The sequence below is a fragment of the Streptomyces sp. NBC_00433 genome, from assembly GCA_036015235.1.
GTDB lineage: Bacteria > Actinomycetota > Actinomycetes > Streptomycetales > Streptomycetaceae > Actinacidiphila.
On sequence record CP107926.1, the window covers coordinates 8,485,172 to 8,541,296 of the forward strand.

Genomic DNA, 56,125 nt, shown 5'->3' on the forward strand with positions numbered 1-56,125 from the left:
GCAGACCGGCGCGTCGGCCACCGTCGACCAGCTGGCCCCCGCCGCGGCGCCCCACTGCGACCCCACCCCCGACCATCTCGTCAACGGGAGAGCACGATGACGCAGTACCGCCCCTTCGGACGCACCGGTGTCCAGGTCAGCCCGCTGTGCCTGGGCACCATGATGTTCGGCCCCCGGGGCAACCCGGACCACGCCGACGCGGTCCGGATCATCCACCACGCCCTCGACTCCGGCATCAACTTCGTGGACACCGCCGACGCGTACTCCGCCGGCGAGTCCGAGACCATCGTCGGCAAAGCCCTCGCCGGCGGCCGCAGGGACAACGTCGTGCTGGCCACGAAATTCCACGCCAGCCTCGGCTCCGACCCCAACGAGCAGGGCAACTCGCGCCGCTGGATCGTCCGCGAGGTCGAGAACAGCCTGCGCAGGCTCGGCACCGACTGGATCGACCTCTACCAGGTGCACAGGCCCGAGCCCGACACCGACTTCGACGAGACGCTCGGCGCGCTGACCGACCTCGTCCGCCAGGGCAAGATCCGCTACATCGGCACCTCGACGTTCGAGCCGTCGGCCATCGTGGAGGGCCAGTGGCTCGCCGAACGCCGCGGGCGCGAGCGGGTGGTGGCCGAGCAGCCCCCCTACTCGCTGCTGGCCCGCGGCATCGAACGCGAGATGCTGCCGGTCGCCCAGCGCTACGGCCTCGCGGTGCTCTCCTGGAGCCCGCTCGCCGGCGGCTGGCTCTCCGGCCACTACCGCAAGGGCGTCGCGCAGCCGGCCTCCAGCCGGGCCGACCGCCAGCCCGGCCGCTTCGACATCACGGCGAGCGAGAACGCCGCGAAGCTCGCTGCCGCGGACGCGCTGGGGGAGCTGGCCGAGGAGGCCGGGCTCACCCTCGTGCAGCTGGCGCTGGCCTTCGTGCTGCAGCACCCCGCCATCACCTCGGCCATCATCGGGCCGCGGACCTTCGCGCAACTGGAGAGCCAGCTGGGGGCGGACAAGGTCACTCTCGACCGGGAGGTGCTCGATCGCATCGATGCCATCGTGCCGCCAGGTACGAACCTGTCGCCCCGCGACGCCGGTTACACCCCGCCGTCCCTGACGGACCCGTCCACCCGCCGCCGCACCTGACCCCCGGGGCGGCAGCCCCGTCCCGCTGCGTTCACCGTGCCACTGCGTCGTGGCTTGTCGCACAGTTCTCCCCCAGCGCTACGCCTGGGGGAGAACTGCGCGGGGTGGTCGCCCGGGGACGCCGTGGAGGGGCCTACGGGGTCATCGTGAGGACGATTTTGCCGCGGGTGTGGCCGTCCTCCACCGCGCGGAGCGCACTGGGCGCCTCGGCGAGAGGGTAGGTACGGGTCACGTACGGGTCGAGGGCGCCCTCGACGACGAGCGCGGCCACCGCGGAAAGCACCGCACCGGTGCGGGCGCGAACGATCGCGCCGCCCCCGAGCTCCGCGGCCAGCGCCTTGTCCGCACCGCTGACGAGGCGCGAGCGGTCCGCGAGCAGATCGGCCAGCTCGCGCAGCGACGCACCGCCGACCAGGTCGAGGATGCCGTCGACCCCGCCGGGGGCGGCCGCGCGGACGCGGTCCGCGACGCCCTCGCCCGAGGCGACGTGGACCGCCCCCAGGGATTCCGCGAAGGACCGCTTCGCGGCGCCGGCCGTGCCGATGACGGTCAGCCCGGAGCGCCGGGCGATCTGGGCCGCGGCGACACCGACACCCCCGCCGACGCCGTTGACGAGCAGTGTCGCGCCGGCGGGCAGGGCGAGTTGGACGAGGGCGTCGTAGGCGGTGGCGGCCGCGACCGGCAGGGTGGCCGCGTCGGTCCAGGACAGGGCGGCCGGCTTGTGCGCGGCGCCGGCCGCGGGCAGCAGGGTCAGCTCGGCATAGCCGCCGGTGTCCGTGCCGCCGAAGACCTCGTCGCCGACGGCGAAGCCCTCGACGCCGGGGCCGATCTCCTCGACCACGCCGGCGGCCTCGCTGCCGAAGACCGACGGCAGCGCGTTCGGCGTGGAGCCGGCCCGCTGGTAGCCGCCGCGCCGCTTCCAGTCGACGGGGTTGACGCCCGCGGCCCGTACCGCGATCAGCAGCTGGCCGGGCCCCGGCACCGGCCACGGCAGGTCGGCGAAGGTCTCGGTCTCGGGGCCGCCGAAGGCGGTGTGGAGGTAGGCGGTGGGCATGTCGTGCTCCTCGGATGTGCGGGGGTCAGCGGTCGCCGGGGACCTGGAGGAAGTGGAAGTGGACGCTGCGCCGCAGCGTGAAGCCGAGCGTCTCGTAGAGCCGGATCGCACCGGTGTTGACCGCGGCCGCGTGCAGGAACGGCGTGTCGCCGCGGGCGCCGATCCCGGCCGCGGTGTGCAGCACCAGCCGGGTGGCGAGCCCCTGGCCGCGGTGCTCCTCGTCGGTGCACACCGCGCTGATCTCGGTCCAGCCGGGGGGCCGCAGCCGCTCCCCGGCCATCGCGACCAGCCGGCCGCCGCGGCGGATGCCGTAATACGCGCCCATCGCGATCGTGGCGGGCAGGAAGGGGCCGGGCTTGGCACGCTCGACCAGCTCCAGCATCTCCGGGACGTCGGACGGTCCCAGCGCCACGGCCTCGGGGTCGGTGCGGGCGTGGACCGCGGCCGCCACCAGTTGCACGCCCGGCGCGGACTGGCCGGTCGACCAGTCGGCGGGCAGCGAGGGCACTCCGGTGAGCGCGACGGAACTGCCGGGTCCCGCGAGGTCGGCCAGGTCAGCCCAGGCCTGCGGCTCCGCGGGGTCCGCGATGGCCACGAAGGGCGACACGTCGGTCCGGTAGCGGGCGGCGGATCCGGTGGCCTCGGCGAGGTGCCGGTGCGGGCCGTTCAGCGCGGACCATACGGCGTTGTCCAGCACGTGCGGTTCCGCGGTGCCGGGGTGCGGCGGCGGCTGGGAGGACTCAAGGCTGGTCGACATGGGCGCGGTGCTGCTCCGTTTCTGCGCCGCTGCGTCGGCGCTCATGGTGGCCAACCCGTTCGGGCCGCGGGAAAATCCCGCGCCGGGCCCGTAACCGCGTCGCTCCGCGGGCAGGTCAGAACCGCATGCCCTCGGCGAGCAGCGCGAACTGCCGGTCGTAGAGCGCGACCAGGTCCACCTTGCCGTCCCGCTGCACCCAGTGGCGTACGACCGCGGTCGACACCGCGATGAGCGCGGCCGCGGCGCAGTGCACGTCCAGGTCGTCGGGGTCGCGGCCGGTGCGCTCGCTGATCACCGCGGCCACCACGTCCTGGCTGCGCTGCATCTCGTCCCAGGAGCGCGCCCTGATCGCCGGGTCGGTGAAGCCGAGCCTGGTCCGCAGCAGCAGGTCGTCGTGGTCGGCCTCGATCAGCCGCCCGAGCGAGTCGGTCAGCGCGTGCCGGATCGAGTCGATGATCGGCTCGCCGGGCGGCCGGGCCCGCAGCGCCTGGACGAGCGCGGGGTCGTACTCGTCGTCGAGGACCACGTCCTCCTTGGTCGGGAAGTAGCGGAAGAAGGTGCTGGGGGAGACCTCGGCCGCGTCGGCGATCTGGTCGACGGTGGTGGCCTCGTAGCCCTGGGCGGCGAAGAGGCGGTAGGCCTCGCGCCTGATGGTCTGCAGGGTGCGCAGCTTCTTGCGCTCCCGCAGGCCCATCTCCGGCGCGGTCGGGGTCTCCTTGGCGTTCATGCCAGCGATTGTCCGTGCTCGGCGGTGGATGTCGCGACCTCCCGCGCGGCGGGGGCCGCCTCGCCGTCCGCGGCCCTTCCGGTGCGGGCGGGCAGGAAGAGGGCGGCGAGCACGGCACCGACCAGGGCGATCGCCGCGCACACCAGCAGTGCCAGGCTCATGCCGTGCACGAAGGCGTGGTGCGCGGAGGCCAGCAGCCCGGGGTCCCGCAGCCGCGCCGCCACCGCGCCGGCACCGCTCACCGAGTCCTGTGCGGCGGCCGCGGCCTGATCGGACAGTCCTCCGGTGTCCAGCCGGGCCAGATAGCCGGCGCTCAGCAGACTGCCGAGACCCGCGACGCCGAGCACCCCGCCGACCTGCTGCACGGTCTCCAGCAGGCTGGTGCCCCGCCCGGAGGCCTCCGCGGGCAGCGACGCCATCACCAGGCTGGTCGCGGGCACCACGGCGAGGCCGAAGCCGAAGCCCGTCATGGTCAGCCAGAGGGCGGCGTACGCGTATCCGTCGCCGGTGCCGGTGGCCGCGCCGACCAGGGTGCCCGCGGCGAAGACCAGCAGCCCCGCGGACACCACGACCCGTGCGCCCAGCCGCGGCACCAGCGTCTCGCCCAGCGTGGCGGCGGCCATCAGCCCGCCGATCAGCGGCAGGATCCGCAGGCCCGTGCCGAGTGCGTCGTGCCCGAGCACCTCCTGCAGATACTGCGGGACGACGAACATGATGCCCATCAGCGCGAAGTTCACGAAGACGGCGGTCAGCGTGCCCCAGCGGAAGCGCGGGTCGGCGAACAGCCGCATGTCCACCAGCGGGTGCGGATGGCGCCGCTGCCACCAGGCGAAGACCGCGAGCACCAGCGCGCCGCCGACGACGCCGCCCAGCACCCGGGGGCTGCCCCAGCCGTCGTCGGGGACCAGGATCGTGCCGTAGACGAGCGCGGTGATGCCCACGGCGCTGAGCACGGTGCCGACGGTGTCGAAAGGCACCGCGGCGCCGCGCTCCCGGGTCCGGTCGGCGGGCAGCAGCCAGACGCAGGCGATCAGCGCGAGCACCACCACCGGCATGTTGAAGAGGAAGACCGAGCCCCACCAGAAGTGGTTGAGCAGCCAGCCGCCGACCAGCGGGCCCACCGGCATGCCGATCGCGGTGGCCGCGGTCCAGGCGCCGATCGCCTTGGGCAGTTCGGCCGGGCCGAAGACCCGGGGGAGCACCGCCATCGACACCGGCATGATCATCGCCGCGGCCAACCCCAGCACGGTCCGCACGGCGATCAGCTGCCCCGGCGAGCCCGCCTGGGTGCCGGCCAGCGAGGCCAGGCCGAACAGCGCGATGCCGCCGATCAGGACGCGCTTGTGGCCGTGGCGGTCGCCGAGCAGCCCGACGGGCAGCATCGCCACCGAGAGCGCCAGCAGGTAGCCGCCGTTGATCCACTGCAACTGCGCGCTGTCGGCGCCCAGTTCTCCCGACAGGGTGGGCAGCGCCACGGTGATCACGGTGCCGTCGAGGGCGATGATCAGCACGCTCAGCGTCAGGGCGGCCAGCGCCCACCAGCGGCGCGGGGAGTTCGCGAGCGGGGGAGGGGCGGGCGCGGGCACGGACATGACGGTCTCCTGGGGGTCGACTCTGTAAAGAGAGTAACTCCCATGAAACTGTAATCTGTCAAATGAAAGTGAACTGTCAGTTTGCTCTGCGGTGACTTGTCGTCTTCTTCGCGGTCTTCTTGGCCGGGGCCTTCCGCGCGGTGGTCTTCTTGGCCGCCGCCTTCTTCGGCGCCGCCTTCTTGGCCGGGCGCTTCCCGGTGCCGCCCTCGCCCTTCGAGCTCAGCTCGGTGACGGTCGCATGCCGCCCGTCCTCGCCGCCGCGGCTGTCCTTGGCCTGGTCCACCGAGGCCTGCAGTGCCGCCATCAGGTCCACCACCTTGCCGCCGCCGCCCTCGCCGGCCGGCGCGGGCGGCTCGGCGCCCTCCAGCTTCGCCGTCACCATCGCCTCGACAGCCGCCGCGTATTCGTCCTGGTACGCCGCCAGGTCCGCCTCGCCGAGCGCCTCGATCAGGGTGTCGGCGAGCTGCAGCTCGTTGTCGCTGATGTTGACCTTGCCGCGCGGGACGGCGTCGGCCGCCGAGTTCAGCTCGTCGGGCCAGCGCAGCGTCTGCAGCAGCAGGATGTCGTCGCGCGCGGTGATCAGCGCCAGGTGCTCGGAATTGCGCATCGCGAACTTGCCCACCGCCGCCTTGCCCGAGCGGGCCAGCGCCTCGCGCATCAGGACGTACGGCTTGTTCGCCGTCGGCGAGGACGGCGCCAGGAAATACGGCGTGTCCAGCTGCATCGCGTCCACCGAGGCCGCCTCGACGAAGCCGCTCACCTCGATGGTCTTGGCGGTCGGCAGCGGCAGCCCCTGGAGGTCCGCGTCGGTGACCTCGACCAGCTGGTCGTCCGGGGTCTCGAAGGCCCGGCCGATGTCGGCGGAGGTCAGTACCTCCTCGTCCAGCTCGCAGGTCTTCTGGTAGCGCACCCGGCCCTGGTCGGCCAGATGGATCTGCCGGAAGCTGATCTTGTGGCTCGACACCGCGGACCCGAGCTTCACCGGGATGGAGACCAGCCCGAAGGCCAGGTTCCCGCTCCAGACGCTGCGCATGGCATGTCCTTTTTGTCAGACTATGGGAATCTTTATGGTATGCCGATCACCGAGGTCGAGGGCCGCCAGATCAAGCTCAGCAACCTCGACCGGGTGCTCTGGCCGGAGACCGGCACCACCAAGGGCGAGCTGCTGCACTACTACGCGAGCGTCGCCGACGCCCTCATCCCGCACTGCGCCGGGCGCCCGGCCAGCTTCGTGCGGACCCCCGACGGTGTGCAGGGCCAGCGCTTCTTCCAGAAACGCCCGCCCGCCGGTACCCCCGACTGGGTGACGACCGCCGAGACGCTCAGGAGCAGCGGCGAACTCATGCCGCAGGTCCAGCTGAACGACCTCGCCACCCTGATGTGGGCGGCGAACCTCGCGTGCGTGGAGATCCACACCCCGCAGTGGCGCTCCGCGGTGCCCGGCACCGCCGACCGCCTGGTCATCGACCTCGACCCGGGCCCGGACCGCACGGTCGTCGACTGCTGCGAGGTGGCACTCCTGCTGCGGGAGCGGCTCGCCGCCGACGGCATCGAGACCTGGGCCAAGACCAGCGGCTCCAAGGGCCTGCACCTCTACGCGGCGCTACGGGGCGCCGACTCGCGGCAGGCCTCCGCCTATGCGCGGCGGGTCGCCCAGGAGCTGGAAGCCGAACACCCTGACCGGGTGGTGTCACGGATGGCCAAGGCGGACCGGACCGGGCGGGTCTTCATCGACTGGTCGCAGAATTCCGCGAAGAAGACGACGGCGACGCCTTATACGGTGCGGGCCCGCCCGCATCCGACGGTTTCCACGCCCCTCGCGTGGGACGAGGTGGCCGCCGCGGCCACTCCCGCGGACCTGACCTTCACCCTCGCCGACCTCCCCCCACGCCTCGCCACCCACGGCGACCTCCTGTCCCCCCTTCTCGCCCCCGCCTCGCCTTCCCCCCTGCCCTGACCTCCGCCAGTCCGGTGACCGCCCCTCGCGGTACGCAGAGGGCACCCCACCAGGGGTGCGGGGAACTGCGCGCCCAGCCCACCACCGGCCGGTGGTCCGGAGCGGACCGAACAGCCCCTTTCGGCCGGTGGCGACGTGCAGCCCGTCGACGGCTGGTCGCGCAGTTCCCCGCGCCCCTGAAGGGCACCGCCCGCCGCGGAGGGCAAGCCCCCAGGGGCGCGGGGAACTGCGCGCGCGATCACGACGGTGCTGAGGCGTGACCCCACCGCCTCCCGGCGGGGAGGGGCCCGGAGACCGCGGGCCGGCGGTCAGGAACCCGAGGGGGAGCCGGAAAGGTGCTCCGACAGCTCCTTTTCGTCCTCGTCGTTGAGCGAGGTCTTCAGCACGGTCCCCCCGTAGGGCCCCATCGCGGCAGCGAACTTGTCCTCGGTGATCTTCGCCGCCATGATCACCACCGCCGCCGACCCCGGCGTCAGCATCGCCTGCACCTGATCGCGGAACTGCTCGTCGATGCCCGACTTGCCGAGCTTGCCGACGAGTCCGCCCATCGCGGCGCCGGCCAGCAGGCCGAGTCCGGGGACGAGGAAGAGCAGGCCGAAGACGGCGCCCCACAGGGCGCCGGACGCCGCGGACACGCCGACGATCTTGCTCGGGGTGTCGACGTGGGTCTTGCCGTCGGCGTCGACGTTGACGATGGCGAGCCCGTTGAGGTTCACCACGTAGTCCTTCTGCAGGTTCTGGACGGCGTTGTAGGCGTCGTCCGCGACGGCGGGGTCGTCGTAACCGATCACGATGAGCTCGGACATCAGGGCCTCCTGGGAGAAGTACGCACCCATATGTACCCTATGCCGGAAATAGCGCGAAAGCCCGGCGGGCTACTCCCGCGGCTCCCCGTACCAGCGCCAGCCGGCAACGCGCTCGCGGCCCGGCAGGGCGGTGCGCCCGGTCGACCAGAGCAGCGTGGGCCACGGCTCGGCGTCCGCGGGCGCGTCGGGGAAGAGCCGGTGCAGGGACCTGGCGCACAGGTCGGCGGGCGGGTCGAAGGGCAGGCCGAGCCCCGCGGTGATGTCGTGGGTGTGGACGAGCGTCTCGACCACACCCATCGCACCGAAGCCCGCCGGGTCGGACGCCCCGAAGACGTGGTGCGACCGCAGGTCGGGCGACGTGGTGCGGACCATCGAGGTGAGCAGCGCGCCGCAGGCTTCGAGGACCTGCAGCAGGCCCGCGACGCCCTCCCCGCGGTCCACGAAGATCGTGCTGGCCGGCCCCTCCGGCGCCTCCCGGTGCCAGGCGGCCGGCACATGGGTGGCCAGCGAGGGGACCCGCGGGCCGAGTTGGAGGGCGTACGCGAACAGGTCGTCGGCCAGGTGCTCGGCGGTCTGCCAGCAGGTCCAGGTCAAGGTGCCGGCCGGCGCGTCCCAGCCGCTGTCGGGGGCGTCCCGCAGGGCCGCGACCGACAGCCGTACGGCCAGGTCGACGTCGTCGGCGGTCACGGGTCCCTGGGTGCGCTGCGCTGCGGAGGTCATGCCGGGACCGTACAACTCCCCCCGCCCGGCGGTGATCAGGGGGCGAAGACCTGCTGCGCGGCCACCGCCGCGCCGCCCCGCGCCCAGGCCTCGAAGGGCAGCGGGCGCACCACGAGGTCGCAGTCGGCCGCGGCCCCGAAGGCCTGGGCGCGGAAGGCGGCGCGGACCGCGTCGGCGAAGAGGTCGTAGGAGGCCACGCCCTCGCCGGAGATGACGATGCGCTGCGGGCCGACCAGGTTGGCGATGGAGGCCATGGCGAGGCCGAGCGCGCGCCCGGCGCGGGCGAAGACCTCGCGTACGGCCGGGTCGCCGGCGTGTGCGCGCCGGACCGCGCCGGCCATGGTCAGGCCGGGGTCGCCGGTGGCCTGCCTGGCCTGCTCGGTGATGGCGTGGGTGGCGGCGACGGCCTCCACGCAGCCGGTGTTGCCGCAGGTGCAGACCCGGTCGCCGCCCACCGGCAGGTGCCCGGCCTCGCCGGCGACGCCGTAGGCGCCCGACACCACCCGCCCGTCGACCGCGATACCGCAGCCGATGCCTGCGCCGACGGTGACCAGGGCGAACGACGACAGGCCCGCGCCCGCCCCGAACCACTGCTCGGCCACGGTCAGTGCCCGTACGTCGTTGTCGACCGCCGCGGGGGTGCCGGTGGCCGCCTCGACCAGCCGGGCCAGCGGCACCTGGCGCCAGTCCAGGAACGGCGAATACTGCACGGTCCCGGCCCGCGCGTCGATGTCCCCCGCGAGGGTGACCCCGATGCCGTGCACCCCGCCCGGTGACTCGGCGCCGCCCTCCGCCGCCGGGCCGCCTGCCGTCCGCAGCCGGGCCACCAGCCGGGCGATCGCCCGCACCGCGCTGCCGACGTCCCGTGAGGCCAGCGGGGCGCGGCGGGTGGCGAGCGGGGTGGCGGTCAGGTCGGTGAGGACGCCGATCAGCTCGTCCGCGGTGACCTTGACCCCGACGAAACGCGCGCGCTCCGCCCGTACGGCCATCGGCGTCGCGGGCCGGCCGCTGGCCCGCCCGCCGGCGGGGCGGCCCAGCTCGGTGATCCAGCCGTCGGCCAGCAGGGGTGCGGCGACCTTGGTGACGGCACCCGGCGACAGGCCGGTGCGCCGCCCCAACTCGGCCCGGGTGAGCGGTCCTTGCACCAGCAGCGTCCTGAAGACCAGGGCGGCGGCCGGCGGTCGTCCGGCGAGCGTCATGCCGCCGACCCTACCTTTCCTCCGGAAATCATCAAGCCCGAGACGGGTGTGCACCCACCCCAGACCCCCGCCGACTGCGGCCCAGGAATATGTTGACCGAGGAAGGAAAGTCGGCCTAGATTCGGCCGGACCCGAGGAGAGGAACCCGCCATGCAGGATGCCACCGCACGGACCGTCTCGCTGCGCGCGGCGGGCACCGCCCTGGTCGTGGAGCTGACCGAGCCGGTGCCGCGGGTCCTGCACTGGGGCGCCGACCTCGGCGAGCTGTCGGACGCCGACACTGCCGCGCTGAGCCTCACCGCGGACGGCGCCGTCCTCAACAACGCCATCGACCGGCCGCGCCGCTTCACCGTCTGGCCCACCGAGGCCGACGGCTGGTCGGGCACCCCCGCGCAGGAGGGCCACCTCGCGGGCGGCGCCGCGGCGCCCGGGCCTGTGCTCACCGGCAGCACCCACCGGGACTTCACCGGCGGCGGCGGTGAGATCGGCATCGCCATGACGGACCGCACCACCGGCCTCGACATCGCCGTCACCTACCGCCTGGAGCCCTCCGGCGTGCTCGGCGTCAGCGCGGAGCTGACCCGCAGGGCGGACGCCGAGCCCGTACCGTACGACCTCGCGCGGGTCTCCACCCTGCTGCCGCTGCCCGCCAGGGCCGCCGAGGTGCTGGACTTCACGGGCAAGTGGAGCAGGGAGCGCCAGCCGCAGCGCCGCCCGCTGGGCCACGGCGGCCACGTGCGCGAGGTGCGGCGCGGCAAGCCCGGCCTGGACTCGCCCTACCTGCTGGCCGCCGGGGTGCCCGGCTTCGGCTTCAGGGACGGCGAGGTGTGGGGCGTGCACATCGCCTGGAGCGGCGACCAGCGCTATCTGGTCGAGCAGCTCCCCGAGGGCGCCGGCGTCCACGCCGCGGTCCTCGGCGGCGGCGAACTGCTGAGGGCCGGCGAGATACGCCTCGCGCCCGGCGCCACCTACCGCACCCCGGTCTGCCACTTCGCCTGGTCGTCCGACGGCCTCGACGGTCTCGCCGACCGCTTCCACGCCCTGCTGCGCGCCCGCCCCGGGCACCCGCGCACCCCCCGTCCGGTGGTGCTCAACAGCTGGGAGGCCGTCTATTTCGACCACGACCTGGACCGGCTGCGCCGGCTCGCCGACCGCGCCGCCGAGGTCGGGGTGGAGCGCTTCGTGCTGGACGACGGCTGGTTCACCGGCCGCCGCGCCGACGACGCGGGCCTCGGCGACTGGTACGTCGACCCGGAGGTGTGGCCCGCCGGCCTCGCGCCGCTGGCCGACCACGTACGGTCGCTCGGCATGGACTTCGGGCTCTGGTTCGAGCCCGAGATGGTCAACCCCGACTCCGACCTGGCCCGCGAGCACCCGGACTGGATCCTGGGCCCGGCCCGCGGACGCGGCCCCACCTCCCGCAACCAGTACGTGCTCGACGTCTCGCACCCCGACGCGTGGGCCTATCTGCTGGACCGCCTCGACACCCTGGTCGGCGAATACGGCATCGCCTACCTCAAGTGGGACCACAACCGCGAGCTGCACGAGGCGGTGCACGGCCCCGGCGACCGGCCCGCGGGCCACGCCCAGGTCGAGGCCTTCTACCGGCTGCTCGACACGCTGCGCTCCCGGCACCCCGCGCTGGAGATCGAGAGCTGCGCCTCCGGCGGCGGCCGGATCGACCTCGGGGTCCTGGCCAGGACCGACCGGGTGTGGACCTCGGACTGCAACGACCCGGTGGAGCGCCAGACCATCCAGCGCTGGACCGCTCAGCTGCTGCCGCCCGAGCTGATCGGCGCCCACGTCGGGGCGGCGGAGAGCCACACCACGGGACGGGTCACCGCCGACACCTTCCGGCTGGCCACCAGCCTCTTCTGCCACCCCGGCATCGAGCAGGACCTCACCCGGTGCGAGCCCGCCGAACTGGCCGCGATCACCGCGTGGACCGCGCTCTACCGCGAGCTGCGCCCGCTGCTGCACAGCGGCCGGCAGGTCCGCGCCGACCTGCCCGGTGACGCGACCCTGCTGCACGGCGTCGTCGCAGGCGACTCCTCGGCCGCGCTCTACTGCTGGGCGCGGCTGGCCACCTCGGCGGAGGGGCAGTCGGGCCGGGTACGGCTGCCCGGCCTGGCTCCGGACGCCCGCTACCGGGTGCGGGTCCGCACCGACCTCGGGCTGCCGTCGCTGCACCAGTCGGCGGGCCCGGCCTGGTTCACCGCGGCGCTGGACGGCTGGGTGCCGATGCCGGGGGCGGTGCTCGTGCGGGCGGGGCTGCCGATGCCGACGCTCAATCCGGGCCACGCGGCCCTGATCGAGGTGCGCGCGGGCTGAGCGGGGGGTGCCCGGCAGGAGGGGGTGCGCCCGCTGTATCGTCCGTTCGGTCCACCCCGGCTGCGGCGGCGCCGCCCCCTCGCCAGGGTGCCGCACGAGGGGATCCACGCCGGGGCCCCGGCCGGACGACGGGACCAGGGAGCGCACCCGATGGACCTCACCAGCACCGTGGACGGCCTGATGGGCGGTCTGACGGCGGACCTCGCACGGCTCGCCGCGATCCCGTCCATCGCCTTCCCCGGCTACCCGCGCTCCGAGGTCGTCAGGGCCCACGACCTGCTGGTGGAAATGCTGCGGGGCGCGGGCGTCGAGCACATCGAAAGCCTCGACCTGCCCGACACCGCGCCGGTCGTCTACGCCGAGATCCCGCCCCCCGACCCGGACGCGCCGACCGTACTTCTCTACGGCCACTACGACGTCCAGCCCCCCGGCGACGAGTCGCTGTGGCTCTCGCCGCCCTTCGAGCCGACCCCGGTCGAGGGCGGGCTGCGGGCCCGCGGCATCGCCGACGACAAATCCAACGTCATCGCCCACCTGGGAGTCCTGCGCGCCTACGGCGGCCGGCCGCCCACCGGGCTGAAGATCGTCATCGAGGGCCAGGAGGAGTACGGCAGCGCCTTCGACGACTACCCGCCCACCGACCCCGGGCGCTTCGCCTGCGACGCCATGGTGATCGCCGACATGGGCAACCTGCGGCCCGGCACCCCGACCTTCACCACCGGGCTGCGCGGCGTCGCCGAGATCGTGGTGGAGGTGCGCACGCTGGCCGAGGCCCGGCACAGCGGCGGATACGGCGGCGCCGCCCCCGACGCGCTGCTCGTCCTGGTCCGCGCGCTGGCCGGGCTGCACGACGAACACGGCGACGTGGCCGTCGCGGGGCTGCGCCGCGAGCAGTGGGACGGGGCGTCGTACACCGAGCGGGAATTCCGCGAACTGGCCGCCGTGGCCGACGGGATGCCGCTGACCGGCACCGGCAGCCTGGGGGAGCGGCTGTGGAGCGGGCCGGCGATCACGGTGATCGGCCTGGACGCCCCGGCTGTGGACGGCGCCGCCTCCGCGGTGGTCCCCTATGCGCGCGCCAAGCTCAACCTGCGGGTCCACCCGCGCCAGGACCCGCGGCAGGCAACCGATGCGCTGGTCCGGCACCTGCGTGAACACCGGCCTTACGGCGTCGAGTTGACGGTCACCCCGGGCGACGCGGGCCCCGGCTTCGAGGCGGCGACCGGCGGCCCGGCCTACCGGGCCGCCCGCACCGCGCTGCGCGAAGCCTGGGGCGCGGAGCCGCAGTTCGCGGCCAGCGGCGGCTCCATCCCGCTGGTCAACGGGCTCGCCAGGGCCGTGCCGCACGCGGAGGTGCTGCTCTTCGGCGCCCAGGACAGCATGTGCAATCTGCACGCGCCCAACGAGCGGGTGCTCTTCTCCGAACTGCGCGGCGCGGTGATCGCGGAAGCGGCCTTCCTGCGTGAATACGCCGCTGCCTTCCGGGCGGCGGACCGCCCGCGATGAGCGGCATTTGTGGATTTGTCTCGCTCGGTGGGATTTCCGCCTGATGTCACCTGGTTCCACCTGATGTCACCCGGTGCTGTCCGGCGCCGTCCGGTGCCGCACACAACGAATGCAATTGCATCGGGAATTGCAGATGCGCTTGCCGGGTAGAGGTGTGTGGGAGTGCCGCGAACCGCGGTGCTCTTGCGACGGATGAGCCCGGTGGACTCAGGAGAGAGGCGATGTCCTGTGGAACAGCAGATCGTCAACGGCGTGCAGGCCAGCAGCATTTCCGGGGCGCGATGGACCAAGAGTGCCCGTAGCAACCCGAGTGGCAACTGTGTCGAGGTTGCCCAACTGCCGGGCGGCGGCGTGGCCGTTCGCAATTCGCGCTTCCCGGACGGACCGGCTCTGGTATACACGCAAGCAGAGATGGCCGCATTCGTCGGGGGTGCCAAGGACGGCGACTTCGACGCTTTTACGGTGTGAAGCCGGCCGTTTGACGTCCAAGAGGGCGAACTGCGGGCTTCGCGGTGCAATACTGACCCGTCCAGTATGACTCGGGAGCCCGCATGTCCGCTCAAGCGCAGCCCGTATCGCCGTTACCGCTGTTCGAACGCCGTCCGGACATGGGCGCGCGGGCCATGTCCCGGGTGCTGGGCAATTACCTCCGCGCCCTGCGCGAGAGCCGCGGCTGCAGCCCGGCCACCGCGGGGAGCCACATCCGCGCCCACGCGTCGAAGATCAGCCGCATGGAGACCGCCCATGTCTCCCTCAAGGCGCGCGACGTCGAGGATCTGCTCCAGCTCTACGGCGTCGCCGACGACGAACGCGCCCAGATCGCCGACCTGGTGCGGCGCGCCGCCGGCCCCGACTGGTGGCAGCCCTACGGCGAGATCGTCCCCGAGTGGCTCCAGGCGCTCATCGGCCTGGAGCGCGACGCCCACCTGGTGCGCACCTACGAGACCCAGTTCGTGCCCGGTCTGCTGCAGACCGTCTCCTACGCCAGGGCGGTGGTGCGGAGCGGCCACCGGCTCGCCCCCGCCGAGGAGAACGCCCGGCGCGTGGAGCTGCGGATGGAACGGCAGCGCAGGATGGCGGAACCCGGGGCACCCGTGCTGTGGGCGCTCATCGACGAGGGGGCGCTGCACCGCCCGGTCGGCGGCGCGGCCGTGATGCGCGAGCAACTGCAGTACCTGCTCGACGTCCTGCGCCGGCCCGGCGTACGGCTGCAGGTCGCCTCGTACGCCGCGAGCGCCTCCGCCACCCCCGGGACCGCGGTGACCTATCTGCGCTTCGCCCAGGGCTTCCTGCCCGACGTCGTCTACCTGGAGCACATGACCAGCGCGGTCTACCTGGACCGCCTCGACGACGTCGACCGCTATCGCGCCGCGCTGGACGAACTCAGCGCGCTCGCGGCAACTCCCGCCGCCAGCAGGGTGATCCTGGAGGAGGCCCTGCTCCGCTACCAGTGAGCCGGTGCGTGCGGAGCCTCCCGCCGCCGGCCGGTCAGCCGGGGATGCGGCCGACGCCGCCGAACCCGATCCACTCCATGCTGGGCTGCTTGAGCACCAGATCGGAGTCCGGGCGCCAGGTGGACACCTCCACCAGGCCGGGCTCCAGGATCTCCGTGCCCTCGAGGAACCGCAGCACATCCTGCTCGCGCCGCACCTCGCCCCAATTCCCGCCGGTGCTGCGGGCCATGAAGTCGGTGACGCCGCGCCGGGTCTCCTCGTCCTCGCTGACCAGCTGGCACACCACCAGGTAGCTTCCCGGCGGCACTTTGGCCGCCGCCCGCCGCACCACGTCCGCCGGGTCGTCACGGTCCGGAATGCAGTGCAGCACCGACACGAAGAGCACGGCGACCGGCTCGTCGGTGTTGATCAGCCGCTTGACCTCCGGGTGCGCCCAGATCGTCTCGGTGTCGCGCATGTCCGCCTGGATCACCGCGGTGTTCTCGTTCTGCTCCAGCAGCGCGCGGCCGTGGGCCAGCACTATCGGGTCGTTGTCGATGTAGACCACCCGGGACGAGGGGTCGACCCGCTGGGCCACCTCGTGGACGTTGTCCTGCGTCGGTAAGCCGGAGCCGTGGTCCACGAACTGCCGGATCCCGTGGTCCTCGGCCAGCCTGCGCACGACCCGGCGCAGGAAGGCACGGTTGTTCAGCGCCAGCACCTTGGTGCTCGGCACCTGCTTGAGCAGCTCTTCCGTGGCCGCGCGGTCGGCGGGGTAGTTGTCCTTCCCGTCCATCAGGAAGTCGTACATGCGAGCCACACTCGGCACCGTCACGTCGATCTTGTCCGTCAGTGGTACGTCCCCGTTGTCCATCGGGTTCCTCACGGCATCATCGGCTCGGCACAGGCGGGTTGGAAGTGATCTGGAACACTCCCATCCTAGGGAGCGGGCGGGGCACGGTCGAGACCGTGACCCGCCCCCCCGGCCCCGGCCGCACCGGCCGGGAAGCGGGAAACCCCGCGGCGGGCGGGACCGGGAGCGGGCTCACGCGCGGGCGGCGAGCCACTCGGTGAAGGTGGTGGTGCCGCGGGGGCCGTCCGTGACGGGGAGGAGGCCGCCTTCCGTCATGGCGCGGCCTCCTGCGCCGGGGAGCCGCAGCGGGAAGATCAGCCGGCGCGAGCCGTCGGCCCGGGCGAGGCGCTTGACCATGTCCGTCATCTGCTCCTGGTGCGGCCCCGCCAGGTCCGGCGCCATGCCCTGCGGCGGCCCCTCCACCAGGCGGACCAGTTCGGCGGCGACCTCGGCCACCGCCACCGGCTGGCTGAGCATCCGCGGCGCCACCGCGACCGGACCCGGCATGTCGAGCATCTGCCCGGCGAACTCGTGGAATTGCGTGGCCCGCAGCACCGTCCACGGCACGCTGCCGGCCGCGATCAGCTCCTCCTGCCGTCGCTTGCCGGCGTAGTAGCTGTATTCGACCCGGTCGATGCCGACGATCGACAGCGCCACGTGGTGGGCCACCCCGGCCTTCTCCTCGGCCGCCAGCAGGTTGCGGCCGGCCGCGTCGAAGAAGGCGACCGCGGGCTTGCGCCGGGTGGTCTTCACATTGCTCACGTCGATGACCGCGTCCACCGACTCCAGCGCCTCGTCCAGGCCGCTGCCCGTGACCAGGTCGACGCCGCGGGAGCGGGCCAGCACCACCGGCTCGTGCCCGCCTGCGGTCAGCGCCTCCACCACATGACGCCCCGTCAGCCCCGTACCGCCTGCCACCGCCACACGCATCGCGCGGCTCCTTTCGTCGTACCGGTCATCGAACAGCAGCAGCCAAGCACGGCTGCCGGGATGCCGCAGGCGAAAACGCGCCCCGGGACGGAATAGCGTCAGGCGGTCGCAGGCAGCGCGTTGTACGCCCGCGCCACCACGCTCGGCGCGGGCTCGCCGCCCGTGCCGGCCGGCCAGCGCAGCGTGACCTCCCGGGACTCGCCCGGCAGCAGCCACAGGCAGTTGTCGTCGGCCAGCGCGGGCACCGCGGGGTCGGCCAGCGACACCCGGACCATCGCGGCGGGCGACGCGCCGGTGTTCGCCACCGTCGCGGTGACCGCGGCCTCGCCCGCCGGGCGGGCCGCGACCGAGAGCCGTACGTTCGGCAGGCCGTTGAGCGAGCGCATGTCCGTGGGCGAGCGGTAGCGCCAGTAGTCGTTGGCCGACAGCAGCCGTCCGTCGGCCGCGGTCAGCCGCAGCCGCAGCAGATGCGCGGCCGGCAGCGCCCGCGCGAAGGGCATCGCGAAGGGCGCGCTGACGCTGCCTGCGGCCAGGTCGGCCGTGTGCAGCGACGGCGCCCCGATCGGCCGGCCGCCGAGGTCGTACAGCTGCCCGGCGACCGTCGCGCCCCGCAGCGCCGCCGCGGTGTGGTTCGCCGCGAGCACCGTGCCCTGCGCCGGGTCGGCCTGGACGTGCAGCGGCTCGCTGCCCTTGCGGGCCCCGTAGTAGCCGCCGCTCGTGTCGAGGCCGTGCCCGCACACCGGCCACACGGGGGTGTGCCGCGCCGGGTGCGGCAGCGTGAACGGCAGTCCGGCGGCGCCGCGCCACATCCGGATGTTCCACGCCTCGAACATCGCCCGCATGCTCTCGTAGTCGACGAACTGCGCCTTGCGGCTCAGCTCCTGCGCCGACGTCGAGGTGCCGAGGCGTTCGGCGACCGCCCGCAGATACCCCGCGCCGCGCGACCCGCCCGGTGCGCCGTGCCCGACAGCCTTGCCGCCGTGCGGCCCGACCCGGGTCGCCGCGGCGCCGGGTCTGCTGAGGGAGGTCGGGTTCTTCGGCATGGGCGCCGCTCCGTTCGGGAATGTGGGTGCAGAGGGTGCCGGCGGGCCGGCGGGCGTGCGGGAGTCCGCTCGCCCCGGGCGAGAAGGGCGAGCGAAGGATGACAACGTTGCCATGTCGTGTTGACAACGTTGCCAAGGCGGTCTGCTCTGCCGCGCCCGACACTTCAAGCCGGTTCGGGAAAACCCTCGTCGCCGCGCGGGCGGCCCGACGCGGACATGGCGAAGGGGGCCCGCGGACATGACGAAAGGGGTCGACGGCCGCCGCCGTCGACCCCCGCCGCGGGTGGGCCGCCCCGCCGGTCAGCCGACCGGGTAGCTCACCACGTCCACCGGCACGGTGTCGGTGCCCTGCGCCGCACCACCGTGGTCGTTGATCACATGGTCGATCACACCGGCGCCGTTCAGCGACACCGTGAGCAGGTCGTGGAAGCGCACGCCGTCCCTGACGGGCGCCTCGAAGCCGTGCGAGACATGGATCGTCGGGTCGACGTTGAAGAAGCAGTAGCTGCCGAGGCCCCAGCCCTCGTGGTGGCGCACCGCGTCGCCGACCTTGTACGCCGCATAGCCGTCGACGCCGTGGTGGCGGTAGGCGGCCTGGTTCGGCGGGTCGTACGGCAGCTCGTTCTGGAACATGACCGTCCGGCCGTGGTCGCCGTTCCACACCACGTTGTACTTCTGGAAGTGCTCCACGAACAGGCCGGTCGCCAGCACGTTGTCGCCGTTGACCACCACACCGGACTCGGCGGTGTTCACCGTCCAGCCCACCCCGCTGCCGTGGTCGGCACGCCAGGCCCAGATGTGGTCGAGCAGCACGTTGTCGCTGTTGACCACCAGCGCGGTGCCGGTACGGCCGGGGCCCGCGCCGCCGACCCGGAAGAAGACGTCCTGCACCGACGTCGGGTCCTGCGGGTCGCCGCGCCGCCCGTGCCCGCTGCCGATCTCCAGCAGCGACCGCGACTCGGTCTCGCCCGCGTCGAAGAGCAGGCCCGCGATCCGCACCCCGCGTACGTCGTCCACCCGCATCGCGACCGCGCCGCCGGCCGGGGTGAGCGTCGCGAAGCCGAGGCCGAGCACCACGGTGCCCGCCCACTTGACCTTGATGGTGCCGGTCAGCTTGTAGATGCCCGGGGTCAGCAGCAGGTGCTTGCCCTGCGCCAGCGCCTTGTTGATGGCGCGCACCGGGTCGGAGGGCTTGGCGACGAAGAACTGCTCGATCGGGATCGAGCTGCCCGGAGTGTGCCCCGCGCTCCACGTCGCCCCCGCCGTCTCGCGCCGCAGCGCGGGCAGGAACACCCGGTAGCGGCCGGTCCCGTCGACGTAGAGGAAGGGCTTCTCGCGGCTGAGCGGGGTGGTCGGCAGCGTGGTGTAGGGCGGGTCGGGGAAGGACTGCTCAGGGGCGCCGGTCACGCCCGCGAAGACCTGGTTCCACACGCCGTTGGACCAGCCGGCCACCGCGCTGTTGCGGGTCAGCCACTGCTGCTGCGAGGCGTTGACGACCTGGCCGTCGACCACCGAGTCGGCGATGAAGCCGCCGCTGGAGAAGCCGCCCTGGCGGGGGAAGAGGAAGAGCCGGCCGCGGATGTGCACCCGGCGCAGCGGCGCCGCCTGCGACACCGCCCACCAGTTGATGCCGTCGGTCGGGTTGACCGCCAGGTTCTCCGCCGAGCGCCAGAAGTTGGTGAGCGCGCTGTCGCCGCCGCCGGGCTGCGGCTGGCCCTCGACGCGGACCGCGCCGTTGATCGTCACGTCGTCGGGGGAGAGGCCGAGCCCTGCGACCGAGGTGTAGTAGCCGAGCTGGGCGTCCACGTCGTAGGTGCCGGGCTTGAAGAGGAACGCGAAGCGTCCGGTGCCGAATTCGCTGGTGACCTGCTGCTGGGCGGCGGCGTCCAGCGCGGCCTGGATGTCGGCGGCGGGGGTCGCGGGGTCGAAGACCCGGACGTGCGGACCGAAGTCCGGCTCCGCGGGGGCGTGCGGGCGCCCCTGGCCGCCGCGCGCGGCGGCGGGAGCCGCGGCCGCGCCGAGCGGCACGGCCGACGCCAGGGCGGCCGTGGCGATGAACGAACGCCGGCTCAGCGCGTTGTCCGCGGGAGCGTCCGGCCCTTCCAGGTCCCCTTCCCGGGCAGGGAGTTCACTGCCTGCGGCCCTGAACGACGACATGTGCGATGACCACCTTCTACCACCTGAGGCCGGCAGCCCTACGGATCGTGGGCGGCGTGAGAGCGCTCTCTCGCAGACGTACCCTGCGGTGTGCGGGGCCCGCTGTCAAGATGTGTGAGAGCGCTCTCTTCCGTGCCTGGCCACCCCCCTCACAGTCGCACCATCCGCCACGGCGCCCGCCGTTCGCGCCCGTTCCGCCGGTTCGGCCGCATGGGCGTCGGCAGCCCGCGTGCGACGCTGTGACGTGCGGTTTCGTCGTGGGAACCGGCCGGCGGACAGGGCGTGGCGGCGGCCGCGCCGGGGCGCGGGTGGGGCGCCGGCGTGCGGTCACGGTGTCGTAACTGTTGCGTGTGCGTCAGGTCGCGGAGTCGGCGTCGGGCACCCGGCGGCGGTCACCTGCCCGCGGTCACGGCCTTGAGTTCGGCCAGCGACTCCCGCATCAGCTGCGCCAGTTCGCTGTCGTCCGGGCCGCCGACCCAGCGTTCGAACGCGATCCGGAAGACCGCGATACCCGCCTCGGCCGCCAGGCTCGCGGCCGGTTCCGCCACCCCGCGCCGGTGCAGGGCGGCCGCGGTCGCCGCGGCGAGCGCGGCGAGCTTGATCAACTCCCGTTCCTGCAGCTCGGTGTTCGCGGTGATGACGGACTGGCGCCGCAGGGCGAACGGGCGGCGCTCCTGCATGAGGCCGCCGACGGTGTCGAGGCCGGCGGCGACCGCGTCGATCGGCGCCGCACCCTCGGGTGCACCCGTCACTGCGGCGACCAGCAGCTCCTGGAGTTCGGCCGAGCCGGAGAACAGCACTTCGCGCTTGTCGGCGAAGTGCCGGAAGAACGTCCGCTCGGTGAGCCCGGCCCGCCCGGCGATCTCGGTGACCGTGGTCTGCGCGAAGCCGCGCTCGACGTAGAGGTCGAGTGCGGCCTGCTCAAGGCGGCCCCGTGCGTTCGGCTGCCATCTACCCATGGCCGCGAGTCTACGCGATGGCAGCGACTGACATGAGGTGCTACGGTTGATGTCAGGAGCTGACATCAACCCTTCCGTGCCGGAAACCGCGGTGCGGGACTGCCGGCTCACCCCGTCAACCGGAGGTTCTTTCCCATGCGTGTTCTCGTCACCGGCGCGTCCGGCTGGATCGGCTCCGCCGTCATCCCCGAACTCATCGGCGCGGGCCACGAGGTCGTCGGCCTCGCCCGCTCCGACGCCGCGGCCCGCACCGTCAGCTCGGCCGGGGCCGAAGTGCTCCGCGGCACCATCGACGACCTCGACATCCTGCGGAGCGCGGCCGACGCCTCCGACGGGGTGATCCACCTCGCCTTCAAGCACGACCTCGCCTTCTCCGGCGGCTTCGAGGCCGCGGCCGAGGCCAACCAGCGGGCCGTCGACGCCATCGGCGAGGCCCTGGCCGGATCCGACCGGCCCTTCACCATCGCCAGCGGAGTCCTCGGCCTCGCCCCGGGCCGCGTCGCCGTCGAGGGCGCCGGGCTCGCCCCGGACGAGCAGGCCTTGTCCGGCGGCCCGGCCCTCCGCCTGGCCACCGCCCGCTCGATGGTCGCCCTCGCCCCCCGCGGCGTCCGCACCTCCGTGGTGGGCCTCGCCCCGACGATCCACGGCGACGGCGACCACGGCTTCATGGCGACGCTGGTCGCCATCGCCCGCGAAAGGGGCGCCGCCGGCTACATCGGCGACGGCTCCCAGCGCTGGCCCGCGGCACACCGGCTCGACGCCGCGCGCCTCTTCCGGCTGGCACTGGAGAAGGCCCCCGCGGGCTCGGTCCTGCACGGCGTCGCGGAGGAGGGCGTACCGCTCCGCGAGGTCGCCGAGGTGATCGGCCGCCACCTCGACCTGCCGGTCACCTCCGTCGCCCCGGAGGACGCGGCCGCCCACTTCACCTGGATGGCCTCCTTCCTGGCCCTCGACAGCCCGGCGTCGAGCGCGCTCACCCGCGAACTGGTGGGCTGGCAGCCGATGGAGCCGGGCCTCGTCGAGGACCTGGAGAAGGGCCACTACTTCCGGTAGTCCCGGCGCGCTCCCGGCGCGCTCCCGGCTCGCGGCGGGCGCTCGCGGCGGCGTGCCGCCTGCGGCCTGCCGCGGCCGGCTGTCGGTCTCACGGGCGGCCGGTCCGGCGCCCGGCGGTCCGCCTCCACCGTCGGAGGGTCCGCCTCCGACGTCCCACGGCCCGCCTCCGGCACCTCAGGGGGCGCCGGGGCGGTGACACGATGGCCCGGGTCGGCCGTTCAAGCGGCGGCCGCGGGACCCGGCCCCCTCACCCGACCCGCCAGTCGGCGTTCGCGCCGCGGACCAGCAGGCACGGCAGGTCGCCGGGCACCCGGCCGGCCGGCCACGCGGCGAACGCCGCCGCCGCGGCCGGCCGGGATACCGTACGGGCCCCGGCCCCGCGGGTGTCCGTTCAGACGGTGAGCACCTCGACGCCTGCCTCCTCGAAGGCGGTGACGGCCGCCGCGGGGGCGGCGGTGTCGGTCACCAGCGTGTCGACGGCGCCGGTGGCGCAGATGCGGGCGAAGGCGCGGCGGCCGATCTTGGAGGAGTCGGTGGCGACCACGACGCGCCGGGCGCGTTCGGCGAGCAGGCGGTTGGTGCTCGCCTCGTCCTCGTGGTGGGCGTAGACGCCATCGGCCGGGTCGATCGCGTCGACGCCGAGGACCGCGATGTCCAGGGTGATCTGCCGCAGGACGCCGCCGGCCAGCGGGCCGGTCAGCTCGTAGGACTGCGGGCGGGCGACGCCGCCGGTCACCACCAGCTTGATCTGCGGCCGGATGACCAACTCGCCCGCGATGTTCAGCGCGTTGGTGACCACGGTGAGCACCGGCGGCCGTCCGGCCGCGCCGGCGCCGGCGGCCTCGGCGAGATCGCCGCGCAGCGCCAGGGCCCGCGCGACCTCCGTGCTCGTGGTGCCGCCCGTCAGCCCGACGACCTGGCCGGCCGCGACCATCGCGGCGACCGCCGCGGCGATCCGCTGCTTCTGCGGGGCGTTGCGCGCGGTCTTGTACCGCAGCGGCAGCTCGTACGACACCCCGTGCGCGACGGCGCCGCCGCGGGTCCTGATCAGCATCTGCTGCTCGGCGAGCTGGTCGAGGTCGCGGCGGATGGTCGCGGTCGAGACCCGCAGCGCCGCCGCCGCCTCCTCGACGTCGAGACGGCCGTGCTCGGCCAGCAGGTCGAGCAGCGAGGTCCACCGGGCGTCCCGGGACACAGGGTCACTCCTCTCGGCCGCGCGGCGTCCGCCCGCCGCGCGCGGGCGCCGCCGCCCGTCATCCGGCCAGCGTCGCACACCCCGTCCCGCCCGCGGCCCCCGGGCCCGCGGCCGGCCAGGCCATGTCGCCGGTGCGGCCCGCGCGGCGGGCGGACGCTACCTCTGAGCCGCCGGCCGTTCGCTGTGGGACCTGATGCCCTCGGCCTCCAGCGCCAGGTAGCGGCGGACGAGGCCGCCCGCCAGGAAGCCGATCGGCCAGGCCAGGACGCCCGACTGGTCGAGGGTCAGGGTGAGGCGGGCGGTGGCGCCGTCGGGTTCGACGAGGTGGGTGGCCCGGGAGAGGACGCCGGGGGCGCGGGACTCCCAGACGAAGGAGGCGCCCTCGTCGATCCGGATGACGGTCCACAGGGCCTTGCGGAGCTTGGGCTGGCGGACGTCGAAGCGGGCGCCGAGCGTGGGGCGCGGGCCGTCGAGGCCGCGGACGGAGGTCATGGAAGCGGTCAGGTCCGGCCAGTGCTCGACGTCGGTGAGGATCTGCCAGACACGCGGGGCGGGGGCGGAGACGCTCACCGCGTACGAGTAAGTGGGCACCGCGCTCTCCTTACGACCGGGGTGCGCCCACCCTATTACCCGGGCCCGCGGCCGCCCTCGGTGTGCACCCGGCGGTAGCGGCCGGGGGCCAGGCCGCACCACCGCTTGAAGGCGTGGGCGAAGGCGAATTCCGAGGTGTAGCCCACCCGTGCGGCGACCGAGGACAGCGGCAGCGCCGAGGTCGCGAGCAGCCTGGCCGCCAGCGTCATACGCCACCACGTCAGATAGCTCAGCGGCGGCCGCCCGGTGAGCGCCGCGAAACGCCGGGCGAAGGCGGCCCGCGACAGGCCGGCCTCGCGGGCCAGCCGCTCGACCGTCCAAGGGTCGGCCGGGGCGCGGTGCATCGCGCGCAGGGCGGCCGTCACCGGCGGGTCGTTCAGGGCCGCCGCCCAGCCGGTCGGGCCGCCGCCGTCCCGCAGCGGCGCGTCCTCGTACCAAGCGCGCAGCACGTACAGCAGCAGCGCGTCGAGCAGTGACGGCACGATCGCGTCGGTGCCGAGCCGCGGCCGCTCCAGCTCGCCGGCCAGCAGGCGTACGGCCGCGTCCGCCTCCGGGTGTCGGGCGGGCGCGGCGGGCAGGTGGACGAGGTCGGGCAGTTCGGTGAGCAGCGGGTGGCCGCGCTGCGGGTCGAGCGGGTAGCCGCCGGACAGCACCAGGGTCGCGGGGCCGTCACCGGCCGCCGGGCGGTGCCCCGCGGCGGCCGGCGGGGTGACCGCCGCGCCGGGGCTGTCGGACAGCACATGGCCGGTGCCGCGCGGCAGGAGCACCACGTCGCCCGGGCCGGCGTGGACGGCCGGGCGGCCGGCGGTGGGCCGCAGGACGCACACGCCGCGCAGCACCACCTGGAAGCCGGCCGTCCCCGGCGCGGGCGCGAACTCCTGCGCCCAGGGGGCGTGGTGCCGCGCCGGCGCCGACCGCGGCCGCCCTGCGCGGAGCACCGCGAGCACATCGCTGAGTACGTCCACCCCGAGACGCTACCCAGCGGCGAGACGGACACGCATGAACGCGGCGCCGAGGTGTACGGGCCGTCTCCCGGGCCGACTGCCCTCCGCGGCAGGCGAGTCCGGGCCCGGCGGGACGCCCGGGTGTTCCGGGCACCGCTCTTGGCAATGCGTCAACCGCCGGTGGCTTCTTGGTGCTTAACCGGTACAGCGCTCGGGCCGCCATCCGGCTCCGCTGTCGCCTTTGCGGCCTTCCTGTCAGGGAACGTCCGGACATTCCGAGGAGAACGCATGAGACTCCCAGCGCGACGCACTTGGCTGGCGGCCCTCGCCGCGGTGACGACGGCTGGCCTTCGGCTTCCCCGGCAGCCAGCAGATCACCAACATCTGGAACGCGGTGCAGCCCCCGAGCGGCAAGCAGGTCACCGCCGGCAACGCCCCCTACAACGCGGGCATCCCGGCCGGCGGCACCGTCAACCTCGGCTTCAGCGCCACCTCGGCGGCGGGGACGAACGGCGTGCCCGCCGCCTTCACCCTCAACGGCAAGGCCTGCAAGGTGTCCTGACCCGGGACGCCGCAGCGCGGGGGCCACGGCCCCCGCCGCCCGACGGCAGCGGGGGCCGTACGCGTGCCGCACCCCGCCCCGCACCCGCCGGCGCATCGGCAACGGCCGGCTCCGCCACCGCACTTACCCGGTTCAGTCGCCGGATATCCACAGACGACCGCCCGTTGACGCCGCCGACTCGGCGCCGGACTATGGGAGCGCTCCCATACCCCCCACGTCAAGGAGCCGTCCATGCGCAGACCCGCGTACCCCCACCGCTCGCACCGACCGCCGCGCAGACTGCTCGCGGCGCTCGCCACCGCCGTCGCCGCGGTGCTCGTCTACGTGCTGACGATGCTGCCCGCGCCCGCGGCCACCCCGAGCGCGGCCCAGGCCGACGTCGTCGGCAATGCCACCCACTTCGACGGCCTCGGCCAGCCCTACGGCGGCTGCGGCCTGCCGCAGTCCCAGCTGGACTCGCCGGACTTCGTCGCGCTCAACGTCTTCAACACCCCCGGCGACTACGCGAGTTACCCGCGCCCGGTGCCCCCCTCCCAGAGCTCGATCATGGGCGCCTGGAACAACGGCCACAACTGCGGGCGCTGGGTGCGGGTGACCATCGGCGACTACTGCAACGGCACCAACGACGGCGCCGCCGGCCAGCCCTTCTGCCGCAACGGAGCCTGGACCCAGGACTCCTACAACGGCGCCACCCTCACCATGCAGGTCGCCGACAGCTGCGCGGACACGAACGCGTGGTGCCGTGACGACCCGAACCACCTGGACCTCGACACCGCGTCGCTGGGCCACTTCACCCAGAACGGCACCACGGTGAGCGGGCTCGCGGACCACTGGAACAACCGCCATGTGGCCTGGAGTTACGTCCCCGCGCCCAACTACACCGGCGACATCAAGATCGGCTTCCTCCAGGGCGCCCAGCGCTACTGGGGCGCGATCGCGGTGTCCCACCTGCCCAACGGTGTGCACGGCGTCGAATACAGCTCCGGCGGCACGTGGCACGACGCCCAGATGAACAGCGACATGGGCCAGTCGTTCATCCTGAACCCGACCACCCAGGGCGGCACGGACTTCAGCATCCGGGTGCGCGACGTGAACGACAGCTACCTCTTCGGCGGCCGCGTCTACGACTTCTCGCTGCCCTCCGCCTGTTCCGGTACCTGCTCGCAGCCGTACACCGGCGTGACCTACACGACCGAGGGCGGCAATACGTCCTCCCCGACCACATCGCCGACCACGTCCCCGACGACGTCCCCGACGACATCGCCGACCACGTCTCCCACCACGTCCCCGACCTCAAGCGCGGGCGGCTGCACCGCGGCCGTACACGTCACCAACTCCTGGTCAGGCGGCTTCCAGGCCGATGTGACGGTGACCAACACCGGCACCCGGCAGACCAGCGGCTGGGCCGTCAGGCTCACCCTGCCGTCGGGTGTGACGATCGGCAGCGCCTGGAATGCCGCCGTCGACTCGTCGGCGCCTGCCACCACGCTGCGCAATGCCGCCTACAACGGCACGCTCGCCCCATCGGCCAGCACGTCCTGGGGCATGACACTGAACGGCTCCAACCAGAGTCTCGGCACTCCGACCTGTACGGCATCGGGGTGACACCCGGCGGATCCGTGTGAACACTCGCGCCTCTTCGGCGTGCCCAGCGCGATCACCGTCGGTGACCGCCACGATGGGTGTCGCCGGACGGCCGTCCCGGTGCTGCGTACGGGACGGCCGTCCGATGTGCTGCCGCGCGCCCCGACCCGGGCCGCCGGGCCGGGATCCGGGCCCGGGAAGAGGACGGTCCCGTGGGCGTCAGCCGCGGTCGCCGGAGCGGAACACGGATGCCGGAGCAGAAATGGCGGGTGGCCCAGGCCGACCATAGCTTCGAATCGCGCGGGCTCAGCCCCCTCGCCGAAGGGGTGTTGGCGAGTGCAATCCGAATCAGGTACTGGGACCCGTTGCGGCGCCATGGCTCTGCCGGGTCGAGAAAGGCAGGTCAGGGCGATGCCCGTACGTCACAGCAGGTACATCGCAGGAGTCATGACCATCGCGGCGCTCGGAACGGGCGCCGCCATGGCGCCCGGCGCTTACGCCGCAAAGGGCGTCCAGATGGTGCACGAAGGACAGTCGATCCAGGCGGCGGTCGACGCGGCCCCCGACGGCGGCACCGTGATGGTGAAGCCGGGCACCTACCGCGAGAGCGTGCAGATCACGCGCAATGTGACGCTGGAAGGCGTCGGCTCCGGTCGCGTCACGATCACCGCCCCGGCCGGCCAGGGCGCACATGCCGCCCCTGCCGCTCCCGCGATGGCCCCGGCTGACGCGCAGCATGGCGCTCCGGCGACGATGCCGGGCGGCGACCAGCAGGCCGCTCCCGCGATGGCCCCGGCTGACGCGCAGCATGGCGCTCCGGCGACGATGCCGGGCGGCGACCAGCAGGCCGCTCCCGCGATGGCCCCGGCTGACGCGCAGCATGGCGCTCCGGCGACGATGCCGGGCGGCGACCAGCAGGCCGCTCCCGCGACCGCCCCCATGGGTGCCCAGCACACCGCCCCCACCGGTGCTCAGCACGGAGCCCCCACCGGTGCCCAGCACACCGCCACCACCGGCGCTCAGCACGGAGCCCCCACCGGTGCCCAGCACACCGCCACCACCGGCGCTCAGCACGGAGCCCCCGTCGCGGACCCGGCAGGCGCGCAGTCCGCCGCCCCCGCCGCGACGCCGAACGGCACCGCGCCGACCGCCGGGAAGACCGAGACCAGCACGACCGTCACCGGCACCACCACCCAGGCGGCCTGCGCGGCCGCCGGGCACGGCATCTGCGTCACCGGCCCCGACGGGCACGCCCTCGACGCGGTCCGCATCAGGTCGCTCGCCGTCACCGGCTTCCGCGCCAACGGCATCGACGTGTCGGGCACCGACGGCATGGTCGTCAGCCGGGTGACGGTCAAGAACAACGGCCAGCAGGGCATCAGCCAGGAGAAGTCCACCCGGGCGGTGTTGCGCGACAACGAGGCTGTCGGCAACGGCCAGTCCGGCATCTTCGTCGCGAACTTCATCAATGCCGAGGGCGGCGCCCTCGACACCCGCGGCACCGTGATCTCCGGCAACACCCTGTCGGGCAACCGCATCGGTGTGACGGTCCGCCGGGCCCGCGTGCTCGTGGTCGAGAACAACACCGTCACCGGCAACTGCGGCGGCGTCTTCGTCGTCGGCGACGAGAACAACCCGAAGGCCGGCGACCTCGACATCCGGCAGAACAAGATCACCGACAACAACAAGTTCTGCGCCGCGAGCGACCGGCTGCCGGCCATCCAGGGCACCGGCGTGCTGCTCACCGGCGCCGAGGACACCCGGATCACCGGCAACACCATCACCGGCAATACCGGCACCTCCCCGATGTCCGGCGGAGTCGTGCTCTACCCGAGCCAGGTCGGCGTCGCCAACCTGCGCGACCAGGTCAGCGGCAACACCCTGTCGGGCAACAGCCCCGCCGACCTGGCCGACCGCGACACCAACGGGTCGGGCAACACCTTCAGCGCCAACTCCTGCGCCGTCTCCGAGCCGGCCGGCCGGTGCTGACCGGCAGGTACGCCGGTCCGCCGCGCGCCCCGCGACCCCGCCCGATCCCGTCGCCGACCCGGCATGACCAGAAGGGCCGACCATGACCATGACCTACCAGGCCGCGGCGCCGCCGGTCACCCCGGCGCCGCCGCAGCACGCGCCCGACCAGTCGGCCATGCGGCTGCGCGAGCTGGTCTTCGGCGCGGCCTGCGCCGCCGCGATCCGTGCGGCTGCCCGGCTCGGCGTCGCCGACGCGCTCGACGAGGAGCCGGCCACCGCCGAGGAGCTGGCCGCCGCCGTGCGGACCGAATCCCGGCCGCTGAACCGGCTGCTGCGGGCGCTCACCAGCTACGGCGTCTTCGCCGAGCAGCCCGACGGCCGCTTCGTGCACACCGGGATGTCCCGGATGCTGCGCGAGGACGCCCCCGACTCGCTGCGCAACATCGCGCTGTGGTGCACCGAGCCGTGGACCTGGGAGGTGTGGCCGCGGCTGGACGACGCGGTGCGCACCGGCCAGGACGTCTTCGCCGACCTGCACGGCAAGCGGTTCTTCGACTACCTGCACGACGACGCGCCCGAGTCGGCCGCCGTCTTCGACAAGGCGATGACCCGCTCCAGCATGCAGTCCGCCCGCGATGTGGTGGACAGCCTCGACATGACAGGTGTCGCCACCGTCGCGGACATCGGCGGCGGCCAGGGCCATGTGCTGGCCGGCCTGCTGGAGAAGCACCCGGCGCTGCACGGCACCCTGCTCGACCTCCCCAAGGTCGTCGCGAACGCCGACCCGCGGCTGCGGGACGGCGGTCCGCTGGCGGACCGGGCGACCCTGCTGCCGGGCGACTGCCGCCGGGAGGTCCCGGTCGACGCGGACCTCTACATCATCAAGAACATCCTCGAATGGGACGACGACAGCACCCGCAGGACGCTGCGCAACGTCGTCGCCGCGGCCCGCCCCGGCGCCAGGGTGCTGGTCATCGAGAACCTGGTGGACGACAGCGTGTCCATGCGGTTCACCACCGCCATGGACCTGCTGCTGCTCCTCAACGTCGGCGGGCAGAAGCACACCAGGGAGAGCCTGGTCACCCGGATGACCGAGGCCGGCCTCGCGGTCGGCGACGTACGCCCGGTCAACCCGTATCTGCACGCCTTCGAAAGCACCGTCCGCGGCTCCTGACACCTCGCGCCCGCGGTGCGCGAAGACGGCCGGCCCGGTCATCCGGGCCGGCCGTCCGCATCTCCCGCTACGCCGTCGGCATGTCCTTCACGCCGTCAGGCGTGCCGTGAGGACGTCAGGTGGGCGAAGACCACGACGTTGTCGGTGTAGTCGCGCTTGGAGCGGTCGTAGCTGCCGCCGCAGGTGATGATCCGCAACTGCGGGTCGGGCGTGGGGCCGTAGACCCGCTGGTCGGGGAATTTGCCCTTGGAGAACATCTCCACCGTGTCGACGGTGAAGGTCGCGACGGTGCCGTCCGCCCGGGTGATGTCGGCGGTCGCGCCCGGCTTGAGCAGGCGCAGCAGCAGGAAGACGGCGGGCCCGGTCTTGGTGTCGACGTGCCCCGCCACGATCGCCGGGCCGCGCTCGCCGGGCGTCGGACCTTCGGCGTACCACCCGACGAGGTTGGTGTCGGCCGCGGGCGGCGCGTCGAGGTTGCCCGCCGCGTCCAGGTGCAGAGGGGTGAAGGGCGCGTTCACCGCGATGCTGTGGATGGTCAGCCGGGTGGGGTTGGAGTGCGGCAGGCCCGGCAGGCCGACGGTCGGCGCGGGTGCCGCGGTGCCGGCGGGGCCGATGGCCGTCGCGGGGGTCCTGGCGGTGGCGGTGGGCGGCGCGGCCGCGGAGGCGGGCGGCCCCGGCAGGCCGGTGCCCGAGGAGTCGACCGAGTTGTAGATCATCAGGGCGCCGAGGGCCACGGAGGCGACCGCCCAGCGCAGCACACGGGAGGGGCGTGGGCCGGGCGCGGCGTCCGCCGCGCCCGGCGGAGGCGGCGGGTACTGCTGGTACATGGGGCGATGCCTTTCATCGGCTCGCGGACAGTGCGGGCGGCACGGGGCCGGATGTCGCCGTGGCCACCGCCGCGGGAAGCGGCGGTGGCCACGGCAGGAGACAGCGTGGAGCGGATTCAGCGGGCTTTCAGCCGTTCACCGAGCGGGTCGGTGTCAGACCGCGAGGCCGCCGGCCGGCGTACGGCGACGACGCAGCGCCACCGCACCGGCGCCCAGGCCGCCGAGCAGCAGGATCGAACCGGCCGCCATGCCGCCGCCGGACAGCGCCATGCCGCCACCGCCGGTGTGCACGCCGCCGTGCGGCTGCTTGCCGTGCCACGAACCCGCTTCACCCTGCTGGGCGGTGGCCTCGTCCGACGAGCTGCTGTCGCCGGCCGCGGCCGAGTCGTTGGAGGTGGCGGAGCTGTCGGAGCCGGCGGCGCTGCTGTCGGTGCCGGCGGCGCTGCTGTCGGTGCCCGCGGCGCCGCTGTTGTTGTTGGACGAGTGGCTGGAGGAGTGCGACGAACCGTGGCTGCTCGGGTCGTACGCGTTGACGGCACCCGTCGCGTGGGCGGCCGGGGCGGCGATGGCGAGGACTGCGGAGAGAGCAGCTCCGGCGAAAAGGGTGCGGGCAGTGCGCATGGTGAGGGTTCCTTCCGTCGCGCATGCGTCGGATGACAGGCCGTCAACCGAAGGGTGCGCAGTAGCGACATCCTCACCGTCGGTCATGCACGGGCAGCGCGCCACCGGAGAGGGCCGCAAGGGGGTGGTCCTTGCGCCCTCCGGGTGGTGCGCCGCGCCGCGGGACCTCAGCCGCCGAGGCGCTCCCAGCGGTAGAACTCGCGCGCCATGGCGTCCTTCGGGGACCGCCAGGTCGCCGGGTCGTAGGCGCTGACGTGCGACGACAGCCGCTCGCTGATGTTCTTGAACTCCGGGTGCGAGGCGTGCTCGGCGACCGCGGGTCCGGGCGGGCCGTCGGCCTCGATCAGATGGAAGTACAGGTCGCCGAACTGGAACAGGCTGCGGCCCTTGACCCCGATCAGCCGCGGCAGCTCGCCGCGGTCGGAGTCGGTGAAGACCTCGGCGATGTCGTCGGCCGAGCCGGGTGCCATACGGGCGACGATCAGGGCGCGGTGCACGGTCACGTCCTCTCTCCTGCTTGCTGCGGTGGGTGCGGGGGAGCCCGGGCGGGTGCGGCCCGCCCGGGCACGGCGTCAGTTGGGGACGGCGACCTGCTCGCGGGCGCGCTGCTCGATCTTGTCCCTGATCAGCTCCAGCTGGACGGCGGAGTTCGCGTTGATCCTGGCGGTCATCCCGGCGTCGTCGACGGGGGCCTCCGGCTTCATCGCGAAGTCCTGCACCCAGCGCATCCGGGTGCCGCCCGGGACCTCGTGGTAGCTCCAGAAGATCTCCATGAAGTCGAACGGGCCGGTCTCGACCCGGCGGGCGGTGACCGTACGGGTCTCGGGCACCGGCTCGCGCTCGGAGACCCAGCTCCACACGGTGCCGTTCTCGTCCGGGTGCATCGTCAGCCGGAAGGTGGTCTTGCGGCCCTGGCGCTCCAGGATCTCCACCGACGCGTATTCGCTGAACAGCTGCGGCCAGTGCTCCAGGTCGTTCGTCATGTCCCAGACGAGGTCGAGCGGGGCGCCGACGGTGATCTCGTTCTCGGTGTGCGCGGCCATGGCTCAAGCCCTCGCCTTCAGCACGTCGTTGACGACGTCGAGCAGCTCCCGGGGGGTCCGGCAGGCGTCGGCGTCGGCGGGGATGGTGGCGCCGTGCTCGTTCTCCAGCGCGCCGACGATGCCGAGCAGGCCCAGCGAGTCCAGGCCGAAGTCGGCGAACGGCGTGTCGGACTGGAGCTCCAGGTCGGCCGGGTCGACGATGACGCCGGCCCGGCGCTCCATGAGCGAGGCCAGTTCCGCGTAGGTGAGTTCGGTGTGCATGAGCGGCTCCTTGCGTGGAGGGGAGTGGTGCGGAGTTGGGGACGTACGGTCGGAGGGTCAGGGACGGGCGTCGGCGCCGTGCCGCAGCACCAGTGCCGAGTTCGAGCCGAGCAGCCCGCGGCTGAGCACCAGGGCGGTGCGCAGATCGGCCTGCCTGGCATGGCCGGTGACCAGGTCGAGGCCGCCGGTCACGTCCGTGACGTTCGGGGTGGGAGGCACGACGCCGTGCTCCATGGCCAGCACCGCGCAGGCGGTGTCCAGCGCCGAGGCGCCGCAGTAGGCACGCCCGGTACCGGTCTTGGGGGCGGTCACCGGGACCCGGGCCGCGTGCCGGCCGAGCACGTCGGCCAGCGCCAGCGCCTCGGCGCGGTCGGCCGCGGGCACGCCGAGCGCGTCGGCGAAGACCACGTCGACCTCCTCCGGCGCGATCCCGGCCTCGTCCAGCGCGCCGCGGATCGCGTGCGCCAGGCCTTCCCGCGAGGCCGCCCAGTCGGCGGACCCGGTGAAGGTCGCGGCGTGCCCGGCGATCACCGCGCGGGCGGTGACACCGCGTTCGCGGGCCGCTGTCTCCTCCTCGGCCACGAACATCGCACCGCCCTCGGCCGGCACGAAGCCGCAGGCGCGGTCGGTGAACGGCAGATACGCCTGCTGCGGGTCGCGGACCGTGCTCAGCTCCGGATAGCCCAGCTGGCAGACGATCGAGTACGGCGCGAGCGGCGCCTCGGTGGCGCCGAGCACCATCGCGTCGGTGCCGCCGCGGATGCTGCGGGCCGCGTGCGCGAAGGCGTCGAGACCACCGGCCTCGTCGCCGGCGACCACCCCGCACGGGCCCTTGAAACCGCCGCGGATGGATATCTGGCCGGTGCTCGCCGCGTAGAACCAGGCGATGGACTGGTAGGGCCCGACGAACCGCGGCCCGCGGCCCCACAGTTGCTGCAGCTCGCGCTGGCCGAACTCGCCGCCGCCGGAACCCGCCGCGGTGACCACGCCGATGGCGAACTCGCCGGCGCCCGCGGCGTCCAGGGCCGCGTCTCTCAGCGCCATGTCGGCGGCGGCCATCGCGAAGTGGCTGAAGCGGTCGGTCTGCACCAGGAAGCGCTCCTCGACCAGCGTCGCCGGGTCGAAGCCGTGCACCTCGCCGGCGACGGCCAGCGGCAGCTCGCCGCAGCCCTCCCTGGTGACCGGGCCGAGCGCGCTGACGCCCTCCTTGGTGGCCTTCCAATACGCGTCCGCGCCGATCCCGGTGGGCGCGATCACCCCCATCCCGGTGATCACCGCACGGCGCTGCTCGTCCTGCCTGCTCGGCTTGGCGGTCATCGGTTCGACTCCTCCCGGTTGAGGACCACGGCGGACTGGAAGCCGCCGAAGCCGCTGCCGACGGACAGCACGGTCCGCAACGGCATCTCGCGCGCGGTCCTCGGCACGTAGTCGAGGTCGCACTCGGGGTCGGGGGTCTCGTAGTTGGCGGTCGGAGGCACCACACCGTGCTCCATCGCCAGTGCGCAGGCGGCCAGTTCGATGGCGCCGATCGCACCCAGGGAGTGCCCGACCATGGACTTGATCGAACTCATCGGGGTCCTGCGGGCGTGCTCGCCCAGCGACCGCTTGACGGCCGCCGTCTCGTGCCGGTCGTTCTGCTTGGTGCCCGAGCCGTGGGCATTGACGTAGTCCACGGCGGTGCGGTCGATCCTGCCGTGCGCCAGCGCGCGGTCGATGGCCCGCGACATCTCAAGGCCCTCACGGGTCAGCCCGGTCATGTGGTGGGCGTTGCCGAACGAGGCATAGCCCCTGACCTCGCAGTACACCCGGGCGCCGCGGGCCCTGGCGTGCTCCAGCTCCTCAAGGACCAGCACTGCGCCGCCCTCACCGAGGACGAAGCCGTCCCGGTTGGCGTCGAACGGGCGGGAGGCGTGCTCGGGGTCGTCGTTGTTCGGCGAGGTCGCCTTGATGGCGTCGAAGCAGGCCACTGTGATCGGCGAGATCGGCGAGTCCGACGCGCCGGCTATGCAGATGTCGGCGCGGCCCTCCTCGATGGTCTGGAAGGCGTAGCCGACCGCGTCAAGACCCGAGGTGCAGCCGGTGGAGACCGTCTGGACCGGGCCGTGCGCGCCGACCTGCTCGGCGACCTCCGCGGACAGCGCGCTGGGCGAGAACGCCCGGTGCAGATGCGGCAGCGCCGGCCTGTGGTCCACGTCCCACCGGTCTCCGCCCGCGCTGACCAGGGCGTAGTCCTGTTCGAGCCGGGTGGTGCCGCCCACCGCGGTGCCCAGTGACACCCCGATGCGCCAGGGGTCCTCGGCCCGCGGGTCGAGGCCCGCGTCGTGCAGCGCCTCGTCGGTCGCCGCCATCGCGAACTGCACGTAGCGGTCGGCGCGGGACAGCTGCCGCGCGTCCAGGCCGCAGGCGGCCGGGTCGAAGTCGCACTCCGCGGCTATTCGGGACCGGAAGCCGGCGGCGTCGAAGCGGGTGATGGCCCGGGTCGCCGTCCGTCCGGCGGTGAGCAGGTCCCAGAAAGCGGGCACGCCCACCCCGCCGGGGGCGACGACGCCGACCCCGGTCACCGCCACCCGCCGGGTCACGAGACCGCCCCCGCCGCTTCCGGGGGCCGCGCCGCGCTCGGCCGGGCACCGTCGGCGACCAGCGGGTTGCCCGCGGCGTCCTCGGTGTCGACGTGGCCCAGCTCGGGGCGCGGCGCGAGCGGGCCGAGGTGGAAGACCATCCGCGCCTCGCTGTCACCGACATTGCGGAAGCGGTGGCGTACGTCCTTCGGGATCAGCAGCCCGTGGTCGGCGCTCAGCGCGTACGGCGTGCCGTCGAGGTCGACTTCGAGGTCGCCGCTGACCACGAAGACGAACTCCTCCGAGTAGGGGTGGTAGTGCTCGGCGATGCGCTCACCGCGCCGCACGATCGCCACACCCATGAATCCGCTGGTCGATCCGCTGACGGTCGGGGTGAGCATGGCGCGCAGATCACCACCGCGGCGCCGGTTGGGCTCGACATCATCGACGTGCACGATCCGAGGGGGCTGAGCGGTCATGAGGGTGCCTCCAGGTGAAGTCACTCCGGCCGCCGGGGAGTCGCGGCCGGCCCGCGCGTGCGGGAAAGCGGAACTGCGGTCACGAGTCCTGTGCGTGGCGATCGGTGACCAGGGTCATCTCCAGGTGCGCGAGCAGCTGCCCGCGGCCCCGGTCGTCGCCCAGGTCGCGGACGGCGTCCGGCAGTTCGAGCAGCCGGCCCAGCTCCGCGGCCAGGTCGCGGTCGGCGGTGCCGGTGGTCAGCGCCAGGTCCTCGTCGGCTGCCGCGGCCAGGTCGATCACCCGGACGACGACGTCGTCGCGCTGGAAGATCGTGCTGCGCACCAGCGAGCCGGTCGGGTCGGCCGCCGCGAGCTCGTCGGACCTGGCGAGCACCCGGGCCGCCGCGGCGCCGCTGCCGCCGAGGACCGGGTAGTGCAGCGCGTACCTGCGGACCTTGCCGGCGCGGTCGGCCTCCGCCACCGCCTCGTGCACCGCGGGCAGCCCGGCCCTGGTGAAGAACGCCCTGGCGGCCTCCGGGTCGGTCAGGTCGCGCTCCTCCTCCAGGTACGGGTTGATGGCCTCCTCGACCGCCCGCACCTCGGGCTGCTGCGCCACGTGCCGCAGTGCCGCGACCAGGTTGCCGCTGACCTCGACCGCGCGGACCACCCGGTTGCCGTGCATGAACAGCGTCGTCCTGCACAGCCGGGTGGCCGAGTCGACCCGCGCGGACGGGGAGGCGTAGTCGGCCAGCAGCTTGGCGACCTTCTCCTCGCTGCCCGGCCGGACGGTGAAGGTGATCGCGTGCCGGACGCGGCCGTCGCCGGCCCGCTCCGGACGCGGCGCCCGGTGCCCGGTGTGCCCGGCCACCGACGTCTCGCGCAGGATGTCGAACCGCAGCGAGCGGGTGTCGTTGACGCAGGAGTGCATCGGCTTGACCATCTCGCGGTGCTCCGGGCTGTCCACCCAGGCCAGGAAGGGCTCGGAGCTTTCCCACTCGCTGGTGATCAGCCACTGCGAGGGGTCCTCGATGGACTGGCACAGCTGGTCGCTGACGTGCCCGGGCACCGAGGCGACCTGGCTGCGCAGCAGCTCGTACGCGTCGAGGAAGCGCTCCTGCGCGCCCTTCTGGATGTCCAGCAGCAGGACCACGCGAAGCCGAGCGCACTCGGTGTCCTGCGCGCCTGCCGCGGTGCCCGCCGTCCCCGGCTCTTCGGACAGGATCGTCATCTTCCACTTCTCCTTCGACTGCCGATGTGCGGTGTGCGTTCTGCGTTCTGCGTTCCGCGAGGTGTGAGCACCGGCCGCCCGCGCTGCCGCGGCCGCCGGACGCGAGGGACGCCGGATCCGCACCGGTGTGCGTTTCCGCGGCCCTGAGCCTGATCGTGCTTCGATCCCACCAACGCCGCGAGAATTGCGGTCCATGCGGGCGAATGCGCCGCCAGGACACCGCCGCGCGCCGCCGACCGGGCAAGGAGAAGGCGGGACCGGACGACGGCGTGCCGGGCCCCTGGGCCGTGCCGCACCCGACGGCAGGCCCCAGCCGCACCGGCGGCCGACCGCCGCCGCGCCTCGCGTGCCCGTACAGGCTGGAGCAACAGATGCAACCGACGTCCGACGACCGTGTACCGGTCCTCATCACCGGCGGGTCCCTGGTGGGACTGTCGACCTCACTCTTCCTCGGCCGGCTCGGCGTGGACCACCTGCTGGTCGAGAAGCACGCCGCGACCTCCCACCACCCGCGCGGCCGCGGCAACAACGTGCGCACGATGGAGCTGTACCGGACGGCCGGCGTGGAGCCGGCGATCCGCGCGGCCGCGTCCGTCCTGTCCCGCAACCACGGCATCCTGCAGGCCGAGTCGCTGACCGGCGACAACCAGCGATGGCTCTTCCGGGAGATCGACCCGGGCGGCGGCCTCGCCGCCTTCAGCCCGTCGGGCTGGTGCCTGTGCAGCCAGAACGACCTGGAGCCGGTGCTGCTGAAGGAGGCCCGCGCGCTGGGCGCCGACATCCGCTTCGGCGTCGAGCTGCGGTCCTTCGAGCAGGACGCCGACGGCGTGACCGCGCAGGTCCTGCACCGCGACACCGGCGAGACCCGCACCGTGCGCGCCGACTACCTGGTCGCCGCCGACGGGCCGCGCAGCCCGGTGCGCGAGAGCCTGGGCATCGGCCAGACCGGCGCCGGCGAGCTGTTCCACAACGTGAGCGTCACCTTCCGCGCCAAGCGGCTCGCCGAGGTCGTCGGCGACCGCCACTTCATCGCCTGCTACCTGACCAACCCGGACGCCGACGGGGCGCTGCTGCCGGTCGACAACGAGGCCGAATGGGTCTTCCACCTGCCCTGGCACCCCGAACGCGGCGAGCCGCTCGAAGCCTTCACCGACGAGCGGTGCGCCGCGCACATCCGCACCGCGGTGGGGGTGCCGGGCCTGGAGGTCGAGATCACCGGAAAGGCACCGTGGCATGCCGCGGAAAGGGTGGCCGAGCGCTACTCGCGGGGCCGGGTGCTGCTGGCGGGCGACTCCGCCCACGAGATGTCGCCGACCGGCGCCTTCGGCTCCAACACCGGTATCCAGGACGCCCACAACCTGGCCTGGAAGCTCGCCGCGGTCCTCGGCGGCTGGGCGGGGCCCGGCCTGCTGGAGACCTACGGCGCCGAGCGGCGCCCGGTCGCGGTGGCCACCAGCGCCCGCGCCTCCCAGCGCTCGGCCGAGCACAGCCACCCCGGCTACGACGCCGCCCCGGCCGGCGGCAGCCGGCAGAGCGGTGTGCTGACCGTGGCGCTCGGCTACCGCTACCCGGCCGGCGCCGTCATCGGCGTCGACCCGCGGCGCCCGGTCGTCCCCGAGGGCCCGCCCGCCCCGCCGCCCGGCCCCGGCGGCACGGGCGGCCCGGTCGTCCCGACGGACCCGACCGTCCAGGGCCCCGGCAGCACCCCGGCCGAGCGGCCCCCGGGCGGCCCGGCCGTCCCGACCGCGTCCGGCGGCAAGGGCGGCAGGCCCGCGGGCGCGGCCGGCGGGCCGCGGCTGTGGCTGGGGGAGCCCGGCACGCGGGCGCCGCACCTGTGGGTCGACCGCGCCGGCGAGCGGGTCTCCACGCTCGACCTCTACGAGCGGGTGCCGGTGCTGCTGACCGGTGCCGGGAGCGCGGCCGGCGAGGCGTGGCACGGCGCCGCGGGCTCCGTCGCGAGTGAACTCGGGGTGCCGCTTGAGCGCTACCGGGTCGGCGCGGGCAAGGACGCCGACCTGGTGACCGAGCCCGGCGCGGACTGGTCCTCGGTGCACGGCACGGGCCAGGACGGCGCCCTGCTCGTACGCCCCGACGGCTTCGTCGCCTGGCGTGCCACCACCGGCTGCGCCGACCCGGCGGCCGAGCTGAGCGCCGTGCTGCGCCAGGTGCTCAGCCTGGACTGACCCCTACGGCGGTATACGAAAGCGGCGACGGCCGCCGGTGGATCACCGGCGGCCGTCGCCGCTTTCGGGGGGAGGTGCGGCAGGCGGACCGCCATCCAGGCCGCCCGCCGCACCTCCGGTCATGCCACCGGCAGCGGCTCCGCCGACGTGCTGAACGCCGCGTGCAGCCGGCGGGTGTGGTCCAGCTCCCGCACCTGCCCGGTCAGCGTGGCGATGACGGTCAGCCGCAGGTCCGTGGACGACGCGCCGAGCCGCAGCTCCAGCTCGCCGGGCTCCACGATGCGCCGCCCGGCCCGCCCGGTGAAGGACGCCAGGTCGGCCGGCACGGTGACCTCGACCCGGGCGGACTGCCCGGGTGCCAGGTCCACCCGCTGGTAGCCGATGAGGCGCTGCACCGGCTGCACCACGGAGGCGACCGGGTCGTGCAGGTACAGCTGCACCAGTTCGGTGCCCGCCCGCTCACCGGTGTTGCGCACGGTGAACGCGAGACGTATCTCGCCGTCCGTGCCGGCCTGCAGGTCCGGCACGTCCAGGTCGGTCCACTGGAAGGTGGTGTACGTCAGACCGTGGCCGAAGCCGAAGGCCGGCGTCGGGTCGATGTTCGACGTCGCGCTGGACTGGCCGAGCCTGGACGCCAGATACGTCGTCGGCTGGCTGCCGGACTGCCGCGGGATGCTGACCGGCAGGCGTCCGGAAGGCGCCACCCGGCCCGACAGCACACCGGCGACGGCGCCGGTGCCCTCCTCGCCGGGGAAGAACGTCTGCACGATCGCCGCGGCCTCGGTCACCGCCCGGCCGAGCACGTAAGGACGCCCCGCGAGCATGGTGACGACGACCGGGGTGCCGGTGTCGAGCAGCGTGTCCAGCAGCTGCTGCTGGACCCCGGGCAGCGCCAGCGACTCGGCGTCGCAGCCCTCACCGCTGGTACCGCGGCCGAAGAGGCCGGCACGGTCGCCGAGCGCCAGGACAACGATGTCCGCTTCCGCGGCCAGCCGCACGGCCTCCGCGAAGCCCTCGGTGCCTTCGGTGTCGATACCGCAGCCCGCGGCGGTGACGATCTCGCTGCCGGGGAATTCGGCGGCGAGCGCCTCGCGCAGCGTGGGCAGCTCGATGCCGAGCGGCATCTCCGGGTGCTGCCCGCCGACGTGCAAGGGGAAGGAGTAGCAGCCGAGCACCGCGGTGGGGACCTCGGCGTTGGGGCCGATGACCGCGATCCTGGCAGGCCCCGCGAGCGGCAGGGTGCCGTCGTTGCGCAGCAGGACGACACTGCGCTCGGCGATCTGCCGGGCGATGGCCCGGTTCTCCGCCGGGTCGAGGTCCACCAGGCCGCGCAGTGCGGCGGTGTCGTCGAGGTCGGCGTCGGCCAGTGCCTCGGGCACCGGGTCCCAGTCCGGGTCGAGCAGACCGAGCTGCACCTTCTGGACCAGGACGCGGCGCAGCGCCCGGTCGATGTGCGCCTCGGGGACCTGCCCGTCTGCCAGCGCCTTGAGCAGCGGCTCGCCGAACGCCTTGACGGTGGGCAGCTCGATGTCGACGCCCGCGGCGAGCGCGGCGCCGGCCGCCTCGCCGAGGGTGCCGGCCACACCGTGCAGCGTCTTGAGGAAGGCGATGCCGAAGTAGTCGGCGACGACCGTCCCGGTGAAGCCCCAGGTCTCACGCAGCAGCCCGGTCAGCAGCTCCTCGTCGGCGGCGGAGGGAATGCCGTCGGTGTCGGTGTAGGCGTGCATGACCGAGCGGACGCCGCTCTCGCGCAGCGCCATCTCGAACGGCGCCAGCATCACGTCGGCGCGCTCCCTGCTGCCCATGCCGACCGGCGCGAGGTTGCGGCCGGCGCGGGAGGCGGAGTAGCCCACGAAGTGCTTGAGCGTCGCCACGATCCCGGTGGACTCCAGGCCCTGGACGTAGGCGGTGCCGACCGTGCCGATGAGATACGGGTCCTCGCCGATGGTCTCCTCGACCCGTCCCCAGCGCGCGTCGCGCACCACGTCGAGCACCGGGGCCAGGCCCTGGTGCACGCCGACCGCGCGCATGTCGCGCCCGATCCGGGCCGCCATGGTGCGGACCAGCTCCGGGTCGAAGCTGGCACCCCACGACAGCGGCACGGGATAGGCGGTGGCGCCCCACGTCGCGAAGCCGGCCAGGCACTCCTCGTGCGCGACGGCCGGAATGCCGAAACGGTTCGCCGCGGCGATGCGGCGCTGGGTGCGCAGCAGCGACAGCGCGCCGAGCGCCGGGTCGACAGGCGCGGTGCCGTACGACCTGGTCAGCTGACCGAGCCCCTGCGGCAGCAGGCTCTCAAGGGTGACCGGTTCCTCCATCTCGTGCTGGTACGGGGCGACCTCGCCGCCTTCGTCGGACGCACCCACCCATATGCCGAACAGCTGCGAGACCTTTTCCGGCAGGGTCATCGCGGCGATCAGCGCGTCGGCCCGGTCTTCCGGGGCGAGGGAGGTGTTCCTCCATGGGGGAATAGCGGACTTGTTCTCTTCGGCCACGGTGCCGGTCACTTTCCTCCGACGCCCATGAGTCCCTGGACCAGGGCACGGCGGGCGAACAGGTAGACGATGAAGATGGGCAGCATCGACAGCACGACCGCGGCCAGCAGGCCGGGGATGTCGATGCCGTGCTCGGTCTGGAAGTTGAAGAGGCCGAGGGTGATGACCTTCGACGAGTCGGACTGGGTCAGGACCAGCGGGAAGAGGAAGCCGTTCCACGCCTGGAGGGCGGAGAAGACCACGATCGTGGACAGTCCGCTCTTGGACAGCGGGACCACCAGCTGGAAGAACACCCGCCACGGCGACGCGCCGTCCACGGCCATGGCCTCGTACAGCTCCGGGCTGATCTCCCGCATCACGCCGGTGAGGATCAGCGCGCACACGGGCAGCGAGAAGGCCGCGGTCGGCAGGATGACGCCGATCAGGTTGTCGTACAGGCCGGCCTTGCTGATGACGTAGAACATCGGCACGATCACCGCCTGGGCGGGGATCGCCAGGCCCAGCAGGAACAGCCGGAAGATCCCGGTGGTGATCCGGCCCTGGCTGCGGACGATCGAGTACGCCAGCGGAGGCACCACCAGCACCACGATCGCGACCACCGCGATGGTCACCACCAGGGTGTTCAGGAAGAAGTGGCCGAAGCCGTTCGAGAAGTCCTGCGTGTAGTTGTGCAGCGTGAAGTGCTTGGGGAAGGCCAGCGGCCCGTTCGACGAGTAGTCGGAGTGGTCCTGCAGGGTGGCCGCGAGCATCACGTACAGCGGCAGGCCGATCAGGAACAGCCAGACGAGCGAGCCGAGCCCGGCGAGATAGTTGGGACGGCGCTTCATCACAGGCCTTCCGTGGAACTGCGCATCTTGTCGTAACCGGAGACCTTGACGACGATGAGCGAGATGATCGTGGCGATGACCACCAGGACCAGGGCGATGGCCGAGCCGCCGCCGAAGTCGAAGCTCTTGAACGCCTGCTCGTACATGTAGTAAGCGCTGATCGTGGTGTCCGTACCGGGGCCGCCCTGGGTGAGGATCAGCACCGTGTCGAAGGTCGTGAGACCGCCGACGACCATCAGGATCATCGAGGTGATCATCGTCGTGCGCAGCTGCGGCAGCGTGATCGAGAAGAACTGCCGGACGGTGCCGGCGCCGTCGATCTCCGCGGCCTGGTAGAGCACCGGCGGGATCGCGCGGGTGGCGCCCTGGTAGATCAGCGTGTGGAACGGGGTGTACTGCCACGCGCCGACGAAGACCAGCACCCCGATGGCACTGGTCTGGTGACCGAACAGGTTGCCGTCGCCGAACAGCCATTTGGCCTGCGAGGGGACGCCGAAGTTCGGGTCGAGCAGCGCCCGCCACAGGATGGATATCGCGGTCGCCGACAGCAGCAGCGGAATGAAGTAGATCGCGGACAGGATCGCCCGGTTGCGCTGTTTGCCCGCCGCCCACACGCCCAGCAGGATGCTCAGCGGGGTCTGGACGACGACGCCGAGCACCGTGATCAGGACGCTGAGCCACAGGCTCTGGATCATGACGTGGTCGTGGATCAGCGCTTTCCAGTTGTCCAGGCCGGCGTACTGGGGCGAGCCCAGGCCGTCCCAGTCGGTGAAGGAGAGCACCGCGACCAGGACCAGCGGGACTACGGCGAAAAGCAGGAAGAACAGGGTGGCGGGCGCCGCCCAGGCAAAGCCTGGGCGGGCCACGGCGGCGCCGGACCGGCGTACGGACCGGCGCCTTGCCACCCTGGGTTCAGCAGAGGTGGTCATGTGAGGATCCCGGTTCAGGATGTGGGCAGGGCCTGCATGGCCTTGATGAAGCCGTCGGCGTCGAGCTTGCCGTCGAAGAACTGCTGCACCGCGGTGTGCATGGCCTCACTGGCCGTCTGCGGGTAGGCCTGGTCCCACGAGAGCTGGAACGAGGGCGCGGCCTTGACCAGGTCGTACTGGAACTTCGAGTAGTCCGGGATGGCCGCGGTGCTCAGGAAGTTCACCGTGTTGGTGGTGGTCGGCAGGTTGCCGATCGCCATCTGCGCCTTCACGAACTCGTCGCTGTACTGCAGCTTCAGGAACTGCGCGACCGCGTCCGGGTACTTGGTCTTCTTCAGCACCGAGTAGAAGTTGTTCGTGTTGCCGACGATGTCGGTCGGGTCGCCCTTGCCCCCGCTGACGGTCGGGAAGGAGCTGTAGCCCAGGCCGGTCTTGGCGAAGTCCGGGTTGTCCGTCTGCTGCTGCGAGTAGTACCAGGAGCCCATGAGCTCGAAACCGGCCTTGCCCTGCGCGACCAGCGCGACCGAACCGCCGTCGGTGTACTTGACCGAGTCGTAGTTGCTGCCGAACGCGCCCGCGTCGATCAGTTCCTTCAGCTTCGCCAGCGCGGCGCGGCTGTCGGCGCTGTCCCAGGCGGACTTGTCGCCGCCCATGGCCTTCTCGAACAGGCCCGGTCCGGCTATGCGGTCGTACATGTACTCGTACCACATCAGCGTCGGCCACTGGTCACCGCCGCCGAGCGCGATGGGGGTGATGTGCTTGGCCTTGAGGACCTTGACCGCGCTGATCAGGTCGTCCCAGGTCTTGGGCTCGGTCACGCCCGCGTCGGACAGGACCTTCTTGTTGTTGAACAGCAGGACCGGCTGGGTGCCGCGCATCGGCACGCCGTAGGACTTGCCGTCCACGTTCGCGCTGTTGAACACCGACGGCAGGAAGTTGGACTTCAGGCCTGGGTCCTTGGCGATCATGTCGTCGAGCGGCAGCAGAAGGCCCGCCTTGACGAAGGGCGCGATGCTGCCGCCGCCCCAGTTGAAGAAGACGTCCGGCGCCTGCTTGGTGTTGATGATCGTCTGCAGCTTCTGCTGGTAGTCCGCACCAGGGATGGTCTGGAGGACCGCCTTGACCTTCGAGGTCTTGTTGAACGTGTCGACGATCTGCTTCTCGACCTTGTTGCTCGCGTCCCCGTACACGAGAACCTTGAAGCTGCCAGAGCTGCTGCTGCCGGAGTCGCCGCCGCCGCACGCGGCCAGTGTCAGCCCGAGGGTGAGCACGACGCTGCCGGCCACGGCACGGGGAAGCCATCTCTTCTTCATCGTCCAGCCTTTCGAAATATTTCGGCACCGTCGCCGAAAATTGCTGCGCGGTGTGACGCTAAGGTGCCGCTACGAAAGGGTCAACCCTCATGGTCCGGGTTATCAAAGCGTTACGCACAGATGTGCCGTACGCTGCGCTCTTATGGATGAAGAGGTGGACGAGAGTCGGGTCACGCTCGCCCAGGTCGCCGAAACTGCCGGGGTCTCGATCTCGACAGTTTCGAAGGTGCTGAACGGTCGTCAGGACGTCTCCGCGCTGACAAGGTTGAAGGTAGAACGACTACTGGAGCTGCACGGCTACCGGCGGAACTCCCGCGGCGCGCCCGAGGCGCCGCTGATCGAGATCGTCTTCCACGAGCTGGACGCCATCTGGGCGATGGAGCTGATCCTCGGCGTCGAGAAGGTCGCCAAGGAGATCGGCGCCAGCGTGGTGCTCACCGAGAGCGGCACCCGCCACTCGCCGGGCACCGAGTGGATCGAGGGGGTGCTCAGGCGCCGGCCGCTCGGCGTCGTCCTGGTCTTCTCGGCGCTGCCGCACGAGTTCAAGCAGCAGCTGCGGTCCCGGTCCATCCCGTTCGTGATCATCGATCCGGCCGGCGACCCGGAGACCGACGTGCCCTCGGTCGGGTCCGCGAACTGGTCCGGCGGCCTGGCCGCGACCCGCCACCTGATCGAGCTCGGCCACCGGCGGGTCGGAATCATCACGGGTCCCGAGGACATGATGTGCTCGCTGGCCCGCCTCGACGGCTTCCGCTCCGCGATGACGACCGCCGGCATCGACATCGACCCCGAGCTGATCGCCTTCGGCGACTTCCACGTCGAGGGCGGCTACGAGCAGGCCATGCGGATGCTGGGCAGGCCCGACCGGCCCACGGCCATCTTCGCGGGCAGCGACCTGCAGGCCATCGGCGTCCTCGAAGCGGCCGGCGCGCACGGCCTGCGCACCCCCGCCGACCTGTCGGTGGTCGGCTACGACGACGTCGCCGTCGCCCAGTGGTCCCGCCCCGCGCTGACCACCGTGCGGCAGCCGCTGCGCAGGATGGCGGAGGAGGCCTCGCGGATGATCCTGCGGCTGCGGGCCGCGCCGGCCAGCACGTCGACCACCCGGATGGAACTCGCCACCAGCCTGGTGATCAGGCGGAGCACCGCTCCGCCGTCGTGACCCGCGCCGCCGGCCGGGCCCGGGACTCCGGCGGGTGTCAGGACACCCGCTGGACCGCGACGATGGCCACGTCGTCGCCGAGCCGCCGTCCCACGTGCTGGAGGAGGTCCGCGGTGAGCACCTCGATCAGCTCGTCGGGCGGCAGGCCCGGCCACCCGGCGAGCCGGTCGGCGAGCGGGTAGAAGGCGCCGAGGCCGTCGCGGGCCTCGATGACCCCGTCGGTGTAGAGCAGCAGGACATCGCCGACGGTGAGGTCGTAGCGGTCGACGTACTGGGCATCGGCGGTGAGGTCGCCGAGGCCGAGCGGCATGGCCGGCCGCCGGGCGTCCAGCTGGAGCACCTCCCCGTGGCGCAGCAGGATCGGCGAGGGGTGCCCGCAGTTCACGACCGCGAGGGCGTCGCCGTCCGCCTCGATGTCCACCATGACGGCGGTCACGAAGCGCTCGAGGAAGTCGGGGTCGCCGGGCGCGACGGGATCGGCGTCCGCGTCCGCTTCGGCGTGGGCGGGCTGCGGCGGCGGGGCGTCGGCGAGGTCGGTCAGGTCCTCGCGCAGATTCCGGTCGAGGTAGCCGGGCAGCGCGGGCAGCGAGGTGCGGCGGCGGTTGGCGCGGCGGAAGGCGGCGAGCAGCATGCTGGCGACCTCGACCGCGGCCAGGCCCTTGCCCTGGACGTCGCCGACCAGCACCCGGACCCGGCCGCCGCCGAGGTCGGCGGTGGCGTAGAGGTCGCCGCCGATGGCCGCCTCCTGGTCGGCGGCCATGTAGGTCGAGGCGATGGCGAACCGCCCGAGCCGCTTGGGCAGCGGGCGCAGGAGTGCCCGCTGGGTCACGCCCGCGACCCAGCGGGCCTGGGCGAGTTCGCTCTCGCGTCTCCTGCGGACCCGGGCCGCCATCACGGAGGCGGCGCCGATCAGGACACCGGTGGACATCGTGACCGGGAAGTTGGCGGTGCCCAGCTGGTTGTTGCCCATGGCGGCGAGCACCAGGCTGGGGACGGTTGCCACGGCGACGGCAAGGACGGCGCCCGGCCCGAGGAAGACCGCGGACAGCGCGGGCACCACCAAGATCAGTCCGCTGATGCGGATGGCGGGCCCCGCGGCGTCGTCGATGACCACCAGCAGCACAAGAAGGAGCAGCAGAGCCGCGAGCCGGGCCGGTGGTGAGCGCACGAGCCCAGACAGGCGCGGCCGGTCCGCAGTGCCGCTCGGTGCCATACGTCAAAACTACCGCCGCGGGCCGCACCTCACCTGTCCACGGCACCGGCGGGGGCGCGGGTCACGACGGCGGGGGCGGTGATCGGCCGGGTGGCGGCGGTGTTCCGTCCGGGTGGCGGCGCGGAACGCGGCGGCGGAGCGGTGTTCCGCGGGCGCGATCACCCAACCAGCGGTTTCCCCGGCCCCGCCGCGTGGCACAGGCCGCCCCCGCGGCCCGCGCCGGTTAGTGTCGCGCTGCCGCCGGACCCCGCGGTGCCGCCCCGCGCGCCCTCGGCCCGCCCCTCGCCGGCGGGAAACGCCGCGGCACCAGCCGAGCCAGGAGCAGACCATCACGCAGCAGCCGCCGGCCCCCGCCGACGCCCCGCCGGGCAGCCGGCCGAAGGAGGCCGACGCGCTGCGGGACATGCTGCGCCGCCCCGAATACCGGAAGGCACTGGTCTTCAGCGCGCTGATCGGCATCCCGGTGTCGCTGGCCGCTTTCTGGTTCCTGGCCGGGCTGCACGAGCTGGAACGCCTCATCTGGACCGACTGGCCCCACCACCTCGGCCACCGGCACGCACCCTGGTGGTGGCCGCTGCCCGCGGCCGCCGTCGCCGGCGTCGGCACCGGCCTGGTCGTCGTGCGCCTCCCCGGCCGCGGCGGCCACATCCCGGCCGCCGGGCTGCACTCCGGCGGCGCCACCAAGGCCGCGCTGCCCGGTGTCGTCCTCGCCGCGCTCTTCTGCCTGCCCTTCGGCGCCGTCCTCGGCCCCGAGGCCCCGCTGATCGCCCTCGGCGGCGGCCTCGCGCTGCTCTTCCGCGACCTGGCCCGCGCCCCGGCGACCCGGGCGAGCAGCACACTGCTCGGCGCGGCGGGCGCCGCCGCGGCCATCGCCGCGATCTTCGGCAATCCGCTGGTCGCCGCGGTCATGCTGATGGAGGTCGCCGGCGTCGGCGGCCCGCAGCTCTTCGCCGTCATGCTGCCCGCGCTGCTGTCCAGCGGCGTCGGCGCCGTCGTCTTCACCGGCTTCGGCCACTGGACCGGACTCAAGACCGGCAACCTCGACATCGGCCTGCCCGCGCCGCCGCTGCTCGACGCCGGCGACGTGGTCTGGTCGCTGCTGATGGCGGTGCTGATCGGCACCGCCGTCCACTACGTGACGGTGGCCGGCCGCCATGCCGCGGTCCTCGTCGCGGCACACCCGCTGGTTACCACCGTGCTGTGCGCGCTGGCCGTCGGCGGCTGCGCCTCCGCCTACGCGGGAATCACCGGCCGCTCACCGACCGACGTCGCCCTGTCCGGCCAGGCCACCCTCCCGCAACTGGCCGCAGACCCGCACTCCTGGCCGGTCGGCGCGCTGATCGCCGTCCTGGTCCTCAAGGCCGCGGCGTACGCGATCAGCCTCGGCAGCCTGCGCGGCGGGCCGGTCTTCCCCGCGCTCTTCCTCGGCGGGGCGGCCGGGGTGCTGCTCGCCCCGCTGCCCGGCTTCGGCGTCGTGCCCGCGATGGCCGCCGGCATGGCCGCGGCCACCGCCGCGGCCATGCGCCTGCCGGTCAGCACGGTGGTCCTGGTCGCCCTGCTGCTCGGCCACACCGGCTCGCTCCCGGTCGTGATCCTCGCGGCGGTCACCGCCTTCGTGACCACGGAACTGCTGCCCGAGGGCCCGCGGATCCCGCCCTACCGGACGCGCGGCGGCTGACCCGGGCGCCCCGGTCAGCCGAGCATCGGCTGCAGCGCGCCCTCCAGGGTCAGCAGCTCGCGCTTGCGCTCCAGGCCGCCGGCGTATCCCTTGAGTGATCCGTCGGAGCCGATCACCCGGTGGCAGGGCCTGACGATCGACACCGGGTTCGCGCCGATCGCCGCACCCAGCGCGCGGACCTCGGCCGGCGGCACACCCACCCTGCGGGCGATCTCGCCGTAAGTGGTGGTCGTCCCGTACGGCACGTCCTCCAGCGCCTCCCAGATCCGCTGCCGGAATTCCGAGCCGGTGCCGCTGTCGGCGAACGGGATGTCGAAGGCGGTCAGGCCGCCGGTGAAATAGGCGTCGAGCTGCCGGGCGATCCCGGCGAACGCCGCGGGGTCGTGCACCCAGTCCTCGCCGATGGCGGGCGCGTTCTTCTGCCCGGCCATCGTCAGCCAGGCCAGCGCGGTGGGCCCGCCGGGCGCCGCGGACTTCTCGCCGACCAGCAGGAGCGGACCGATCGGGCTGTCGATCGTGGTGTGGACGGTCACGGTGCTCTCCTTCGTGCGACGTACTGTCTCACCCTCGACAATGCCTCGTCGCGGGCAGTGGTGCTGGCGGAAATCGGACGCCGCGCTGCGCACGGTCGCGGTAGCGTGGAGCGCATGCCCTCCCGTGCGCACCGTCGAGAACTGATACGCAGTCAGCGGCGCTCGGACCGACTGCTGCCGCCTGTCGTGCGGCGCCTGGTCGCCGGACTCGACCCGCAACCGCCCTGGCTGCCGCGCCGGGTGGCCACCGTCGTGGCCCACGACCTCGACCCGGACGCCGGCGTCGGCGCGGTCCAGGTCGTGTGGCGCCCCGGCTCGGCGCGGGCCGAGACCTTCACCGCGGGGGTCGAGCGCGTCGCCGGGACATGGCGGGAGTCAGGGATCGGCGGCTCGGACAGTGGCACGCGGGGGCCGCGGCGTGCGGTGGGCCAGGCCGGGCAGGTCGGCGTCATCGAGGTCAGCGCCAGCCACGGCCTGCGCAGCCAGGCGCAGATGGCCGCGCACCCCGGGCTTCCCCACCACGAGGCGCCCTGGATCGGCACCACGCAACTGCAGATCGCCGCCGAAGCGGAGTGCCTTCTGGTCGGGGACCGCCGCGTCCCCGTGCCGGAGCACGGCACCATGCTGCTCGCCTGGACCTCCGCGCCCACCACCCCGGCCGCCCGGCGCCCCGTCGTCGTCGCACTGACCCCCGACGGCACCGAAATCTCCCGCCTCGCGCCGGAAGAGCCGATCGACTCCTACACGTGGGCCCTCCTCAGGGCCGCCTGACCCCCTGCGGCGGGTGCCGTTTCGCGTGGGGCGCCCCCACGGGTCCCCTGAAGGACGCTCACCCTCCCGGCGGACCCCTGCCCTGGTCGGAGGAGGACGCGCGCCAAAGGGGCACGGGGAACCGCGCGCTCAGCCGGCCACCGGCCGGTGGTCCGGAGGCGACAGCAACAGCCCCTTGCGGACGGTGGCGACGTGCAGCTTGTCGACGGCTGGTCGCGCGGTCCCCGCGCCCCTGGGCGGGTGCCCTCTGCGCAGAGGGCACCCGCCCAGGGGCGCGGGGACCGCGCGAGAGACCACGACGGCGCGACAGCCGGGCAACGGCCCCGCGCGGGGAATGGCGCTCAGGGGCGTGGGGCGCCGCGGGAAGGGGTCACGAGGCCCGTCTCGTAGGCGGTCACCACCGCCTGCGTCCGGTCACGCAGGCCGAGTTTGGCCAGGATCCTGCTGACGTGCGTCTTCACCGTCTCCTCCGTGACGGTGAGCCGTACGGCCAACTCCCCGTTGGAGAGGCCTTCGGCGACCAGCCGGAGGACCTCCGTCTCGCGCGGGGTGAGCGCCGCGAGCTCCGGGGCCGGGGCGGCGGCGGGATGATCCCCGGGCGGCGGGCGCAGCCGCGCGAACTCGGCGATCAGGCGGCGCGTGACGCCCGGCGCGAGCAGCGCCTCACCCGCGGCGACGACGCGGACCGCGTCGAAGAGGCGCTCCGCGGTGACGTCCTTGAGGAGGAAGCCGCTCGCCCCCGCGCACAGCGCGTCGTATACGTAGGCGTCCAGGTCGAAGGTGGTGAGGATGAGGACGCGGGGCGAGCCCTGCCCCTCCCCGGCGAGCCGCCGGGTCGCCTCGATACCGTCCATGACGGGCATGCGGACGTCCATCAGCACGATGTCGGGGGACAGTTCACCGCAGGCGGCGACCGCCTCGGCACCGTCGCACGCGGTGCCGACGACGGTGAAGTCCTGCTGGGTGTCCAGCAGGGCCGCGAAGCCGGTCCGCACCACATGGTGGTCGTCGGCGACGATGATCCGCACCGGCGGGGGAGCGGCCGTCATCGGGCCGCCACCTGCGCGCCGACCGGCAGCGACGCCTCGATCTGGAAGCCGCCGCCGACCGCCCGGCCGGTCCGCAGCGTGCCGCCGGCCGCGGCCGCGCGCTCCCGCATGCCGGGCAGGCCGTGCCCCCCGGCCCGCACCCCTGTGGCCGGTCCGGGACCGTTGTCCCTGACCCGCAGCCGCAGGGCGTCGGCGGCATAGTGCAGCTCCACGTCGACGGCTGCGCCGCGGGCATGCCGCCGTACGTTGGTGAGAGCCTCCTGCACGATGCGGAAGGCGGCCAGCTCGACCCCGGGGTCGAGCGCGGCGGCGGGCCCGGACACGATCAGCCGGACGCCGGCGCCGGACGCGCATCTGGCCTCGTCGAGCAGTTCGTTGAGCTGCTGGAGCCCCGGCTGGGGGCGCCGCTCCGGGGTCTCCACCTCGGCGTCCTGCCGCAGCACGCCGAGCAGGCGCCGCATCTCGGTCAGGCCCGCGCGAGCGGTGTCGCCGATCTCCGAGAGCCGCGTGGCCCCCGCGGCAGGCATGTCGGGGGTGGTCAGCCGGGCGGTCTCCGCCTGGACGGCGATCATCGAGATGTGGTGCGCCACGACGTCGTGCAACTCGCGCGCTATCCGGGCGCGCTCGCCGCGTGCGGTGTGTTCGAGCAGGCTCCGCGCGGTGATCTCGCGGGCCGCGCTGTGCACCTTGGCCTCGGATCTGGCCGCCCGCGCCGCCCCCGCCAGCGCGGCGGCCGGGGCCGCGGACGCGACGAGCACGGCCAAGGCGCGGGCCTCGCCGGACAGTTGCGGGTCGAGCAGGGCGATCGCCGTGAAGGGCAGGGCCAGGGCCACGCCTTGGAGAGTGCGGTTCCGTATCCCGCGGTCGCGGTCCGCTCCGGCCGGGCGGGTGCCCCCCTCGGCCGCGAGGGGACCGCCGCGCCGTCTGGGCCGCGCGCGCGGTTCCTCGGGCCTCGGTGGGACGCTCGCCGTCAGATGGCGGAGGCTCAGCGCCAGCGTCGCGGCGCCGGCGGCGGTGAGGGTGCGGAAGGCGGTGAGGGACAGCGCGGAGGCCGCGGCGACGGCGAGGGCGGCGGGCGGGGCGGACAGGAAGGCCGGGGGGATGGTCGTGGTCAGGGCCAGGACGGTGGCGGTGAGCAGGCCGGTCGTCAGGGAGCGGCCGAACACGCCCGTGACGGCGGCACGGACGGCCGCCTCGGCCACCGCGGCCGCGGCGAGCAGCGCGGCGGTCACCGCGGGAGCGTGCGGGGACGCCGCGAAATCCCGCGCCCACCCGGTCGTCATCAGCCTCACCCCAGCATTGTCGCCGCTCGCGGCCGCCCACCGCGTCCTCCTGGCCAGGGACATCGCCGTACATCTCAGGGGGGACACCGGGGCCTTGCCGTCCCCCGTGGCGGTGACGGGAAGGACCGCTCCACGGCGGGACGATCCGTCGCCGCCCGCTGCCTAGCCTTCGTGGCATGGAAGCAACCATCGAAGTCTCCGGCCTGCGCAAGCGGTTCGGACCCACCGCGGCACTGGACGGGATGACCTTCACGGTCACGCCCGGCCGGATCACCGGGTTCGTCGGGCCCAACGGCGCCGGCAAGTCCACCACGATGCGGGTGATACTCGGCCTCGACGCGGCCGACGAGGGCACCGCCCTGATCGGCGGCCTGCGCTACCAGGCGCTGCGCAATCCGCTCAGCCACGTCGGCTCGCTGCTGGACGCCGGCGCCTTGCAGCCGAGCCGCAGCGCCCGCGGCCACCTGCTGTGGCTGGCCCATTCGCAGGGCCTGCCGGGCCGCCGGGTCGACGAGGTCATCGACCAAGCGGGCCTGGCGAGCGCGGCACGCCGCAAGGCCGGCGGCTTCTCGCTCGGCATGCGCCAGCGGCTCGGCATCGCCGCCGCCCTGCTCGGCGACCCGCCGGTGCTGATCATGGACGAGCCCTTCAACGGCATGGACCCCGAGGGCATCGTCTGGATGCGCGGCCTGCTGCGCTCGCTGGCCGCCGAGGGCCGCGCGGTGCTGGTGTCCAGCCATCTGATGAGCGAACTCCAGGACACCGCACACCACTTGCTGGTCGTCGGCCGCGGCAAGGTCATCGCCGACACCAGCGTCGCCGACCTGATCGCGGCCGCGTCCGGCGACCGGGTCACGCTGCGCACCACCGCCCGCGCCCAGGCGATGACGGTGCTCGCCCAGGCCGGGGCGGTCGTCGCCGCGACCGCCTCCGACACCCTCACCGTGTCCGGGATCGCCTCGCAGAGTGTCGCCGGCCTGCTCGGCCGGGCCGACGTGCCCTTCTCCGAGATCGGCGCGCACCGGGCGACGCTGGAGGAGGCGTACATGGAACTGACCCGCGACGCCGTCGAATTCCCCGCGGGAGGCACCCGGTGACCAGCACGGCGACCGTGGCCCCCTACCGCTCCGCGCAGCACGCGGGCCGCGACGGCTTCCTGCGCACCCTGCACGGCGAGTGGACCAAATTCCGTACCGTACGCGGCTGGGTGATCGGCATGGTGGTGGCCGGACTGGTCACCGTCGCCGTCGGACTGCTGGGCGCGGCGGGCAGCAGCATCGCGTGCAGCGGCCCCGACGGCGGCAGTTGCGACCACACCCCGCTCCTCGGCCCCGGCGGCGAGGAGGTCCGCGACTCCATGACGCTGGTGCACCGGCCGCTGACCGGCGACGGCGGCATCACCGTACGGATCACCTCGCTGACCGGCCTGTACGCGCCCGGCGGCCGGATGCAGGTGGGCGCGGCCCCCGGCACGGGCATGACGGCCGGCGTGCAGCCCTGGGCGAAGGCCGGCGTCATCGTCAAGAACGGCACCGAGCAGGGCTCCGCCTACGCGGCGGTCGCGCTCACCGGCAGCCACGGGGTGCGGATGCAGTACGACTACACGCACGACCTGGCCGGTACGCCCGGCGCGGCCTCCCCCTCCACCCCGCGCTGGCTGCGGCTGACCCGCACGGGCGACACCCTCACCGGCTACGACTCGACCGACGGCACCCACTGGACCACCATCGGCACCGCCCGCCTGGCGGGCCTGCCCGCGACCGTGCAGGTGGGGCTGTTCACCACCTCGCCCGAATACGTCGTCACCACCAGCGGTTCGAGCGGCGACGGCGGGCCCAGCAAGGCCACCGCCGCCTTCGACTCGGTCGCCCTGCGGGGCCGCACCGGCGGCACCTGGACCCGCGACCTCGTCGGCGGCCCCGACCGCGGACCCGCCGCCGACACCTCCGACCTCGGGTACGAGCAGAGCGGCGGCACCTACACGCTCACCGGCAGCGGCGACGTCGCCCCGCAGGTGCCGGGGCGCGGATCGCCGGGCAAGACCGTCGAGAGCACCCTCGTCGGCGCCTTCGCCGGGCTCATCGTGGTGGCGGTGGTGGCCACGATGTTCGTCACCGCGGAATACCGCCGCGGCCTGATCCGCACCACGCTCACCGCCAACCCCCGGCGCGGCCGGGTGCTCGCCGCCAAGGCCGCCGTGGTCGGCGCGGTCTCCTTCGCCACCGGGCTGGCCGCCGCCGCGACCGCCCTGCCGCTGGTCGAGTCGGTCGAGAAGGGCAAGCACTTCCCGATGTACCCGACGCCCTTCGCCACCGACGTACGGGTCGTGGTCGGCACGGCGGCGCTCTTCGCGGTCACCGCGGTCCTCGCGCTGGCGCTCGGCACGGCGCTGCGGCGCAGCGCGGGCGCGGTCACCGCCGTCGTCGTCGCGATCGTGCTGCCCTACATCCTCGCGGTGGCCGCGGTGCTCCCCGCCGGGCCGTCCCGCTGGCTGACCCGGCTCACACCTGCCGCCGCCTTCGCCGTCCAGCAGAGCGTGCACCAGTACGCGCAGGTCAGCGCCGACTACACGCCCGCCGACGGGTACTTCCCGCTGGCACCGTGGGCCGGCTTCGCGGTGCTCTGCGGTTACGCGGCCGCCGCGGTCGCCGCCGCGGCCGTGCTGCTCCGCAGGAGGGACGCGTGACCGGGCTGCGGCAGGCGGTGCACGCCGAGTGGACCAAGGTCCGCACCCTGCCCGGCCTGCTGTGGCTCCTGGCAGCGGTCGCCGTACTCACCGCGGCGGTCAGCGCGGCCACGGTCGCGGCCGTCCACTGCCCCGCCACCGGGTGCGCCCAGGACCCGGCCAGGCTCAGCCTCACCGGCGTCCAGTTCGGCCAGGCCGGGGTGGCGGTGCTCGCGGTGCTGCTGATCAGCGGCGAGTACGCCACCGGCATGATCCGTACGACCGTCACCGCGATGCCGCGCAGGACCACGGTCCTCGGCGCGAAGGCGCTCGTGCTGGCCGGACTGGTGCTCGTCGCCGGTACGGTCGCCGTCCTCGGCTCCGTGCTGGCCGGGCGCCTCGTCCTGCCCGGCCACGGCTTCGGCTTCTCGCCCGCGCACGGGCCGGTGCTCAGGGCTGCCGCCGGCTCGGTGGCCTACCTCGTGCTGGTGGCACTGCTCAGCCTCGGTGTCGCCACCGCGGTACGCGATTCCGCTGCCGCCATCGGGGTCGTGCTCGGGCTGCTCTACCTCTTCCCGATCCTCGCGTCGGTCGTCTCCGATCCCGGGTGGTATCGCCACCTCCAGCAGATCGGGCCCATGACGGCCGGGCTCGCGGTCCAGACCACGATTCCGTCTTCTTCGGCCGTGATCGGCCCCTACCGCGGCCTGGCCGTTCTCGCGGCCTGGTCCGCCGCCGCGCTCCTCACCGCCCTCGCCCTCTTCCGCACCCGCGACACCTGACGACTCCGGTGCCCTCACGC

Annotated in this window: 52 protein-coding genes (1 of these 52 only partly in view); 19 read left to right on the top strand and 33 right to left on the bottom strand. The window is 73.5% G+C overall.

Translation table 11 applies throughout. From position 1 onward, the window contains the following. Positions 1–100 carry the 3' portion of an ABC transporter ATP-binding protein/permease gene (locus OG900_36720; protein ID WUH95160.1) on the top strand. 3,824 nt of this gene lie to the left of the window's left edge, so only the last 100 of its 3,924 coding nucleotides appear in the window; its start codon lies off the left edge, out of view; the stop codon is at positions 98–100. Next, on the top strand, positions 97–1,128 hold the full coding sequence (locus tag OG900_36725; GenBank protein ID WUH95161.1) for an aldo/keto reductase: 1,032 nt from the start codon (positions 97–99) through the stop codon (positions 1,126–1,128). Before OG900_36720 ends, OG900_36725 begins: the two co-directional genes overlap by 4 nt. Positions 1,129–1,261: 133 nt before the next feature. On the opposite strand, the gene OG900_36730 is transcribed toward OG900_36725, so the two are convergent. The 5 genes from OG900_36730 to OG900_36750 all read right to left on the bottom strand — a co-directional run bounded on the left by OG900_36730 (position 1,262) and on the right by OG900_36750 (position 6,291). Then, positions 1,262–2,182, bottom strand: a complete 921-nt coding sequence (locus OG900_36730; GenBank protein WUH95162.1) for an NADP-dependent oxidoreductase — start codon at positions 2,180–2,182, stop codon at positions 1,262–1,264. A 25-nt stretch (positions 2,183–2,207) separates the two neighbouring features. Continuing rightward, positions 2,208–2,939 (bottom strand): GNAT family N-acetyltransferase, encoded by a 732-nt coding sequence (locus tag OG900_36735; GenBank protein ID WUH96056.1) that lies wholly within the window; start codon positions 2,937–2,939, stop codon positions 2,208–2,210. A gap of 115 nt (positions 2,940–3,054) precedes the next feature. Beyond that, complete coding sequence (locus OG900_36740) at positions 3,055–3,666, bottom strand: TetR family transcriptional regulator (GenBank protein WUH95163.1); 612 nt, start codon at positions 3,664–3,666, stop codon at positions 3,055–3,057. After that, positions 3,663–5,258, bottom strand: a complete 1,596-nt coding sequence (locus OG900_36745) for a DHA2 family efflux MFS transporter permease subunit (GenBank protein ID WUH95164.1) — start codon at positions 5,256–5,258, stop codon at positions 3,663–3,665. The genes OG900_36740 and OG900_36745 overlap by 4 nt, the downstream gene beginning before the upstream one ends. A gap of 76 nt (positions 5,259–5,334) precedes the next feature. After that, the gene (locus OG900_36750) at positions 5,335–6,291 is read right to left on the bottom strand and encodes a Ku protein (GenBank protein WUH95165.1); all 957 of its coding nucleotides are present in this window, start codon (positions 6,289–6,291) and stop codon (positions 5,335–5,337) included. A gap of 39 nt (positions 6,292–6,330) precedes the next feature. Here OG900_36750 and ligD point away from each other — a divergent pair, with 39 nt between their 5' ends. Next, positions 6,331–7,215: a non-homologous end-joining DNA ligase gene (gene ligD / locus OG900_36755; protein ID WUH95166.1), complete on the top strand. Its 885-nt coding sequence runs from the start codon at positions 6,331–6,333 to the stop codon at positions 7,213–7,215. A gap of 308 nt (positions 7,216–7,523) precedes the next feature. On the opposite strand, the gene OG900_36760 is transcribed toward ligD, so the two are convergent. From OG900_36760 to OG900_36770, 3 genes are all read right to left on the bottom strand, one after another. After that, positions 7,524–8,021 (bottom strand): DUF1269 domain-containing protein, encoded by a 498-nt coding sequence (locus OG900_36760; protein ID WUH95167.1) that lies wholly within the window; start codon positions 8,019–8,021, stop codon positions 7,524–7,526. A 69-nt stretch (positions 8,022–8,090) separates the two neighbouring features. Further along, positions 8,091–8,741, bottom strand: coding sequence for a hypothetical protein (locus tag OG900_36765; GenBank protein ID WUH95168.1), 651 nt, complete (start codon positions 8,739–8,741; stop codon positions 8,091–8,093). Positions 8,742–8,776: 35 nt separating this feature from the next. Then, entirely contained in the window at positions 8,777–9,940 is a 1,164-nt protein-coding gene (locus tag OG900_36770) for an ROK family transcriptional regulator (GenBank protein ID WUH95169.1), read from the bottom strand. Between the two features lie 150 nt (positions 9,941–10,090). Between OG900_36770 and OG900_36775 the strand changes: the two genes are divergently transcribed. From OG900_36775 to OG900_36790, 4 genes are all read left to right on the top strand, one after another. Then, entirely contained in the window at positions 10,091–12,271 is a 2,181-nt protein-coding gene (locus OG900_36775; protein WUH95170.1) for an alpha-galactosidase, read from the top strand. 150 nt (positions 12,272–12,421) lie between these two features. Next, the gene (locus OG900_36780; protein WUH95171.1) at positions 12,422–13,777 is read left to right on the top strand and encodes a M20/M25/M40 family metallo-hydrolase; all 1,356 of its coding nucleotides are present in this window, start codon (positions 12,422–12,424) and stop codon (positions 13,775–13,777) included. A gap of 228 nt (positions 13,778–14,005) precedes the next feature. After that, entirely contained in the window at positions 14,006–14,245 is a 240-nt protein-coding gene (locus OG900_36785; protein ID WUH95172.1) for a DUF397 domain-containing protein, read from the top strand. Between the two features lie 83 nt (positions 14,246–14,328). Continuing rightward, complete coding sequence (locus OG900_36790) at positions 14,329–15,231, top strand: helix-turn-helix domain-containing protein (protein WUH95173.1); 903 nt, start codon at positions 14,329–14,331, stop codon at positions 15,229–15,231. 34 nt (positions 15,232–15,265) lie between these two features. On the opposite strand, the gene OG900_36795 is transcribed toward OG900_36790, so the two are convergent. From OG900_36795 to OG900_36815, 5 genes are all read right to left on the bottom strand, one after another. Then, a complete protein-coding gene (locus OG900_36795) occupies positions 15,266–16,084 on the bottom strand; it encodes an SAM-dependent methyltransferase (GenBank protein WUH95174.1) in 819 nt (272 codons plus the stop codon). Positions 16,085–16,255: 171 nt separating this feature from the next. Continuing rightward, entirely contained in the window at positions 16,256–16,993 is a 738-nt protein-coding gene (locus OG900_36800; protein WUH95175.1) for an NAD(P)H-binding protein, read from the bottom strand. 98 nt (positions 16,994–17,091) lie between these two features. Then, positions 17,092–18,036 carry a hypothetical protein gene (locus OG900_36805; protein ID WUH95176.1) on the bottom strand — a complete coding sequence of 315 codons (945 nt, stop codon included), beginning with the start codon at positions 18,034–18,036 and terminating at the stop codon, positions 17,092–17,094. A 300-nt stretch (positions 18,037–18,336) separates the two neighbouring features. Then, positions 18,337–20,193 (bottom strand): coagulation factor 5/8 type domain-containing protein, encoded by a 1,857-nt coding sequence (locus tag OG900_36810; GenBank protein ID WUH95177.1) that lies wholly within the window; start codon positions 20,191–20,193, stop codon positions 18,337–18,339. A 392-nt stretch (positions 20,194–20,585) separates the two neighbouring features. Next, on the bottom strand, positions 20,586–21,152 hold the full coding sequence (locus tag OG900_36815; GenBank protein ID WUH95178.1) for a TetR/AcrR family transcriptional regulator: 567 nt from the start codon (positions 21,150–21,152) through the stop codon (positions 20,586–20,588). A 135-nt stretch (positions 21,153–21,287) separates the two neighbouring features. Here OG900_36815 and OG900_36820 point away from each other — a divergent pair, with 135 nt between their 5' ends. Beyond that, positions 21,288–22,205, top strand: a complete 918-nt coding sequence (locus OG900_36820; GenBank protein ID WUH95179.1) for an SDR family oxidoreductase — start codon at positions 21,288–21,290, stop codon at positions 22,203–22,205. A 391-nt stretch (positions 22,206–22,596) separates the two neighbouring features. On the opposite strand, the gene OG900_36825 is transcribed toward OG900_36820, so the two are convergent. The 3 genes from OG900_36825 to OG900_36835 form a co-directional block, all read right to left on the bottom strand. Further along, on the bottom strand, positions 22,597–23,400 hold the full coding sequence (locus OG900_36825) for a DeoR/GlpR family DNA-binding transcription regulator (protein WUH95180.1): 804 nt from the start codon (positions 23,398–23,400) through the stop codon (positions 22,597–22,599). Between the two features lie 156 nt (positions 23,401–23,556). Beyond that, positions 23,557–23,991, bottom strand: coding sequence for an SRPBCC family protein (locus OG900_36830; GenBank protein WUH95181.1), 435 nt, complete (start codon positions 23,989–23,991; stop codon positions 23,557–23,559). A 35-nt stretch (positions 23,992–24,026) separates the two neighbouring features. Beyond that, on the bottom strand, positions 24,027–24,956 hold the full coding sequence (locus tag OG900_36835) for an AraC family transcriptional regulator (protein ID WUH95182.1): 930 nt from the start codon (positions 24,954–24,956) through the stop codon (positions 24,027–24,029). A gap of 322 nt (positions 24,957–25,278) precedes the next feature. On the opposite strand from OG900_36835, the gene OG900_36840 reads away from it, so the two are divergent. From OG900_36840 to OG900_36855, 4 genes are all read left to right on the top strand, one after another. After that, positions 25,279–25,497 carry a cellulose-binding domain-containing protein gene (locus OG900_36840; GenBank protein ID WUH96057.1) on the top strand — a complete coding sequence of 73 codons (219 nt, stop codon included), beginning with the start codon at positions 25,279–25,281 and terminating at the stop codon, positions 25,495–25,497. A 231-nt stretch (positions 25,498–25,728) separates the two neighbouring features. Continuing rightward, complete coding sequence (locus tag OG900_36845) at positions 25,729–27,102, top strand: cellulose binding domain-containing protein (protein WUH95183.1); 1,374 nt, start codon at positions 25,729–25,731, stop codon at positions 27,100–27,102. Between the two features lie 426 nt (positions 27,103–27,528). Continuing rightward, positions 27,529–29,070: a right-handed parallel beta-helix repeat-containing protein gene (locus tag OG900_36850; GenBank protein ID WUH95184.1), complete on the top strand. Its 1,542-nt coding sequence runs from the start codon at positions 27,529–27,531 to the stop codon at positions 29,068–29,070. A gap of 157 nt (positions 29,071–29,227) precedes the next feature. Then, complete coding sequence (locus tag OG900_36855) at positions 29,228–30,226, top strand: acetylserotonin O-methyltransferase (GenBank protein WUH96058.1); 999 nt, start codon at positions 29,228–29,230, stop codon at positions 30,224–30,226. Between the two features lie 95 nt (positions 30,227–30,321). Here the strand turns inward: OG900_36855 and OG900_36860 are convergent, their stop codons facing one another. From OG900_36860 to OG900_36900, 9 genes are all read right to left on the bottom strand, one after another. After that, complete coding sequence (locus OG900_36860; GenBank protein WUH95185.1) at positions 30,322–31,053, bottom strand: class F sortase; 732 nt, start codon at positions 31,051–31,053, stop codon at positions 30,322–30,324. A gap of 153 nt (positions 31,054–31,206) precedes the next feature. Continuing rightward, entirely contained in the window at positions 31,207–31,674 is a 468-nt protein-coding gene (locus OG900_36865; GenBank protein WUH95186.1) for a hypothetical protein, read from the bottom strand. Between the two features lie 167 nt (positions 31,675–31,841). Continuing rightward, positions 31,842–32,171, bottom strand: coding sequence for a TcmI family type II polyketide cyclase (locus OG900_36870; GenBank protein WUH96059.1), 330 nt, complete (start codon positions 32,169–32,171; stop codon positions 31,842–31,844). Positions 32,172–32,246: 75 nt separating this feature from the next. Continuing rightward, positions 32,247–32,717, bottom strand: coding sequence for an SRPBCC family protein (locus OG900_36875; GenBank protein WUH95187.1), 471 nt, complete (start codon positions 32,715–32,717; stop codon positions 32,247–32,249). Positions 32,718–32,720: 3 nt separating this feature from the next. Beyond that, on the bottom strand, positions 32,721–32,978 hold the full coding sequence (locus OG900_36880) for an acyl carrier protein (GenBank protein WUH95188.1): 258 nt from the start codon (positions 32,976–32,978) through the stop codon (positions 32,721–32,723). Between the two features lie 57 nt (positions 32,979–33,035). After that, positions 33,036–34,295, bottom strand: a complete 1,260-nt coding sequence (locus tag OG900_36885) for a ketosynthase chain-length factor (GenBank protein ID WUH95189.1) — start codon at positions 34,293–34,295, stop codon at positions 33,036–33,038. After that, positions 34,292–35,557, bottom strand: a complete 1,266-nt coding sequence (locus OG900_36890; GenBank protein WUH95190.1) for a beta-ketoacyl-[acyl-carrier-protein] synthase family protein — start codon at positions 35,555–35,557, stop codon at positions 34,292–34,294. The genes OG900_36885 and OG900_36890 overlap by 4 nt, the downstream gene beginning before the upstream one ends. Beyond that, positions 35,554–36,015 (bottom strand): cupin domain-containing protein, encoded by a 462-nt coding sequence (locus tag OG900_36895; GenBank protein ID WUH95191.1) that lies wholly within the window; start codon positions 36,013–36,015, stop codon positions 35,554–35,556. Before OG900_36895 ends, OG900_36890 begins: the two co-directional genes overlap by 4 nt. 79 nt (positions 36,016–36,094) lie before the next feature. Continuing rightward, positions 36,095–37,222, bottom strand: a complete 1,128-nt coding sequence (locus OG900_36900) for an antibiotic biosynthesis monooxygenase (protein ID WUH95192.1) — start codon at positions 37,220–37,222, stop codon at positions 36,095–36,097. Between the two features lie 371 nt (positions 37,223–37,593). On the opposite strand from OG900_36900, the gene OG900_36905 reads away from it, so the two are divergent. Continuing rightward, the gene (locus tag OG900_36905) at positions 37,594–39,405 is read left to right on the top strand and encodes an FAD-dependent monooxygenase (GenBank protein ID WUH95193.1); all 1,812 of its coding nucleotides are present in this window, start codon (positions 37,594–37,596) and stop codon (positions 39,403–39,405) included. 119 nt (positions 39,406–39,524) lie between these two features. Here OG900_36905 and OG900_36910 read toward each other — a convergent pair whose 3' ends face one another. The 4 genes from OG900_36910 to OG900_36925 form a co-directional block, all read right to left on the bottom strand. After that, positions 39,525–41,813 carry a glycoside hydrolase family 3 C-terminal domain-containing protein gene (locus OG900_36910; GenBank protein ID WUH96060.1) on the bottom strand — a complete coding sequence of 763 codons (2,289 nt, stop codon included), beginning with the start codon at positions 41,811–41,813 and terminating at the stop codon, positions 39,525–39,527. A gap of 95 nt (positions 41,814–41,908) precedes the next feature. Next, on the bottom strand, positions 41,909–42,727 hold the full coding sequence (locus tag OG900_36915; protein ID WUH95194.1) for a carbohydrate ABC transporter permease: 819 nt from the start codon (positions 42,725–42,727) through the stop codon (positions 41,909–41,911). Then, positions 42,727–43,656: a sugar ABC transporter permease gene (locus tag OG900_36920; protein ID WUH95195.1), complete on the bottom strand. Its 930-nt coding sequence runs from the start codon at positions 43,654–43,656 to the stop codon at positions 42,727–42,729. Before OG900_36920 ends, OG900_36915 begins: the two co-directional genes overlap by 1 nt. Positions 43,657–43,670: 14 nt before the next feature. Continuing rightward, positions 43,671–44,969: an extracellular solute-binding protein gene (locus tag OG900_36925; GenBank protein WUH95196.1), complete on the bottom strand. Its 1,299-nt coding sequence runs from the start codon at positions 44,967–44,969 to the stop codon at positions 43,671–43,673. A gap of 142 nt (positions 44,970–45,111) precedes the next feature. On the opposite strand from OG900_36925, the gene OG900_36930 reads away from it, so the two are divergent. Continuing rightward, a complete protein-coding gene (locus OG900_36930) occupies positions 45,112–46,131 on the top strand; it encodes a LacI family DNA-binding transcriptional regulator (protein ID WUH95197.1) in 1,020 nt (339 codons plus the stop codon). A 37-nt stretch (positions 46,132–46,168) separates the two neighbouring features. On the opposite strand, the gene OG900_36935 is transcribed toward OG900_36930, so the two are convergent. After that, on the bottom strand, positions 46,169–47,299 hold the full coding sequence (locus OG900_36935; protein ID WUH95198.1) for a serine/threonine-protein phosphatase: 1,131 nt from the start codon (positions 47,297–47,299) through the stop codon (positions 46,169–46,171). A gap of 448 nt (positions 47,300–47,747) precedes the next feature. On the opposite strand from OG900_36935, the gene OG900_36940 reads away from it, so the two are divergent. Beyond that, positions 47,748–49,022 (top strand): chloride channel protein, encoded by a 1,275-nt coding sequence (locus tag OG900_36940; protein WUH95199.1) that lies wholly within the window; start codon positions 47,748–47,750, stop codon positions 49,020–49,022. 14 nt (positions 49,023–49,036) lie between these two features. Here the strand turns inward: OG900_36940 and OG900_36945 are convergent, their stop codons facing one another. Further along, complete coding sequence (locus OG900_36945) at positions 49,037–49,555, bottom strand: methylated-DNA--[protein]-cysteine S-methyltransferase (protein WUH95200.1); 519 nt, start codon at positions 49,553–49,555, stop codon at positions 49,037–49,039. A gap of 114 nt (positions 49,556–49,669) precedes the next feature. Here OG900_36945 and OG900_36950 point away from each other — a divergent pair, with 114 nt between their 5' ends. Next, positions 49,670–50,326, top strand: coding sequence for a hypothetical protein (locus OG900_36950; protein ID WUH95201.1), 657 nt, complete (start codon positions 49,670–49,672; stop codon positions 50,324–50,326). Positions 50,327–50,667: 341 nt separating this feature from the next. Here OG900_36950 and OG900_36955 read toward each other — a convergent pair whose 3' ends face one another. Together OG900_36955 and OG900_36960 are read right to left on the bottom strand one after the other, a co-directional pair. Continuing rightward, the gene (locus OG900_36955; GenBank protein WUH95202.1) at positions 50,668–51,375 is read right to left on the bottom strand and encodes a response regulator transcription factor; all 708 of its coding nucleotides are present in this window, start codon (positions 51,373–51,375) and stop codon (positions 50,668–50,670) included. Next, positions 51,372–52,658, bottom strand: a complete 1,287-nt coding sequence (locus OG900_36960; protein WUH96061.1) for a sensor histidine kinase — start codon at positions 52,656–52,658, stop codon at positions 51,372–51,374. The genes OG900_36955 and OG900_36960 overlap by 4 nt, the downstream gene beginning before the upstream one ends. A 176-nt stretch (positions 52,659–52,834) precedes the next feature. On the opposite strand from OG900_36960, the gene OG900_36965 reads away from it, so the two are divergent. From OG900_36965 to OG900_36975, 3 genes are read left to right on the top strand one after another with little or no spacing between them, the layout of a single operon-like run. Further along, positions 52,835–53,755 carry an ATP-binding cassette domain-containing protein gene (locus OG900_36965; protein ID WUH95203.1) on the top strand — a complete coding sequence of 307 codons (921 nt, stop codon included), beginning with the start codon at positions 52,835–52,837 and terminating at the stop codon, positions 53,753–53,755. Further along, positions 53,752–55,344 (top strand): DUF1349 domain-containing protein, encoded by a 1,593-nt coding sequence (locus tag OG900_36970; protein ID WUH95204.1) that lies wholly within the window; start codon positions 53,752–53,754, stop codon positions 55,342–55,344. The genes OG900_36965 and OG900_36970 overlap by 4 nt, the downstream gene beginning before the upstream one ends. Positions 55,345–55,349: 5 nt before the next feature. Continuing rightward, on the top strand, positions 55,350–56,105 hold the full coding sequence (locus tag OG900_36975; protein WUH96062.1) for an ABC transporter permease: 756 nt from the start codon (positions 55,350–55,352) through the stop codon (positions 56,103–56,105). Positions 56,106–56,125 lie beyond the last annotated feature (20 nt).

Coding starts and splice junctions, on each gene's coding strand:
- OG900_36725 (WUH95161.1), top strand. CDS start 97: ATGACGCAGTACCGCCCCTTCGGACGCACCGGTGTCCAGGTCAGCCCG.
- OG900_36730 (WUH95162.1), bottom strand. CDS start 2,182: ATGCCCACCGCCTACCTCCACACCGCCTTCGGCGGCCCCGAGACCGAG.
- OG900_36735 (WUH96056.1), bottom strand. CDS start 2,939: ATGTCGACCAGCCTTGAGTCCTCCCAGCCGCCGCCGCACCCCGGCACC.
- OG900_36740 (WUH95163.1), bottom strand. CDS start 3,666: ATGAACGCCAAGGAGACCCCGACCGCGCCGGAGATGGGCCTGCGGGAG.
- OG900_36745 (WUH95164.1), bottom strand. CDS start 5,258: ATGTCCGTGCCCGCGCCCGCCCCTCCCCCGCTCGCGAACTCCCCGCGC.
- OG900_36750 (WUH95165.1), bottom strand. CDS start 6,291: ATGCGCAGCGTCTGGAGCGGGAACCTGGCCTTCGGGCTGGTCTCCATC.
- ligD (WUH95166.1), top strand. CDS start 6,331: ATGCCGATCACCGAGGTCGAGGGCCGCCAGATCAAGCTCAGCAACCTC.
- OG900_36760 (WUH95167.1), bottom strand. CDS start 8,021: ATGTCCGAGCTCATCGTGATCGGTTACGACGACCCCGCCGTCGCGGAC.
- OG900_36765 (WUH95168.1), bottom strand. CDS start 8,741: ATGACCTCCGCAGCGCAGCGCACCCAGGGACCCGTGACCGCCGACGAC.
- OG900_36770 (WUH95169.1), bottom strand. CDS start 9,940: ATGACGCTCGCCGGACGACCGCCGGCCGCCGCCCTGGTCTTCAGGACG.
- OG900_36775 (WUH95170.1), top strand. CDS start 10,091: ATGCAGGATGCCACCGCACGGACCGTCTCGCTGCGCGCGGCGGGCACC.
- OG900_36780 (WUH95171.1), top strand. CDS start 12,422: ATGGACCTCACCAGCACCGTGGACGGCCTGATGGGCGGTCTGACGGCG.
- OG900_36790 (WUH95173.1), top strand. CDS start 14,329: ATGTCCGCTCAAGCGCAGCCCGTATCGCCGTTACCGCTGTTCGAACGC.
- OG900_36795 (WUH95174.1), bottom strand. CDS start 16,084: ATGGACAACGGGGACGTACCACTGACGGACAAGATCGACGTGACGGTG.
- OG900_36800 (WUH95175.1), bottom strand. CDS start 16,993: ATGCGTGTGGCGGTGGCAGGCGGTACGGGGCTGACGGGGCGTCATGTG.
- OG900_36805 (WUH95176.1), bottom strand. CDS start 18,036: ATGCCGAAGAACCCGACCTCCCTCAGCAGACCCGGCGCCGCGGCGACC.
- OG900_36810 (WUH95177.1), bottom strand. CDS start 20,193: ATGTCGTCGTTCAGGGCCGCAGGCAGTGAACTCCCTGCCCGGGAAGGG.
- OG900_36815 (WUH95178.1), bottom strand. CDS start 21,152: ATGGGTAGATGGCAGCCGAACGCACGGGGCCGCCTTGAGCAGGCCGCA.
- OG900_36820 (WUH95179.1), top strand. CDS start 21,288: ATGCGTGTTCTCGTCACCGGCGCGTCCGGCTGGATCGGCTCCGCCGTC.
- OG900_36845 (WUH95183.1), top strand. CDS start 25,729: ATGCGCAGACCCGCGTACCCCCACCGCTCGCACCGACCGCCGCGCAGA.
- OG900_36850 (WUH95184.1), top strand. CDS start 27,529: ATGACCATCGCGGCGCTCGGAACGGGCGCCGCCATGGCGCCCGGCGCT.
- OG900_36855 (WUH96058.1), top strand. CDS start 29,228: ATGCGGCTGCGCGAGCTGGTCTTCGGCGCGGCCTGCGCCGCCGCGATC.
- OG900_36860 (WUH95185.1), bottom strand. CDS start 31,053: ATGTACCAGCAGTACCCGCCGCCTCCGCCGGGCGCGGCGGACGCCGCG.
- OG900_36865 (WUH95186.1), bottom strand. CDS start 31,674: ATGCGCACTGCCCGCACCCTTTTCGCCGGAGCTGCTCTCTCCGCAGTC.
- OG900_36875 (WUH95187.1), bottom strand. CDS start 32,717: ATGGCCGCGCACACCGAGAACGAGATCACCGTCGGCGCCCCGCTCGAC.
- OG900_36880 (WUH95188.1), bottom strand. CDS start 32,978: ATGCACACCGAACTCACCTACGCGGAACTGGCCTCGCTCATGGAGCGC.
- OG900_36885 (WUH95189.1), bottom strand. CDS start 34,295: ATGACCGCCAAGCCGAGCAGGCAGGACGAGCAGCGCCGTGCGGTGATC.
- OG900_36895 (WUH95191.1), bottom strand. CDS start 36,015: ATGACCGCTCAGCCCCCTCGGATCGTGCACGTCGATGATGTCGAGCCC.
- OG900_36900 (WUH95192.1), bottom strand. CDS start 37,222: ATGACGATCCTGTCCGAAGAGCCGGGGACGGCGGGCACCGCGGCAGGC.
- OG900_36905 (WUH95193.1), top strand. CDS start 37,594: ATGCAACCGACGTCCGACGACCGTGTACCGGTCCTCATCACCGGCGGG.
- OG900_36910 (WUH96060.1), bottom strand. CDS start 41,813: ATGACCCTGCCGGAAAAGGTCTCGCAGCTGTTCGGCATATGGGTGGGT.
- OG900_36915 (WUH95194.1), bottom strand. CDS start 42,727: ATGAAGCGCCGTCCCAACTATCTCGCCGGGCTCGGCTCGCTCGTCTGG.
- OG900_36920 (WUH95195.1), bottom strand. CDS start 43,656: ATGACCACCTCTGCTGAACCCAGGGTGGCAAGGCGCCGGTCCGTACGC.
- OG900_36925 (WUH95196.1), bottom strand. CDS start 44,969: ATGAAGAAGAGATGGCTTCCCCGTGCCGTGGCCGGCAGCGTCGTGCTC.
- OG900_36930 (WUH95197.1), top strand. CDS start 45,112: ATGGATGAAGAGGTGGACGAGAGTCGGGTCACGCTCGCCCAGGTCGCC.
- OG900_36940 (WUH95199.1), top strand. CDS start 47,748: ATGCTGCGCCGCCCCGAATACCGGAAGGCACTGGTCTTCAGCGCGCTG.
- OG900_36950 (WUH95201.1), top strand. CDS start 49,670: ATGCCCTCCCGTGCGCACCGTCGAGAACTGATACGCAGTCAGCGGCGC.
- OG900_36955 (WUH95202.1), bottom strand. CDS start 51,375: ATGACGGCCGCTCCCCCGCCGGTGCGGATCATCGTCGCCGACGACCAC.
- OG900_36960 (WUH96061.1), bottom strand. CDS start 52,658: ATGACGACCGGGTGGGCGCGGGATTTCGCGGCGTCCCCGCACGCTCCC.
- OG900_36965 (WUH95203.1), top strand. CDS start 52,835: ATGGAAGCAACCATCGAAGTCTCCGGCCTGCGCAAGCGGTTCGGACCC.